Below are 57,671 nucleotides of genomic sequence, written 5' to 3'. Positions count from 1 at the left end.
TGCGGCGCGGCCGCCGGGGTGTCCGCAGGCTGCCGCCACCCCGTCAGGACCGGATCAAGCTCCTGGGACAGCTGCCCCAGGGTTGTCATATCGGGACGGCAGAGCGCCTCCACCACGCGGCCCAACGATTCCGCACAGGCTCGCGCGAAGTCTCCCGCCACGCGCCGCGGGTGATACGCCAACACCACCTGAAGATCGTCTGCGGGCGGGCACACGACCGTCATGGGGAAATGCGTGCGCCCCTCCGCGGCGATCCCCACCACCCGCACCGTCGGGGTGACGAGTTCCGGCTGCGGGTAGTTCTCGTAGACGACAGCGGAGCTCAGCAGCCCCGTGATGTCCGGCACGCCAACGGCGGCAGCGATCTCCGGGTAGCTGGTGTGCTCGACCTCGGCGCGCAGTGCCGCCATCTCGCTCAGCGTACGCACCGCCTCGGCGATGGTGACCTCCGGCGCAAGCTGTGCGGCGCTGAGTTGCACCGGCACCGTGCTGATCATCATCCCGACTGTCTCCATCGCCTCCGGCACAGCCGCCGGTCGACCGTTGACAGTGAGCCCGAAGGACACCGGCTGTCCCTGCAGCCCGGCACCGCGCAGGGTGAGTGCCCACGCCAGCTGCACCAGCGCGCTCGGGGTCGTTCCCAGCTCCCGGGCACGTGACGCCGCCGCCGCGGCATCCACTCTCACGGCCTCCAGGACCTCCTCGACTGGGACGTCGTCCGACTGTGGCGGCGCAGGTGCACGCCGGTCGACCCGCCAGGCACCAGCAGCATTCGGCAGCAACTGCCGCCACGTCGCCGCAGCCCCAGGCGCCGGGGTACGGCAATACTCCGCGCAGCGTGCCGGATCACCAGCCGGCGGCAACTGGGGTGCCACCCCCACAGCGTCGCCGTGCAGCAACGCCACCAGGTCCCGCAACACAATGCCGGAGGACCACCCGTCGGTGAGCACATGATGGGTACCCATGACGAGTTCCATGACCTCCTCACCGTCCACGCTCGGCAGCTGCACGCACGTCACGGCCATGAGAGGTCCGTGCTCAATATCGATCCGCCGACGACCAGCGTCCTCCCGCACCCGGGCAGCGAGTCGTTCCGCGAGGGCCTCCGGCACGGCGCGCGCATCAATGTCCTGCCACTGCCACAGTGGAGCTTCCGCGATGACGAACACAGGTTCCGCGCCGGCGGTGAGGCTGACCCGCGCCCCCATCATCGAGTGCCGCCGCAGCAGCGCCTCCAGGGCACGGCGCACCCGGGTGGGGGTGAGCGCGCCGCGCAGGCGAATGCCAACGGCCACCACATAGTTGTCATCCTCGCCTGCCGACAGGGCGTGGAACACCAGCCCCTGCTGCGCAGCCGTCATGGGGACCACGGCCCGCACCGGCCCCTGCTGTTCCAGGGCCGCAAGCTCGTCAACGGTCATGTCGACAGCACCCACATCGGCGGGAATGCTCACCCGCTCACCGCGCAGGCGGGCGGCAATGTAGTCCTCGGCGGCATGCGCCCAGGCGGACACGAAATCATCGGCGGCGGCGCTGACGCTGGCGGCCGCATGGATCTCCACGCTGGGGCGAGCACCGGTCCGCACGTTGATGGTGAGTTCTTCCGTCGCCGCACGCTGCGGCGGGTGCACCACCCGGAATCCTCCGCCCGCCTGCGGCGGCAGCACATTCACCACGATGCGTCGCGAGGACGCGTCACTCGGGGTGGGGTTTCTCCGCGCGTGGCGCACCCGCGCCACCGCCCTCGCGGGGGTGCCCTCCGTGAGCTCCCCGAGGAGACCCAGGTGGTGTTCCTGCGTCATCCAGCCCGCCACCCCAGCGGCGCTCACGTCATCCCGCCCGTGGTGCTCCACGGCAACGGCCCAGGTCTCTGCCTCCGGCGGAAGCAGCCGCCGCGCGGCCATCGCCGCGGTCGCAATCACAACGTCCGCGAGCCCGGCGCGCCGGTCGCCAGCCACATCCACGGCGCAGGCAAACAGGTCAGCGGGAAGATCCTCCCGGATGGTGTGGACTGCGCCGCTGCGCCGCAGCGGCGGCGCAGACGCACGAGCGCGCGCCACCAGAGCGGGCCGCAGCTGCCCTTGGGGGAGCTGGGCGACACTGCCGGCGAGGGCAGCGCGGACGGCTTCTCGCACCAGGGGCCACGACACGGCATCCACGGCCATGTGGTGGACGGCCAGCACGCAGCGCCCCCGCGTGAGATCAACACCCAGCTGCCACAGCACACCCGCCGCCGGGGCCAAGCGGGCGCAGAGCTCGTCGGCGGTGACGTCGTCAGACACGACAACGCAGCGCGCGGACGCAACCAGCGGTTGGCGGGGCACCAGCACCCGCAATGGACCCGGCCCGGCATCGGGGAAAACGGCCGCGACGGAATCGGAGTCGCTGACAACCATGCGCAACGCATCCACCGTGGACATGACCCACTCGGCGGCCTGGTGCACCTGCTCCAGGTGCCGCGGTCCCGGCAGGTCGAAGTCTTCGACGAAAGCGTAGCCGGTCCAGCCGGCCATGTCGCCGGAGGCTGCGAACTGGGTCGCCGCCACCCCGCCGGGTGGGGCCACACCAAACGGCAACACGCCCGCCAGCGCGTCGCCCTCCCGCAGTGCACTCGACGTCCCCGCCGAGGTACGGCCGACAGGGACGCCGGCGCTGGACGTCGGCACGGGCTGGCCTGCCGCGGCCACGATGTCACCCAGCGGGCGCCCACCCAACAGCGCCTTCGGCGTGATCGCCACGCCGCGGGCGCGGCAGCGCGTCGCAATCGTCAGCGCGGCAATGGAGTCCCCTCCGATCTCCTGCAACGACAACTCTGGGGTCACCGCAGCCCGGGTGCAGCCCAGAACATCCGCGATGATGCTCGCGCACTCCTGCCAGCCCTCCGGCAGGACCGCAGTAGGCGCTGCAGTCGCGGCTTCAGCGGTGGAGTCCGCGGCCGGGGTCGGCTGTGCGAGCATCTCCTCAGCCCTGCGCTGCACGGCGCGCAGATCTCGTTTCCCGCTCGGCAGCAGCGGAAGCTCCTCGCACACCAGCACCCGGGGGCGCGCACGCACAGGCAATGCGTCCTCCACGTGGCGGCGCACAGCCTCCTCGACGTGGCGCGCAGCCTCCCCAGCACTTGTAGCGGTGGCGGATGCGGCGGGCACCACGCAGGCCACGATGGTGCGGCCGACGAGGACACACGCGGCAGCAGCAACCCCGGGTGTGGCTGCCACCACGGACTCCACCTCTCCGAGCTCGACGCGTTGCCCGGCGAGCTGCACCTGCCGGTCGAGCCGGCCCAGGAACTCCACGCCGCGGCCCGGAATACAGCGGCCCAGATCACCGGTCCGGTAGGCGCGCTGCCCAGGGCGACGCGGATCGCACGACACCGTGATGAAGCGTGCTGCTGTCTCTTCCTCGCGGTGGCGGTATCCACGCGCCAGCTGAGGGCCCGCCAACAGCAACTCCCCGGGCTCACCATCGGGCACGCAGCGGCCCGCAGAGTCCACGATGTACACGTCCATCCCGGGCACAGGCCATCCCACAGTCGGGGTTCCCGGAGTCACGCGGGCGCACAGCGCATCGACGGTCGCTTCACTTGGCCCGTACATGTTGAACGCCGCCACCGGGTGCTGCGGGTCCACCGCAGCCGCGGCGAGGGTGTCCCACAGGGGCTGCGGGAGAGCCTCGCCACCGCAGACCACCACCTCCAGTGAAGGCACTCGCAGCAAGCCCGCATCGCAGAGGGCCGCGATGAGTGACGGCGCGCCATCCATCACGGACACGCCGTCAGCGGCGCACGCCTCGACGAGCAGATCCGCATCAGCCATAAACTGCTGCCCGTAGACCACCACATCATGCCCGTCGAGCACCCACAGCAGCTGGTCCATACTGGCGTCGAAAGTGAACGAGGCGGTGTGCGCCACCACGGCCGGCGCGGTCGGCTGCCGAAACAGCCCCTGCCGGTGGGCGGCCCACAGCGATGCCAGACCCACGCGGGTCACCTCCACGGCCTTCGGTGTTCCCGTCGAACCGGAGGTGTACACCAGGTACGCCAGCTCAGCGGGAGCATCCTCACCCGCAGCCGAGGCGTCCCGTACGGGCCCGCCAGAGCTCAGTGGCGCCTGCGGCAGTTCATCAACAACGAGCGCGGGCTGCGCGTCCCCCATGATGGCGGCACGACGCCCGGCCGGCAGGTCCGGATCCAGCACCACGAAGCAGCGGCCGGCCCGCAAGCACGCCAGGATCGCTGCGGCGAGCTCCACCCCGCGGGGCATCGCCAACCCCACCATGGAGGCGCGCGGGCAGGCGGCACGGAACACCTCGGCGGCGCGTTCCACGGCCTGCCCCAGGGCGACGGGGTCCCAACGCTGGGCAGGTGCCCCCGGGGTGGGATCCACCAGGGTGCCAGCGCGACCCGCGACGAGGCGAGCCACGGCAGCATCCCAGTCCCGCAGCGCCTCCTCAACGCTCCCTGCAGGTGATGTGCTGCGGCCATCCAGCACCGCGCACACACCAGCGTCAGCCGCACCTTGTGCGTCAGCGCTGCCCGCGGGCGCGTGCCCACTATGCAGGTCCACGTCGTCGACAGTGCAGGTGGAATCCTGGACAAAGGCGCGGAGGAAACTCACCAGTGTGCACAACCGGGATTCCGCCAACACCGGCGGCACCCGCTCCGGATCAGTCTCCAGCCCGAGGCGCACCCCACCCCCAGGTGCCGGGGTGATCACCACCCCGTAGTCCTCCGGCGGACCTCCCGCCACATTCCGCAGGCGCGCCGCGGCGTCACCAAAACGGAACGGCAGATCGAAGGCTTTGAGGTTCACACCCGCCCCATGCAGGTAGTCGGCGACGGGGCGTTCCGGTACGAGGCGGGGCAGCGACTCGCCCCGCAGTCGCGTGTGTGGCCCAAGCGCGCGGAACCGGGCAGCCGTCGTGGCCACAACCTCGCGAAGTGTGTCCTGGGGATTGATCTGCAGCACCAACGGCACCACGTTGACCGCCATGATCGGGGTCACTTTGAGCGCGCTTTCCGGGCGCGCCATGACGGGAACCGCCAACACCACCAGATCGTCATCCCCCGGAGCCGCAGTATCGGCCGCAGCGGACTGCAAGGCCTGCACCCGCCGCATGTACGCCGCCACGAGCGCGTACATCACATCCACCCAGGTGGCCCCCAACTCCACCGCGTGGGAACGCAGCGCCCCGAACTCCTCGGCAGCGAACTCCACCGTCGTCGTCCACGTGCTGCCGGCACCGGCGGTCGCGGCGCGCTCCCGCACAGCGTTCCAGCGGGCGCGCCGATCATCCGCAGGCAGGCGCAACAGTTCCTCGCGCCAGAACTCCGCATCGGCGGTAGCCTGCGGCCCCGCCTCATACGCCTCATCCAGATTCACCACGTCGGCCATGGTGGCCGCCGGCAGCGGGGGCAATGGCGTGCCCGCGCAGAGATGGTTGTAGCGGTCTTGCACCCGCTTGGTCAGCATCACTGCCGAGTACCCATCAACAATGACGTGATGGTACAGCTGCACCACCCACGTCTGCCCCGGCAGCTGGAGGATCTCGTAGCGACACAAGGGCCGGTCGACGAGTTCCCGCGCGGTGGAGGCGAACTCCGCACGGAGCGCATCGACGAGTGCGTGCGCCGTCACCTCTGGTTCAGCCTCGCCGCGAAGGTCGATCACCTGCGGCGCGGGGTGCGCCACCGGTCCGACCTGCTGCACATACTCGCCCCGATCATCGTGCTGCAGCCGGATCCTCAGCGCCTCGTAGTCCTCTTGGACGCCCACGAGAGCTGCGGCGAGTGCCCCGCACTCCACCTCGCCTGCGATGTGCAGCACCTCGCCCACCACGTAGTACGGCGAGGTAGGGTCCAGCAGCTGCGCGGAAACAATGCCGCGCTGCGCGCCGGTGAGGGGAAGCGTCATAGGGGTGGAAGCATCAGGCACAGCTACCTCGCAAAAGTCAGCAAGCAGAAGAGAAAACACACGCGCGACCTGCCCGGGCGCCACCCCGGGGGACAGGTCGCGCGCGCCCCACCGCCAAACATGACTGTCGGCAGTGGGGCGCGCGAAGGAAAAACAGTGGGCGGCACTGCCGCCCCACACAGGGGCTTAGCCCTGGGCAGCCTTCTCCAGCTGCGGGGTGACCTGCTCCAGCACCCAGGCGCGGCTCAGGGAGGTCGGGACGTTCAGGCCGGCGACGACAGCCTCGTTGCCGGAGTTCGTCGCACCGCTGGTCACCTGCGGCAGGGCATCGTAGCCCGGGGTGGCCTCCACCTCGGCCATGTCGCCACCACGGTTGTAGATGACCATGAAGTCAGCGGCCAGCAGGCCCACGTTCTCCGGGGAGAGGGTGACGCGGCCGTTCTCAATCGGCACGCTGCCGTCGGTCAGTGCCTGCGGGAAGGTCATGCCCAGGTCGTAAATGAAGGAGGCACCCGGCTCGGAGGGGTCGGCCACAGCACCGAAGCTGCCACGGGCGTACTGGGAAACCACACCGGTCTTGTCCTTGAGGCCCGGAAGCTTCTTCTTCATCTCCTCGAAGCGCTCCTTGTCGGCGGCGATAACCTTGTCCGCCTCGGCTTCCTTGTCGAAGATGGTGCCCAGGGCCTTGATCTGCGGCTTCCAGCCGATCTCCTCACCGCTGGTGCCGATACCGCCCAGGGTCGGGGCGATCGCGGACAGGGTGGTGTAGTTGTCCGGGGAGATCGACCAGAAGTCACCGACGATGAAGTCGGGGTCGACCGCGGCGATCTCTTCCTTCGGCACCGACTTGAAGTCCGTCTGGTTGATGATGGTCACGCCGTCCAGGCGGCCATCACGCCAGGGGCTGTTGACATCCTTCGGGGTCACAACCACCGCTGCCGGGGTGATGCCCAGCTCGAGGAGGTTATCGATCGCCGGGCCGATGGCGACCACGCGGGAGGGGTTCTTCTTGTAGGTGTCCGTGCCGCGGGCGTGCTCAATCGTGACCTCGCCAGCGTCATTGGTCGCGGACTGGGCGGCGGCAGCGACGGAGGAACCAGCGGCCGCAGCGTCGGTCGCGGCATCCTCAGCCTTCGAGCACGCCGTCAGCGTGAGGGAAGCAACCACTGCGGTGGCGAGCAGGGGGCGAATCGCACGATTCATGACATGGAGTCCTTTCACAAGGAGATCAACAGTGATGAGTGAGGCAAGGCGACCATGCTGAGGGTGCGCTTGGCATCAGTACTAGCTAACGGTCTGGGTTTTAGTTCCGCAAGGGTTCACCGAAAGTTGTGTCCCATCTAACACCTTGGAGAGAGTTCCTCATCCCTCCTCCAGCGCGGCACATGCCGCCGCGAGCAGCGCACGCCGATCACATTTCCCCCGTTCAGTGAGGGGAAGCTCCGGCAGCGAGACCCAGCGCGTGGGAATCATGTACTCCGGCAGCCGCTCGCGCAGCACCCTCGCCAGATCCCCCCAATCGGGGGTATCTCCCTGGGGAACGCAGCAGGCGATCAGTTCCGTTCCCTGCCCGCGATCGTGCGCCACCACCGCCGCCGCACGCAGGCATCCCACCCCCACCAGGGCGTGCTCGACCTCGCCGAGCTCGACACGATTACCCCGCACCTTCACCTGCTCGCCCAGTCGACCGTGATACTCCAGCAGCGCGGACGGCACCCCGTCCACATCCAGCTCGACCCACCGGGCGCGATCGCCCGTGCGGTACATCCGACCGCCATCCCGGTCGGGCGCACAGGATTCCACGAACGCCGCGCGGGTGAGCTCCGGCAGGCCCACATAGCCGGCACCGACGGCCACGCCCGCGATGCAGAGCTCCCCCACCTCGCCGGGCGCCACCTGGCGACCGTCCTCGTCAATGAGATAGACGCTGATGTTGTCTTCCGGCACGCCCAGCAAAGGCCCATCCCACTGCACCCCAGCAGCGCGCAGCGCCCCATAATCCACCCACGTCACATCCATGGCCGTCTCCGACGGCCCGTACAGTCCGTGCACTGCGCAGTGCAGGACATCCACGCACCGGTCCACGAGAGGCGCAGGCACCGCCTCCCCGCCGAGCAAAAGATGCCGCACCCCGCCGGCCGCCCGAGCAAGGTCGACCCCGGCGGCCTCCGCGTAGGAAAGAACCGCCTGCATGAACGAGGGCACCATCGACAACACCGTTACCCCGTACTCGGCAACGAGAGACAACACCGCCTCCACGTCGGAGGACACGAACTCGGCCCCGGGGATGACCACACACCCCTCAGCGGCGACAGGCCACAGCAGTTCCGCCACGCCGACGTCAAACCCGAGGGGAGCCTTGTTCACGGCGCGGAAACGCACCTCTTCGCACGCGGATGGGGTGCCGAACACATCACGCATCCACTGCAGGTGTGCGGCAACCGCACGATGCGTATTAATCGCCCCCTTCGGCTGCCCCGTCGACCCGGAGGTGTAAATGATGTAGCACTCGTCCTCAGGGCGCACGACAGCAGGTCGGGCGCTCGCAGGCACCACCGGCCGCCAGTGCACAGCCTCCAGCAGCTGCGCCCACGACACGACATCAACACCGCAGTCCGACACCCAATCAGGAGTGTCCATGCCGACACAGAGGACCGCTGCCGCACCGCAGTCTGCGATGACGTGCTGGGCACGCACCACCGGAGTATCGGCAGACACCGGCACATATGTCGCGCCGGCCAGCAGCACCCCCGCAGCAGCACCAGCGATATCTGGATGCTTGCGCGCCAGCACCACCACGCGGCGGCCCGCAACGTCACCGAGGGCATCAACAACAGCGCCGGCGAGGAGATCGACATCCCAGGCGCGGCGCTGCCCCTGGGGCCCATCCACAATGACTCGCTCCGGGGAGGCCTGCAGCGACTGCACGAGCATCGCCACCACAGTGTCCGGCACGATCGGAGTGCGCGGGCCATGCGCCCACTCACCTGTGTTTGTGACCGTGCGAGTCCACGCCGATCGGGCGGCGACCTCATCACGGGTGGCCGTCACGATGCCACCACCGGCACCGAAGACACTGACGCCGCAGACTCTTCCCCGAGTTCCACGCCCAGCCCGCCGAGCACCCGATCAGCCAACGCACCTAAGCAACTCAGGTTCGCAAACCCCGGCCCCTGCGACCAACCGGCCAAAGCCGGCACCAACAGTGGCATCCCACCGCACCACATCGTCGGCTGCAGCACCTCCGCCACTGCCTCCGGGGACAACAATCCCCCGCATTCGGCGGTGAGTTCCGCGCGGGCCTGCCCGCCAAGCAACGACAGGAACCACAGCGGATCCCCACCCCGACAATCGACCACGACGTCCGCCTCCAGCTCGCTCACCACCGCCCCTGGGCGTTCCACCTCGAGGTGCACCACCCCATCGACGGACCGTGCCCGGCGCGCCACACCCGACACATGTTCCACGGAATCACTCAAGGCCAGTGCCTCCTGAGCGCGACGGGACAGCACACCCCGATCCGTGCGCGCCAACACGGCGCGACGGGCCTGGGCATCAAACCCTTGCCAGGCTCCAGGATCCGAGTAGAGCGAGTTTTCAAACTGACTCTCCCCGCGCGAAAACGCGGTCGCCTGCGGGGACACCAACGTCAGGGAATCCACGCCACGATAGATCAACTCCTGCGCGACAGCACCTGCGGACTCCCCGCTGCCGACGAGGACCCAGCGCCCACCGGGCGCCAATGCCGCGCTGCGCTCCCACAGCTGCGCCACCGACCACACGCCAGGCGCCGTCGACAGCACATCGGTGGCAGGTCCCGGCCCGGTCACCAGCACAGCATCTGCAGACACCATGGAGCGCCGCCCGGCGGCATCCCGCACGACGCACTCCCAGCGCGCGGAGTCGACCCGCTCACAGCGTTCCACCGTCGCATGTAACACCTCCATGCCGATGGTGCGAGCCACCCACTGGAGATACTCAGCCCAGCGATCGTGTGTCGGGGCGGGTCGACCCCGATCCAGCCAGCGGGCGTAGCCCCCGGTCGCCAGGAGGAAAGACTTCCACGACACCTGCTCCAGCAGCCGATCCACCTCGGACCCGCGGTTGCCAGCAATCGCGGTGGCGTAGGGGAACCCGACGTCCTTCTCTGGCGGGGTACCCAGGTAGTGCCGCCCGTTGGTCCACCCACCCCCGGCCTGCCAGTGTGCGGCGATGCCCCGCTGCTCCACGACCGTGATCCGGGGAACCTCCCCGCCGCAGGCGCGCAGCGCCCACGCCTTCGCCGCCACCGCGACAGCTTTCGGCCCGGCCCCAATCACAACAAGTTCGCGCAAAAGGTGTACCACCCTTCCATCTTTCCGCTAGGCTATTTCACCATGCGAGCCTAGCCTAGCTTGGTTGCCCAGCGAGGCGAATTGAAAGATTTTTTTATGACTCACTCCCAAAATCCCACGTCACAGATGCCGCGCCACCCGATTCTTGCGCGCTACCTCATCGACCTGCCTGCCGCTGAGATCCCCCCAGGGGTGCCGCCGGTGCCGGAACTTCCCACACCGTGGGCCCTCGTCCCCGCCGATTGTTCGTCCAGCAGCAGCGATGCGGACCTCGTCGCCGAGTGGATGCAGCGCCCCCACCTCGTCGAAACCTGGGAACAGCCCTGGCCGGCCGCACGCTGGCGCGAGGACTGGGAGGCCAAGCTCGGCACCCCGTACGCGATCCCGCTGATCCTCCACCGGGAGGGCACGCCCGCCGGCTACCTGGAAATCTACCGCCCGCACCTCGACGAGATTCGCGGCGTGTACGCCTCCAAGCCACACGACCTCGGCTTCCACATCGCCATCGGCGACCCGGAATCCACGGGCCGGCGACTGTTCTCTCCCCTGTTTGGCATCCTGCCTGAGCTGTTGTTCGCCGCCGACCCGGAGTGTGAGGTTCTCGTCGTGGAACCCGATTACCGCAACGAGCGCGTCCACCGCGCACTACGCCGGGAAGGCTGGGTCGATTGCGGTGAGCGACAGCAACGCGCCGACCGCCGCGTGCGCCTGTTCCTGTGGGGTCGCACGCCTGAGGCGCTGGCAGGCCGCGGCGAACCCCACGACGACTCCACCGCAGCTGAGCCTGCCCCGGCCCCATGACGTCCACGACTCCGTCGGCGCACCCGTGGCGAGTACCGGGGCTCGGGATCCTCGCCGTGCTGCTGCTCCTCGGCTGCGGGCTCTCCCTCGCCTTCGGGGCCCGCAGCATCCCCCTCGACACGGTGCGTGACACCGTCACCCACCTCGGGGAAACCCTCGCGCACCCGCAGGACTACTCCCAGGACGAACGCGTCGTCGCGGAGCTGCGCTTCCCCCGCACCCTGTTGGCGATCCTCGTGGGCGCGGCCCTCGGCATGGCGGGCGCGCTCATCCAGGGGCATACCCGCAACCCGCTGGCGGACCCCGGCATTCTGGGTGTGTCCTCCGGGGCGGCGCTCGCCGTCGTGCTCAGCTTCAGTTTCTTCGGTGTGAGCAGCATCGGGTGGACTGCCGTGTGGGCTTTCCTCGGTGCCATCCTGGCGACCATTGCCGTGTTCGGGCTGGCGGCCGTCGGCGGCGGGCAAATCAACCCCATCACCCTCGTCGTGGGCGGCGCCGCGCTGTCTGCGGTGCTCACCGCACTGACGTCCTCCCTCATCCTCACGAATGAGGACAACCTAGATCGCATGCGTTTCTGGACGGTCGGCTCCGTCGCCGCCCGCCCCCTTGAGGTGTTCTTCGGGGTGCTGCCCATCATCGCGATCGCGCTTGTGGCCGGGTTGGCGCAGGGGCCAGTGCTTAACCTGCTGGGCATGGGTGATGACGTGGCCGCCGGACTCGGCGTCAACACGCGACGCGCCCGGGGTGTCGGCATGCTGCTCATCGCGCTGCTGGCGGGGGCAGCGACCGCCGCCGCGGGCCCCATGAGCTTCATTGGGCTGGTGGTGCCGCACCTCGTGCGGGTCGTCACCGGACCCGACTTCCGCTGGATTCTGCCCTACTCGGCCCTGGCGGGCGCGATCCTGCTGCTTTACGCCGATGTCGCGGGGCGGATCATTGCCCGCCCCGCAGAACTCCAGGTGGGTATCGTCCTCGCTTTCGTCGGTGCCCCGTTCTTCATGTACCTCCTCGCCCGGAAGAAGGTGAGCACCCTATGATCGGCGCGACTCGCGTGCCGGGCCGCCCCGCGCTGCGCATCGGGGGCATCTCCGCGGTGTGGCGGCCCCGGGTGCTCCTCGTCACCCTCGGATTGTTTCTCCTCGCGATCGCGCTCATGGCGCTGTCGATCGGGTTGGGCGACTACCCCATGAGCTTGGGCCGGGTCCTCCACGTCGCGCTCAGCGGGGACGGCACCCGCCTGGAAAAGCTTGTCGTGTTCCAGTGGCGGGCACCCCGGGCGCTCAGCGGCCTCGTCGTCGGCTGCGCGCTCGGCATGGCGGGCGCGCTCACGCAGCAAATCACCCGCAACTCCCTGGCCAGCCCCGACGTGCTGGGCATCACGACGGGCGCGTCGGCGATGGCCGTCACCATCATCGTCCTGGGCAGCGGCGGTGGCCTCGCCGGCTGGCTTGCCGGCGTCGGAATCCCCATCAGCGCCCTGGCGGGGGCGATCCTCACCGCCACCGCGGTGTGGCTGCTGGCCCGGCAGCGCACCATGGACGCCTTCCGCCTCGTGCTCGCCGGCATCATCATCAGCGCCCTCGGGCAGGCCTACATCAACTTCCTGCTCATCACCGCCGACGTGCGCGACGCCCAGTCCGCCAAGTTCTGGCTCACCGGCTCCCTCGGCAGCGCCACCTGGGAACGCACCCTCCCCATGGCGGCGGTGGTGCTCCTCGTCGTGCCGTTCGCCGGCTGGGTGGCGTTCAGCCTGTTGAGCATGCACCTGGGCCCGGCGCTGGCGGCGGCGTTGGGGCACAACGTCAACCGCACCCAGTTCACCCTGCTGTGCACCGCCGTCGCCCTGTCGGCAGTCGCGGTGAGCGCTGCGGGCCCTATCGGCTTCGTCGCGTTCGTCGCCCCGCAGCTCGCAGCCCGCATCACCGGCATGGCCACCCCACCGCTGTTGGGTAGTGCCCTGACAGGCGCGGTGCTGCTGCTGGGGGCGGATGCGGTCACCCAGTCGCTGCTGCCCGTCGAATTGCCCGTCGGGCTCGTGACCTCCGGCATCGGCGGCGCATTCCTTATCTATGTTCTCGTCACCACCTCCAGGAAGCACACCGTATGACCCCCGCACGCAGCCACCAGCCCGCGCCCGGCACGGCACAGCCCGGCGCGCCCGCCCCCTCGCTGCACATCACGGGCCTGCGCACCGGCTATGGGCCGAAGGCCATCATTGAGGATTTCACCGCCACCATCCCCGGCGGCCGCATCACCACCATCATCGGCCCCAACGGCTGCGGCAAATCCACCCTACTCAAAGCAGCTGCCCAGCTCCTGCCCACCCAGGCAGGCCACGTCACCCTCGGGGAGGTGGACCTCGCCCGCATGCGGCGCAAAGAGCTCGCCCGCACCATCAGCGTGCTGCCGCAAACCCCTCAAGCGCAGCCCGGGGTGACTGTCGCCGATCTCGTCGCCCGGGGCCGTCACCCCCACCAGCGGTGGATCAACCAGTGGTCCTCCACCGACGAAACAGAAGTCCACGCCGCCCTCACCATGACTGGCTGCCTCGACCTGGCGACCCGCACCATCGAGGAACTGTCCGGCGGGCAACGGCAACGCGTGTGGATCTCCATGGTGCTCGCCCAGAACACCGACGTGATGTTCCTCGACGAGCCCACCACCTACCTGGACCTGGCGCACTCCATCGACATCCTCAACCTCGTCACCCGCCTCAAGCACACTCTGGGGCGCACCATTGTCATGGTGTTGCACGACCTCAACCTCGCGGCCCGCTACTCCGACCACCTGCTCGTCATGAGGGACGGCACCCTCATGGCCGAAGGTGCCCCCACGGACATCATCACCAGTGAGCTGCTGCGCGACGTCTTCGACCTCGACGCCACCATCATCGCCGACCCGCTGACGGGCACCCCGCTCATCGTGCCGGCGGCTCCTCCCCACCCGGCCGGCGATGGTGCCGCAGGCGACACCACGCCGGCGGGATAACACCACCGCAGCCCCGGAGTGGTGCCCCCCACAAGAGCGGCTTCGAGCACACCACATCGGGTCGGAAGTGAGGGCCGGTGGGCAAAAATCCTCACTTCACGCCGGAAGTGAGGAACAATGGGGGTTCCACCGCACAGCCCCGTGGCGTGACACCACCCATGGATGGGGTGTGCGGATGGGGATCCAGCCTGCACATTCCTTGCGAAGGAGACGCCCGGATGACGGTGCCGTGGCCCACAGTGTCCACCACGTCGGTGTCGTGGGATGCCAGCGTTGCCGCGGCACCGGTGTCGCGCCGCCAGCGGGCGCGGACGCCGACGACAGTGCCGGTGGCGGTCGTGCCCACCATCGCGGATGCGGCCGTGCCCTTCCCGACGCGGCTGCTGCCCCTCGTGGAGGAAGCCACCTGCGCGCTGGTGCGGGCACGCATGAGCCCTGCGGCCGCGCCGCTGCTGCTCCACATGGAAGCACGCGCCTCCTCCGCCATCGAGGGGATCACCGCGTCCGCGCGGAAGATCCTCGAAGCAGACGCCGGCCTTCCCGGCACCCGGGATGCGGCACTCATCGCCGCCCACACCCGCACCCTGCGCACCGCACTCGCAGCACAGTGGCCCCCACGCCCCACCACCCTGCGGGCGATGCACGAGGACCTCCTCGGTGCGGAAAGCCCGGACATCGCCGGCCAGTTCCGCACGGAGCATGTGTGGATCGGTGGGGATCATGCGAGCCCCGCGAACGCCACCTACGTCGGACCAGACGCGGGCACCATCACCGCCCTCATCGACGACCTGCTGAAGTTCCTCGACACCTCGCAGTACCCGACGCTGGCGGTGGCAGCGCTTGCGCACGCCCAATTCGAAACGATCCACCCCTTCGCCGACGGCAACGGCCGCACCGGTCGGGCACTCATCCACCTCACGATCCGGGGCCGGGGCCTTGCCGACCAGGGGGCGTGGCCGATCTCGGGGGTGCTGCTGCGCGACACCCGCACCTATGTTTCCGCGCTCGAGGACTACCGGCGCGGCAACCCGTGGACCATCGTGGAATTGTTCTGCACCTGCGCGATCGCTGCCGCCGAAGCAGGCCAGTGGGCCTGCGCTGAGTTGGCCACCATCCGGCAACGGTGGGCGGAACACACCACCAGTCGCGCCGACTCCCCAGATCGCGCAGTCCTCGATCTGTTGCTCAGCCACCCGATCATCACGCGTCCCCAGCTGCACGACGCCTTCACCTCCCGCCACTCCCCCGCCGCCCTCGACCGCAGTATGGTCCGCTTGGTGAACTCCGGCATCGTAGTGGCCTCCAAGCCCGCCCGGGGGCTGACCGCCTGGCGGGCCGTCGACGTCCTCGACCTCCTCGACGAGTTCGCCACCACCGGCGGCCCGCCGCGACACGCCCATCCCATAGGCGGCACGTCCGCGGCACAGGCGTTTCCCGGCATTCCTCACCCGCAGTAGCTGCGCCCCGTCGTCGGCGTGCTACTCGTCCGCCATCAGTGCGGCAATGATGTCCACGGCGGGGGCCTCCACACCACGGGGGAACCCGGTGCCGGCCCACAGGCTCATGGCCTCCAGGTCGCCGGCCCGCTTCATGGGGGCCGTGACGTAATGCAGCTCCGGGTAGGCGGCCGGTGCCACGGCGGAGAACTCCTCCATCACGCGGTTGCTAATGCCCCGGGCCATCCGGCCGCTGAACGCCCGGGTGGTTGCCGTGGGGCGGTCCGCCCACTCGCGCAACGCCCGCCGGTGCAACGGCTGGGTGCCGGCCTCCTCCGCCCGCAGCAGCGCAGTACCCACCTGCACCATATCGGCCCCGGCGGCCCGCGCCCGGGCCACATCCGCTGCCGAGGCGATGCCGCCCGCCGCGATGAGCAGCACCCGCGACGCGTGCGCGTCGATGGCGGCTGCCGCGCAGGCCAGCAGTTCCTCCAGTGATGTCGCCGCGGTGTCCTCCTCCCAGTGGGCGTTCGCCGCCCGATGCCCACCCGCCGCCGGCCCCTGCACCACGAGCACATCCGCGCCCGCGGCAAGAGCCGCGGTGATGCCTTCCGGGCTCACGGCCTGCAGCACCACCGCTTTGCCGGCCGCCCGCACCCGCGCCAGATCTGCCGCCGGCGGGATGCCGAAGGTGAAACTCACGCACAACGCATGGCTCGCCAGCGCGACCTCAAGCTTCGCCTCGTAGTCCGCCACGTCCTCAGACTGCGGGGCCGCCGTGGGATAACCGGCAGCACCCAACCGCGCCGCGTACTCCCCGACTGCGGCGTCGCGCTCCGCCGCCGCCACCAGCCCATGCCGGGGTCCCAGCTGCGACGCGGAGGCATCCCCGCCGGGGGCCTTCGCCCGCGAGGCCGGCACAAAGAGGTTGATGCCATAGGGGCCCTCAGTGAGGTCCTCCAGTGCGGCAATCTCCTGGCGGAGGGAATCCGCCGACTGGTAGCCGCCGGCCAGCATGCCCAGCCCGCCGGCCGCACACACCGCGGCCGCCAACGCCGGGGTGGCGGGGCCACCCGCCATCGGCGCCTGCACCACCGGCACCCGCGCGCCCAGCGGATACCGCCCCCGCAGGTCCGCCACGACGCGGAACTGCACCCACACGACCTCACCGACGGCAAGCACCCCCTCAGGCGCGTCCACATACGTCTGCCAGAACGCCTCGTGGGCGGCAACATACTCCCCCAGGCTCCGGTGCCCCTCCCCTTCGGCGGCGGCCTGCGCCCAGGTGATGTCCTCCCAGGCGAGCACGTCGACTGCGGTGTTCTCCGTGAGGCACACCGGCCGGCCGAGGGAATCGACCACCACCTCCCGATCACCGACCTTTGGTAGCGGGCCAACGTACTCCGCCACCCGCGACACCGTCGCCGTCTTCGCCCCGGAGACAATGAGCTCAGCCAGCCGATCCCGGTCGGCACCACGGAACATGTACGCAGCCAAAGGGTCCATAGCCGTCCAGCATAGGCGCGCCCAGCGCATAGGGCAGGCCCGCGCGGGCACACACAGGCACCGACACCACAATGGGCCACATTCGTTCGAGGACCTCGCGCCCCATTCCCGGGCTGGGCGCTATGCTCGCAGGCACACTGCCACACCCCGCCACCGGCGGGGCCACGCCCGTGGGCCGCACCACGCACCGCATCAAGCGCAGCGTCGCGTGCCGCCCACACCACATCGAGGGGAAGTGACACACAACCATGATGGGGTGGAATCCCACAGGGGACGACAAGCGCCTGCTGCTGCCCGAGGACATTGCGGGAATCATCGACAGCCCGGCAACGAATGCCGCCGCGACGGCGCACTCCACACAAAGCCATCGGGTTCATGCAGGGCTGGTACGACCACTCCGCCGACCAGGCGACCTGCAACTGGCTGCTCGGGCTCTGGGAGGCCGCTGACTCCTCCCGGCTCGAAGGCATCCACGTCGACGACACCGACCTCTACCTCGCGGAGCGCGGTATTGTCGACACACCCGAACCCGGTGTGCCGGCAGTGCTGCGCTGCCGCGACGCAATGGAGGCCGGCCGCGAGCAGATGACTGAGCGGGGATACAGCACCTCCACCGCCATCGCGATCGCCAGCACCCTCCACGGCTACACCGCCCACCTGCGGGCAGGCTACGGCACCTACATCGGCGACCCCGCCACCGGGGAGGCCATCTACACCCCGCCCCAGGGGCGCGACGTCATCGCCGAACACCTGGCCCTCTGGGAGCGATTCATGAACGAACGCGCACGCAGGGACCCGCTGTTCGTCATGGCGCTGGGCCACTACCAATTCGAAGCGATCCACCCCTTCGACGACGGCAACGGGCGTACCGGCCGCATCCTCAACAATCTGTACCTCAGCATGATGGGCGCCCACCACCTGCCGATCCTGCCGATGTCGTGGCAGCTGGCCACCCACCAGGCCGAGTACTACCGCCGCCTCCGCCACGTCACCGAGAACGGCGACTGGTCAGGGTGGGTCACCTACATGACGACCATGACCGGCTACGCCGCGATGAAGACCACGGGCATTCTCCGCGAATTCGCCCGCGAGCGGGCATCGACAACAACCTTCCTCCAGGAGCAGCACCCGCGCTGGCCGGTCGACGACATCGTCAACCTCATCATGTCCACCCTCCTGCTGAGGCCAGACGATTTCGTGGACGCAGGCCTCGCCTCCCCGAGCACCGCACGCCGCTGGGTCAAGCAACTCCAGGAGCACAAAATCCTGCGCCGCCGCACCGTCGGCAAGACCACCTACTTCGCGGTCTACCCCCTCATGCGCAACATCTGGCGCCACCGCTTCTACTGCTGACCCCAGCGACCGCAGCCACGGGCGGACGGGTGCACGAGATGTACTCCCGAGTACATCTCGCCGGAGAGTTGTTCGAAAACCGTCGAAAATCATACAACTACCCCAAAACAACTCTTCGGCGGGGCATCTTCCATTCCGGCCGCCAGCGCCGGGGTCGGAGAAGCACAAAGGCCACGGCACCGGGAGACAAACTCCTGGTGGCCGTGGCCTTCGTGATGGGAAAATCTTCGGAATACAGCCCTCCGCTGGCGCGGCGGGCCTGCCACCCGCCCGGCGTCACCGTGTGCGGTGCGCCGGGTCGAGTGGGCTTGAAAGAGTCCGTGAAGGACTACAGCGGCTTACTTCGCCTTCTCGATGATCTCGACGAGACGGAAGTGCTTGTCCTTGGACAGCGGGCGGGTCTCCTCGATGCGGACCAGGTCGCCAATGCCGGCGATCTCGTTCTCATCGTGGGCCTTGACCTTGCTGTTGGAGCGGATGGTCTTGCCGTACAGAGCGTGCTGCTTACGGTCCTCCAGCTCAACCACGATGGTCTTGGACATCTTGTCCGAGACGACGTAGCCGGTGCGAACCTTGCGGGCGCCCTTTTCCTTCTTGTTCACAGTTGCCTCACTCATGGTTTAAGCCTCAGCTCCCGGAACGACGGACAGGCCCAGCTCACGCTCGCGGATCACGGTGTAGATGCGGGCGATGTCGCGCTTGACCGTGCGCAGACGGCGGTTGTTGGTCAGCTGGCCAGTCGCCATCTGGAAGCGCAGGTTGAACAGCTCTTCCTTGGCGGAGGTCAGGCGAGCGACCAGTTCTTCTTCGGTGAGCTCACGAAGCTCGTGTGCGGGGATACCGGTAGCCATTAGAACTGGTCCTCCTTCTTGACGATGCGGACCTTGCAGGGCAGCTTCTGGCCTGCACGACGAAGAGCCTCGAGGGCGACTTCTTCGTTCGGGTAGCTCATCTCGAAGAGGATGCGGCCCGGCTTGACGTTAGCGACCCACTTCTCCACGGGGCCCTTACCGGAACCCATACGCACGCCGAGCGGCTTCTGGGTCAGGGGGCGATCCGGGAAGATGTTGATCCACACCTTGCCACCACGCTTGACGTGGCGGTTGATGGCGATACGAGCGGACTCGATCTGACGGTTGGTGATGTACGTCGGCTCGAGTGCCTGGATGCCGTAGTCACCGAAGGTGATGCGGTTACCGCCCTTGGAGACACCGGTACGGGTCGGACGGTGCTGGCGACGGTACTTGACGCGCTTGGGGATAAGCATTCTTAGCCCTCCTGCTTCTGCTCTGCGCGCTGGCGACGCTGGCCACCGCGGCGCGGACGCTCGCGACGGTCACCGCGGCCGCGACGGTCGGCGGGTGCGTAAAGATCGCTCTCGCGCTTGCCGCCGACGACGTCACCCTTGTAGATCCACACCTTCACGCCAATGCGGCCGAAGGTGGTGTGGGCCTCGTAGGTGCCGTAGTCGATCTCGGCGCGGAGGGTGTGCAGCGGAACGCGACCCTCGTGGTAGCGCTCGGTGCGGGACATCTCGGCACCGCCGAGACGACCGGAGCACACAACCTTGATGCCCTTGACCTGCGGCTGGCGCATCGCGTTCTGGATGGCCTTGCGCATCGCGCGGCGGAAAGCCACACGGTTGGTCAGCTGCTCAGCGATGGACTGGGCCACCAGCTTCGCGTTGGCGTCAATGTTCTTGACTTCGAGGATGTTGAGGGCGACCTGCTTGCCGGTGAGCTTCTCCAGCTCGGTGCGGATGCGGTCAGCCTCGGCGCCGCGGCGGCCGATCACGATGCCCGGGCGGGCGGTGTGAATGTCGACGCGGACGCGGTCGCGGGTGCGCTCGATGACAACGTCGGCGATGCCGGCGCGATCCAGGCCCTTGGACAGGAACTCGCGGATCTTGATGTCCTCGGCGAGGTAGTCAGCGTACTGCTTCTCGGCGTACCAGTGAGCCTTCCAGTCGGAAGTGATGCCCAGCCGGAGGCCGTGGGGGTGGATTTTCTGGCCCACTACTGAGCACTTCCCTTCTGGCTCTCGACAACCACGGTGATGTGGCTGGTGCGCTTACGGACGTGGAATGCACGACCCTGTGCGCGCGGGCGGAACCGGCGCATGGTGGGGCCCTCGTCGGCGTATGCCTCGGAGATGACCAGGGTCTGCGGATCCAGGCCGAAGTTGTTTTCTGCGTTCGCGGCAGCGGACTTCACGACCTTGGCGACCGGCTCAGAAGCAGCCTGGGGGGCGTACTTCAGGATGGCCAGTGCCTCGGACACGGTCTTGCCCCGGACAAGGTCCACGACGCGGCGGGCCTTCATCGGGGTGACGCGGACGAAGCGCGCGGTTGCGCGTGCGGAAGTGATTGCTTCACTCATCGCTTATCGACGTCCCTTCTTGTCGTCCTTGATGTGACCCTTGAAGGTCTTGGTCGGGGCGAACTCGCCCAGCTTGTGACCGACCATGGAGTCATCGACGAACACCGGCACGTGCTTGCGACCGTCGTGGACGGCGAAGGTGTGACCGATGAAGTCGGGGAGAATGGTGGAACGGCGGGACCAGGTCTTGATGACCTGCTTGGTGCCCTTCTCGTTCTGAGCATCAACCTTGGCGAGGAGGTGCTCATCAACGAACGGGCCCTTCTTCAGGCTGCGTGGCATTGTCTACCTCCTCTTAGCGCTTCTTGTTCTTGTTGGTGCGGCGACGACGCATGATCAGCTTGTCGCTCGGACGGTTGGGCTTGCGGGTGCGGCCCTCGGGCTTGCCCCACGGGGAGACCGGGTGGCGACCACCAGAGGTCTTACCCTCACCACCACCGTGCGGGTGGTCGACCGGGTTCATGACGACACCACGGACGGTCGGGCGGACGCCCTTCCAGCGCATACGGCCGGCCTTGCCCCAGCGGATGTTGATCTGGTCGGCGTTGCCGACCTCACCCACGGTGGCGCGGCAGCGGATGTCCACGCGGCGGATTTCAGAGGAGGGCATACGCAGGATGGCGTACTTGCCTTCCTTACCCAGCAGCTGAATGGAGGTACCAGCGGAGCGGGCCATCTTGGCACCGCCACCGGGCTTCAGCTCGACGCAGTGCACGGTGGCACCGGCCGGGATGTTGCGCAGCGGCAGGTTGTTGCCGGGCTTGATGTCGGCGTTGGCGCCGGACTCAATGATGGTGCCCTGCTTCAGGCCCTTCGGGGCGATGATGTAGCGCTTCTCGCCGTCTGCGTAGTGCAGCAGGGCGATGTTCGCGGTGCGGTTCGGGTCGTACTCGATGTGAGCGACCTTCGCGGTGATGCCGTCCTTGTCATTACGACGGAAGTCGATGACGCGGTACTGGCGCTTGTGACCGCCACCCTTGTGACGGGTGGTGATGTGGCCGTGCACGTTGCGGCCACCGGTCTTGTGCAGCGGGCGCAGCAGGCTCTTCTCCGGGGTGGAGCGGGTAATCTCCTGGAACTCGGAAACGGAGCTGTTGCGGCGACCCGGCGTAGTCGGCTTGTACTTACGAATAGCCATACGAAATGTCCTTACCTTGTCGACTCGCCTTAGGCGGCCGAGCCACCGAAGATGTCGATTGCGTCGGAGCCTTCGCGCAGCGTCACAATGGCACGCTTGGTTGCCTTGCGCTTGCCGTAACCGAAGCGGGAGCGCTTGCGCTTGCCCTCACGGTTGATGGTGTTCACGGAGGCGACCTTCACACCGAAGATCTGCTCGACGGCGATCTTGATCTGGGTCTTGTTGGCGTCCGTTGCGACGAAGAAGGTGTACTGGCCCTGCTCCATCAGCCCGTAGGACTTCTCAGAGACGACCGGTGCGATGATGACGTCGCGGGGATCTGCGATAGTTGCCATTACTTATCCTCTCCAGCGCCGCCGGTCACCCGGGTCACGAAGCTGTTGAGAGCCTCCACAGAGAACACAACATCGTCGGCGTTGAGCACGTCGTAGGTGTTCAGCTGATCGGCAGCCAGTGCGTGCACGTTCGGCAGGTTGTTGACGGACTTCCACGCGGTCAGGTCTTCGCGACCGAGAACCATCAGCACCGACTTGCGGTCGGTGAGACGCTCGATGAACGCGCGAGCAGCCTTGGTGGACGGGGTCTGGCCCGGAACCAGCTCAGCCACAACGTGGATACGCTCGTGGCGGGCACGGTCGGTGAGGGCGCCGAACAGAGCGGCAGCCTTCATCTTCTTCGGGGTGCGCTGCTCGTAGTTGCGGGGCTGCGGACCGTGGGAGATGCCACCACCGGTGAAGTGGGGCGCACGGATGGAGCCCTGGCGGGCACGGCCGGTGCCCTTCTGGCGGAAGGGCTTCTTGCCGCCACCGGAGACCATGGAACGGGTCTTGGTGGCGTGGGTGCCCTGGCGCTTCGCGGCCAGCTGAGCCACGACGACCTGGTGCATCAGCGCAATGCTGGCCTCACGGTCGAAGATCTCAGCGGGGAGCTCCACGGAGCCATTGGTCTTGCCATCAGCGGTGTGGACGTCAAGCTTCAGGTTGGTCATGCGTGTGCACCGCCCTTCACTGCGGTCTTAACGGTCACGACGCCGCCGCGCACACCCGGGATAGCACCCTTGATGAGCAGCAGGTTAGCGTCGGCATCAACCTTCTGAACCTTCAGGTTCTGGGTGGTGACGCGGTCATTACCCATGCGGCCAGCCATGCGGGTGCCCTTGAAGACACGACCCGGGGTGGCGCAGGCGCCGATACCACCGACGCGGCGGTGGGCAGCCTGGTTACCGTGGGACGCACCCTGGCCAGCGAAGCCGTGGCGCTTCATGGCGCCGGCGTAGCCCTTACCCTTGGAGGTGCCGGTGACGTCGACGAACTTGATGCCCTCGAAAATGTCAACGGTCACGTCCTGACCAACCTCGTAGCCCGAGACATCATCCATACGGATCTCGGTCACGAAGCGGCGGGGGGTAACGCCAGCCTTCTTGAAGTGACCCTGCTGCGGCTTCTTCGCCTTGCGGGGGTCAATGTCGCCGTAGGCGATCTGGATGGCGCTGTAGCCATCGGTTTCAGTGGTGCGAATCTGGGTCACGACGCACGGCCCAGCTTCGACGACGGTCACCGGAATCACACGGTTATCCTCGTCGAAGACCTGGGTCATGCCGAGCTTCGTGCCCAGAATGCCCTTAATCTCAGTTTCACTCATTAGTTATTCTCCGCTGCCGAAGTCGTTATACGTCGATCACTTGATGTTGACATCGACGCTTGCCGGAAGGTCGATGCGCATGAGGGCATCAACGGTCTTCGGCGTCGGGTCGAGGATCACGATCAGGCGCTTGTGAGTGCGCATCTCGAAGTGTTCGCGAGAATCCTTGTACTTGTGGGGCGAACGGATAACTGCGTACACGTTCTTTTCGGTAGGCAACGGCACCGGGCCGACCACGCGAGCACCCGTGCGGGTGACCGTCTCCACGATCTTGCGTGCAGAAGCATCAATTGCTTCGTGGTCGTAGGCCTTGAGCCTAATGCGGATTTCTTGTCCCGCCACGCTTGTCCTCTTCCTTCGCGGCCCCACATCGGACGAATGCCCGAGAGGTGGGAACTGCTTGATTGATCTCTATAACGTTGTCCGATCCATGCTCATTGTCAGGCCGGGCGCAACGCCAGTTGTTTTCTTGGGTCTTCCGACGACCGGGTGATATCGCGCGGGAGTTGGTCAACTAAACCGCGCAAAGTCTTGTCCGCATGTCGTCATGCGCCAAGATACGAAGAGGTCCCCCCAAGGGGGCTCTTGCCTACTGCCGCTGTTTATTTGCCATGCCCGCAACGAAGAATCGGTCTCCCACACCCATCTCCCAACCGGGGTTGGGATGAAATGTGGAACATCCTCTCGGCCCACAACTAGGGGCCGGGTGAGGGGTCATGTTTGCTGTGCCACCAGCCGCCTCCACCAGCGAAAAGCTGGGCTCTGCGGTGACCTTTGTGTCAAAGCAACCCTGGTAGTAAACCACGTGGTGGCCTGGGGATGCAAGCGCGCCTGCGCTGGTGTGAGCGGAATAACCGCGTGTCACATTCGCCACAGCTGCATCGCGCACACCGCAAGGCCCACCGAGGCCTCCCCATCGGCGTTCCTCCTCAGCATCCCGAGGGCGTGCCACTGCCCTTGAGCAACCCCGACCTCCACGGACGCCCACGTCGCTGCCCGCCCCGCACTGATCCCGATCACTACTCCCCGGCTGTGCTCATGGCGCCGGCTGCGAGCCCGCGGAAGGACCTTTTCGCACCGCTCCACACGACCCGCCGCCGCGAGGCTCTCGTGAGAGCTCACGCCCGCGACACCGCCGCGCACGATGTGCGTGAAGACGCGTTGCCGGGCGGCTGCGTCGCGATATCTCTATCTCTCCGTCGCTGCCGCGGCGCGGCGGTGCTCTTTGCGATGCCCACGGCCGTTCGCGTGAGCGGGTCGCGGAGCCGGCACGGTGGGGTGGGATTTCAGCGGGCTGGTGTGGACTGTGGACCCCGCGCGGCGGCGGGGAGAGGTTTTTCGATATTGTCGAAGGAGTCAACCTTTTCCTCCCCTTGAATCTTCGTAAGGAAGTACAGACATGGCTGAACTCGTCACCAACGAGAAGAAGAACTCCCCGGCGCTGGCCACCGACCACGGCCGCACCCACATCGAGGACGTCGTCGTCTCCAAGATCGCCGGCATGGCTGCCCGCGAAGTCTCCGGCGTCCACGCCCTCGGCGGCGGTGCTGCCCGCATGGTGGGCGCGCTGCGCGAGTCCATCCCGGGCTCCCGCACCAACGTCCAGCAGGGCGTGTCCGTGGAGGTCGGCGAGACCCAGGCCGCTGTCGATGTCGCCATCGTCGCCGAGTACGGTGTGGCCATCAACGAGCTGGCTGACGCAATCCGCCAGAACATCATCTACGCCGTGGAGCGCATGACCGGCCTCGAGGTCACTGAGGTCAACGTGGACGTCCACGACGTGCACCTCGACTTCGGCGACGAAGAGGACACCGAGGTCGTCGAGGAGCGCGCACCGCGCGTCCAGTAGTCCATGCTCGACCACACAGCCGCTGTCGCCCTCCGGGACGCCATTCTCGCCACCAGTGGGGTGGCGGGAATGTCCGGGGGCCGCTTCGGGGAGATCGCGCTCCCCTTCCCCGGTGAGCGGGTGAAGGGCCTGCGGGACGTTGATGGGGTGCTCGATGTGCACCTCGTCGCCGATCTTTCCGCCAAGCGGAACCTGTTCGACACCGCCGCCGACGTTGAAGCGCTCGCGCTTGATGCCGGTGCCGCCCGTGTGCTCGTCAGCTTCGACGACGCGCACACCACCACATAGAGGTATCCCCTTGACTACGACCAACACCACCCTCGGCGTGCTCGCCGGGTGCATCCTCGCCTTCGCCACCCTGTCGTACGGGCTGTTTGGCTTTTTCATCGTGGCTTTGTTTGCCGTGATCGGTGGCGTGGTGGGCGCCCACCTCGATGGCCGCATTGACCTGGGTCAGGCTTTGAGCTCCCTGGGTCGCGGCGGCAGGGGCTAGGTGCCCATGACGACCACCGACGTACACCCCACCCCACCGGTGGCCCCCGACCCGGACGGCACTACGCCCGCCGCGGCCTCCCCCCGCGAGGCGGAGTCCCGCCGGGGCCGCAACGCCTACTCGGAGAAAGCCGTCACGAAGCTCGTGACGGCGGCGATCCGCTCGGTCCCCGGCACCGCGAGCCTGGAGTCCACGTTTGCGCGCTCCTACCCGCGCGTCGACGTGCAGATCGACGACGAGTACGACACCGTCGCCTGCGACATCATCATGGCCGCCACCTGGCCGTCGCCTGTCGCCAGCGTCGCGGAGACCGTCCGAACCACTGTGGAGGCGTGGATCCGCCGACTCACGGGCATGCGCCCGGTACGCATCAACGTCGCCGTCGGCCCCGTTGAGGCAGGCCCGGCCGTCTCAGAAGCGACCCTTGCAGCCTTCGACCCGCAGCCCACCCCCGTGCCCGTGGTGGCCACCCGGCTGCCCGTCGCGGACGTCGTGACGCAGCCGCCGCTGCGGCTCACCCCCGTCACCGTCGCCCGCACCGTGGACGTGCAGTCCGTCAACCGGGCCCCCGCCATGGAGCTCGTGCCCGTCGACCGCGGCCCCCAGGTTGCGGTGACCTCCCCGCAGATTGCGCCCCGGCAGCCGGTGCGCCGCGTGGACGTCACCCCGAACCGCTTCCACGACACCCCCGTCGTCACCGCCCCGGCACTGCCGCTGGCACCGGTGAAGGTGTTCCCGCTGGCCGGTCAGGCCAGCCGCATTCGGGTCGCAGCACCCCGTACGCTCACCCGGATTGTGACGACCACGCCGCAGGTTGCGAGCATCACCCCGCCCGCCCCCATCCAGCCGGTGCCCGTCACCGTGGCACCCCCGGTGCCGACGATCACCCCCCGCGTCGCGCAGCACACCCCGCTTCTCGAGGTGCAGGTTGCCCGCCGGCCGCTCGTTCCGGTCACGGTCCGCCGGCGCGGCACGAAGGCGGTCTCCATCGCCCAGCCGGTGCCCACCACCCCGGTGACGATCCGCCCGTCGGTCGGCGCGCTGCGCCGCCCCGTCGCCCGGCAGCGCACCATCATCATTCCGACCGCGCCCCGCGCGCGGGCCGCCCGTCTCGCCGAAGGAGGTGACCTGTGAGCGACACCCCCACCCAGCCGGCCGAGGCAGTCGCCCCGGTGTCGGCACACGCTGACACGACGCACAGCGTCGCAACACCGGACGTGCCCACCTTCGTGCGGGAAGCGCCCACCCCGCGTCCGCCGGCGGCGAGCCCCGTCGCCCGCTACATCGCGATCCTCATCGGCCTCCTCCTCGTCGTCGGTGGTGTGCTCGCGATCCGCGAGTACTGGCTGTTCACCGACTCCGGTGAGGGCATCTCGCTGCTCAAGGAAACCCTCGACCATGCGGGTCGTGCGTCCTTTGAGCCGTGGATGTTCCCCACCGGCATCATCGGCGTTATGGTCGGCGTGCTCCTGCTGTACCTGGCCGTCCGGCCGCGCACGAAGACCCACCGCCGCTTGCGCGGCAACGTACACGTCTTCGTCCGCCCGGTCGATGTGGCCCGCCTGTGCACCGCCCACGCGGAAAAAGCCCCCGGGGTGCTCAAGGCCCACACCGTGGCCACGCAGCGCACCGTCACCGTGAGCGTCACCGGCGACCCCAGTGATGCGACCCTACAGCCCCGCCTCGAGGCACTGCTGCAGCCGATGCTCGGTGAGCTGGACCCCGCCCCGCAGCTCAAGGTGAAGCTCAACCGGAAGGGAGAACAATGAGTCGCGCACTCGCCGGCCTCGACCGGCTGCTGACCGCCCTGCTGGGCCTCGCCCTCGGGGTGCTGGGCACCTTCTTCATTGGTCTCTACTTCGACGAGCCCCACGCCCAGCAGGTCGCGGACTGGCTGCATCTCAGCCAGTGGCCGGCTGCCTACGACTGGGAGTACCTCCCCGTCAGCCTGCTGGGCGGCGGCATCGCCGCCATCCTGCTCGGCCTGTGGATTGTGCTGGCGAACCTGGGACGCCGCCGAATCGGCCGACAGGACTCCTCCGCCACCACGGCGCTGGGCACCATCAGCGTCAACGTCGGCTCGATCGCCGACGCCATGGCGCAGAGCCTCAGCGCCCAGCCGAAGGTGACCCGCGCGAACGCGAAGGTGGTCAACGACCGCAAGGTCAAGACCCTGGAGCTCACCGTGACGGCCGAGCCCACGGTCGATCTGGCCAGCCTCAAGCGGGCCATCGCCCAGCAGGAGGCGGCATTCCGCAGCGCGGTCCGCGACATGGACATCGCCAGCTCCTACCGCATCCACCTCGGCCCCGTGGAGCGCTAACCCGCCCACAGGCAGAGCACCAGTGGCAGCGCCCGACAGCGCCGCCACCCGCAAGCACGAAGACCGCCCCCACACCACGTGGGGGCGGTCTTCTGCGTGGACCCAGCGGGCACATAGCTGCGTAGCCGATTCAGGGCCCAGAGGCGGTGGGGCTCCGGGGGCACGTCAGTACCGGCGTGCAGGGCCCGCAGGGTCCACGGCGCCGACCGCACCCTGATCGACGAGGCGCTGAGCGCTGGCCCAAGCGGCACCGGTGCGGTCGACCGCACGCCGAGCGCAGACGGGATGCCTTCGGCAAGGACGTGGGCGCCCCTGAACGAGCGTCCGGCGTGGGTGAAGGATCGTGAGCGTGCCCGCCCGGTGCCGCGCGCTGGAGAGACTTGCACGCAGCAGCCTTCCGCGCCCCCTATTGCTGCGGGCACGTGAATCTCGCCCGCACCCGGGCATAGCAAAACCCCCGCAGGAAAAACCTGCGGGGGTCGTGCGAAGCGTAGGAACAGTGTGGGCTCTGAGGCCCAGGCCTAGCGCCTGGGGGTCAGCGGCTCACGAGTAAGAGTCAAAAAGTCTTACTTGATGATCTTGGTGACGCGGCCAGCGCCGACGGTGCGGCCACCCTCGCGGATAGCGAAGCGCAGGCCCTCGTCCATGGCGACCGGCTGGATCAGGGTGACGGACATGTCGACGTTGTCGCCGGGCATGACCATCTCGGTGCCCTCGGGCAGCTTCACGACACCGGTCACGTCGGTGGTGCGGAAGTAGAACTGCGGGCGGTAGTTGTCGAAGAACGGGGTGTGGCGGCCGCCCTCATCCTTGGACAGGATGTAGACGGAACCCTCGAACTCGGTGTGCGGGGTGTAGGCGCCCGGAGCGGCCACGATCTGGCCACGCTCGACGTCCTCGCGCTTGATGCCACGGAGCAGCAGGCCACAGTTGTCGCCAGCCTCGGTGTAGTCGAGCAGCTTGCGGAACATCTCGATGCCGGTGACGGTGGTCTTGGTGGACTTCTCGCGGATACCGAGAATCTCGACCTCGTCGTTGACGTTGAGCTTGCCGCGCTCCACACGACCGGTGACGACGGTGCCACGGCCGGTGATGGTGAAGATGTCCTCGATCGGCATCAGGAACGGCTTGTCGGTCTCGCGGACCGGGTCCGGGATGTTCTCGTCGCAAGCCTTCATCAGCTCGACGATCTTGGCGGTCCACTCCGGGTCACCCTCGAGGGCCTTCAGAGCGGAAACCTGGACGATCGGAGCCTCTTCGTCGAAGTCCTGCTCGGCGAGCATCTCGCGAACTTCCATCTCGACGAGCTCGATCATCTCTTCGTCGACATCCGGGGAGTCGCACTTGTTCAGGGCGACGAGGATGTAGGGGACGCCAACCTGGCGAGCCAGCAGCACGTGCTCGCGGGTCTGCGGCATCGGGCCGTCGGTGGCGGCGACCACGAGGATCGCACCGTCCATCTGAGCGGCGCCGGTGATCATGTTCTTGATGTAGTCGGCGTGGCCCGGAGCGTCGACGTGAGCGTAGTGACGCTTCTCCGTCTGGTACTCAACGTGGGAGATGTTGATCGTGATGCCACGCTCCTTCTCCTCCGGCGCCTTGTCGATGGCGTCGAAGGCGAAAGCCTGGTTCAGCTCCGGGTACTCGTCAGCCAGAACCTTGGTGATGGCTGCGGTCAGGGTGGTCTTACCGTGGTCGACGTGACCAATGGTACCAATGTTGACGTGCGGCTTCGTACGCTCGAACTTCGCCTTTGCCACTGTATGTCCTCCTGGACTTCGCGGTGGCTACGACTCTCGCAGCCACGTAAGGTGGTGTACTACTTGGCAACAACCGCGGAAGCGGCCGCTTGAAAAAGTAGCGGTAAATTTGTGCCAGTTACCCGATACTAGAGACACACCCGCTGAATTCACAAATCCAGCGGCTGTTGTCGTGGTAGGGGTCTACGGCCCGGTCAGTTCCTCGCGGGCCCATGTCGCACTCCCGGGGTGGGGGTGTGCACGGTGCGAGAAACTCACCGAACCGCCCCCGCGACCTGCATGATCGCGGGGAGCAGTGTGGGGCTTCGTTTAGGAAGCGGTGCCGTTACGCTCGGCGATGATCTCGGCCGCCACGTTGGCGGGCACCTCCGCGTAGGAGTCGAAGATCATGGAGTAGTTGGCGCGGCCCTGCGTCTTGGAACGCAGGTCGCCAACGTAGCCGAACATCTGGGACAGCGGCACCTTGGCCTTGACCAGCTTGGCGCCGGCGCGGTCCTCCATGGCCTGGACCTGGCCACGGCGGGAGTTGACGTCGCCGATGACCTCGCCCATGTACTCCTCGGGGGTGGTGATCTCGACGGCCATGACCGGCTCCAGCAGGACCGGCTTTGCCTTCGCGACAGCTTCCTTCAGGGCCTGGGAACCAGCAACCTTGAAGGCCATTTCGGAGGAGTCGACCTCGTGGTACGCACCATCGAGGACGGTGGCCTTGATGTTGACCAGCGGGAAGCCAGCCAGGTAGCCGTACTGCATCGCGTCCTGGATACCAGCATCGACGGAGGGGATGTACTCCTTCGGGATGCGGCCACCGGTGACGGCGTTTTCGAACTTGTAGATCGCGGACTCGCCCTCTTCGAGGGTGTCTGCCTCCGGAGCATAGGGCTCGATGGCGATGATGACGCGCGCGAACTGACCGGAACCACCGGTCTGCTTCTTGTGGGTGTACTCGAGCTTCTCCACGGGCTTGCGGATGGTCTCGCGGTACGCCACCTGCGGGGCACCAACGTTTGCCTCGACCTTGAACTCGCGCTTCATGCGGTCGACCAGCACGTCGAGGTGGAGCTCGCCCATGCCGCCGATGACGGTCTGGCCGGTCTCCTCGTCGAGCTTGACGGTGAAGGTCGGGTCCTCTTCGGCCAGCTTCTGGATAGCGTTGGACAGCTTCTCCTGGTCGGCCTTGGTCTTCGGCTCGATGGCGACCTCGATAACCGGGTCCGGGAAGTCCATGGACTCCAGGATGATCTGGTCGTTGGAGTCACACAGGGTGTCGCCGGTGGTGGTGTCCTTCAGGCCGATGAACGCGTAGATGTTACCTGCGCGTGCCTCGTCAACAGGGTTCTCCTTGTTGGCGTGCATCTGGAACAGCTTACCGATGCGCTCCTTCTTACCCTTGGTGGAGTTCGCCACCTGGGCACCCGGCTCAACGATGCCGGAGTAGACGCGCACGAAGGTCAGCTTGCCGAAGAACGGGTGCGCAGCAATCTTGAACGCCAGGGCCGCAAAGGGCTCCTCGACGGACGGCTTGCGGGTCAGTTCCTTGGACTCGTCGCCGACAGCGTGGCCGTGGACCTCGCCGATGTCCAGCGGGGACGGCAGGTAGTCGATGACGGCGTCCAGCAGCGGCTGGATGCCCTTGTTCTTGTAGGCGGAGCCACACAGCACCGGGTAGACCTCGGAGGCGACCGTCATCTTGCGGATGGCAGCCTTGATCTCTTCCTTGGTCAGCTCCTCGCCGCCGAAGTACTTCTCCATGAGCTCTTCGTCGGACTCAGCCACGGTCTCGAGCAGCTTCTCGCGGTACTCGGCAGCCTTGTCAGCCAGGTCGGCCGGGATGTCGACGATCTGCGGCTCAGCGCCGGCCTCGACCTTGCCGGGCCACATGAAGGCCTTCATCTCGATGAGGTCGACGATGCCGTCGAAGTCATCCTCAGCACCGATCGGCAGCTGCATAACCAGCGGCTTGGCACCCAGGCGGTCAATGATGGTCTGGACGGTGAAGTAGAAGTCCGCACCCATCTTGTCCATCTTGTTGACGAAGCAGATACGGGGAACGTCGTACTTCGCAGCCTGACGCCACACCTGCTCGGACTGGGGCTCCACGCCCTCCTTGCCGTCGAAGACGGCGACAGCGCCGTCGAGGACACGCAGGGAGCGCTCGACCTCGACGGTGAAGTCGACGTGGCCGGGGGTGTCGATGATGTTGATCTGGTTGCCGTTCCAGAAACAGGTGACCGCAGCGGAGGTAATGGTGATACCGCGCTCCTTCTCCTGCTCCATCCAGTCGGTGGTCGACGCGCCATCGTGGGTCTCGCCCACCTTGCGGTTGATACCGGTGTAGAAGAGGATGCGCTCCGTAGCGGTGGTCTTACCGGCATCGATGTGGGCCATGATGCCGATGTTGCGAACCTTATTGAGGTCCTTAAGCACTTCTTGTGCCACTGTTACTTCCCAACTTAAAAGATGTAAATGTACCCAACCCCAGGATTGTCAGGGCCGGATTTTTCGGGCTAGACACCGAACCCCGCCGGCGAAAACATCGAGGGCGGGGAAAGGTGCGTTTTACCAGCGGTAGTGAGCGAAGGCGCGGTTGGCCTCTGCCATCTTGTGGGTGTCCTCGCGACGCTTCACGGAAGCGCCGAGGCCGTTGGCGGCATCGAGGATCTCGTTCGCAAGACGCTCAGTCATGGTGTTCTCGCGACGCTGGCGGGTGAAGTTGACGAGCCAACGCAGAGCCAGGGTGTTGGCACGGCCGGGGCGAACCTCAACCGGCACCTGGTAGGTGGCGCCACCCACGCGGCGGGAACGAACCTCGAGGTCCGGCTTGATGTTGGCCAGAGCCTTGTCGAGGGTGCCGACCGGGTCGGTGCCGGTCTTCTCGCGGCACATTTCCAGGGCACCGTAGACGATGCGCTCGGCGGTGGACTTCTTGCCGTCCAGGAGGACCTTGTTGACCAGCTGGGTCACGACCTCGGAACCGTAGACCGGGTCCTTGACGACGGGGCGCTTCGGGGCTGCACCTTTACGCATGGTTTACTTCTCCTTCTTGGCGCCGTAGCGGGAGCGGGCCTGCTTGCGGTCCTTGACACCCTGGGTGTCGAGGGTGCCGCGGATGATCTTGTAGCGGACACCCGGGAGGTCCTTCACACGACCACCGCGCACGAGCACCATGGAGTGCTCCTGCAGGTTGTGACCCTCACCCGGAATGTATGCGGAGACCTCAATACCGGAGGTCAGGCGCACACGAGCAACCTTACGGAGAGCGGAGTTCGGCTTCTTCGGGGTGGTGGTGTACACACGGGTGCACACACCACGGCGCTGCGGGGAGCCCTTCAGGGCCGCAGTCTTGACCTTGGCGGTCTTATCGTGGCGGCCCTTACGGACCAGCTGCTGGATAGTAGGCATAAACCATCTTTCATAGGTGACCGGCCCAACAAAGACAGCTACCTGGGTACCAAAAGAGGCTGTGGTGCTGGAGCTTCGTCCATCGTGACTGCCGCACCACGGTGCGGGGCCACTAGATCGCGGGCGGGGCACAAGGCTCGCGCCGCGCGCCCGACCGGTCAGTACTTCTACGTGTTTACGTGTTGCATGCGCCGCACCGGGTGCGGGCACACTGATCCCAAAAGACAGGGACTTAAGCACACTACCGCAGGTCGCAGCGTTTACCTAATCCCCGCCGCCCGCCGATTCGCGGGCCGAATGACGGGAGTGGCCGGGACCTAGGCGTCCAGCGCGGCGAGCAGCTCCCGCGCGAGGGCCTCGGCACGGGTGGGCTTCTTCCTGCGGGGCAGGCCGGCGACCCAGCGCCGCAGGAGCGGCAGCGCGGTGGCGTCGGGCGGGACCGCGCCCGCGTTTTCCGGGGCACCCAGGGAGGGCGCTAGCTCCAGCAGGGCCTGCAGGAGCTCGTCCAGACCCCCCAACGGCATGAACCCCACCTGGTATTCCACCATGTCGGCCAGCACCGTCCAGCTGAACGCCAAGGCTTCGGCGTCGTAGGCGAGGTCCACCAGGATGCGGGCGGTGCGACCGGGGTGATGGTAGCGCCCCGAGTCCGTGGTCGGCAGGAGCCTTGGGGCGGGGAGGTGCTCCCGAAACATGCCGCGCTCGTACCAGGTGGTGAAGAGTTCCTCGGTGTAGTCGTCCAGCCGGTTGCGCCAGGCGCGCAGCCACACCAGTGCCGTGGTGGCGGCCTCTTCGTCGAAGGGGGTGGCGGCATACGCCCAGGCGCCCGGTGTTTCCGAGGTGCCGAAGTAGTGCATGGGAGCATCCCCTACCAGCCTTTTCGTCACCCGGCGCATCCACTGCGGATCGTTGCGCCGTGGGTTGTAGTGGATGGGTGTGGGAGAGGCGGCGATCTCTTCCGGGGTGGGGCGCGGTGGGGGCGCGGGGTGCACGTAGGTGCCGTTTTCCGCCTCCCGGCGCGCCGCGGCGGCGTTCGCTGCGTCGGCGGCGAGTGCCTCGGCGTCTGCCTGGCGGCGTGCACGGTGCCGCACGATCGGCATGTACAGGGCCACGCTCCCCGGGAGGGCGATGCACTCCTCGGGCGGGTAGGGCTCCGGCACCAGCTGTGCGAGCTGTTCCGCGGCTAGGGCCGCGTGCTTCGGATCGGCCTCCAGGCGGTCCAGGTGGCGGGCGATTGCACCGCGCAGCCCCGAGGGGTCCTTCGCCCAGTTTTCTTCCACCTGCTCGTGTGCGGGCCGCCACAGCACCACGGTGCGGCGATCAAGTTCTTCCGCCAGGTGCTCCGGGAGTTCGCGCGCGGGGAAGCACACGAGGTCCACCCTCTTCAGCGCTTTCTCCAGGTCGTAGACCTCCACCGGGCGGCCGGCGGCGGCATCGATCCTGGCGATGAGTTCCTCCACGCCGATAACAGCCGAGGAGTCCTGGGCCCAGGACAACAGGGGCGGCCCCTCGGCCAGCCACGACAACACGCGTTCTTCCAGCGGCATGACCCACCAGTAGCGTTGGGGCCACGCGTGCTTCCAACGGTCGTGGAAACCCACCCGGCCGGCGCCGGCCGGGTCGCGCTCGTAGAGCCACAGCCACGCCTGCAGGCTGCCGACCAGTGCGCCAGCGCCGCCGTCGGCGTAGTGGCGCTCGAGGGTCTTCTTGTGCTCCCGGGAGGGGGTGAATGGCCCCCGCAGCAGGCTCGCGAGGCGCTCCGGGTCGTGCGCGCCCAGGCGGCGCACGCCCTCGAGGAGGGCGTACACATCCGTCTGCGCACCCGGGTCCAGCATGGTGGGGCTGAGCCCGTCTAACTCGTAGGTGAAGGCGTTCTCGACGGCGTTGTAGAAGCTGTACGCCTCGCCGGTGATATCCCCTCCGTGGTTCCGCCACGCGCTCTTGATCGCCAGGGCGCGCTGCAAAGACTCCACGTCCACCCCGTACTCCATGCCGGGGGCCTCAACCCCGGCGTTCAGCTCCGCCTGCGGCTGCAGGCGCGGCAGGGTCGGCACCGGCGGCGCGAGCTGAGGCTGCGGACCCCACAGCGCCACCGGGGCAGGTTCCTCTTCCGGGGGTGCAAGTTCCGCGGGGTCCACGCCCCAGGCGGCGCACAACCGGCCCAGCGGCCCGGCGACCCGGCCGCCCGGGTCGGCCTCCGCCACCAGGCGCAGCGCCGCCACCGCTGTGGGACGCTCGGCCGGGGCGGGGCGGGCGTGAAGGTGCCCGATGATGGTCCGCAGCCCGATCTGGGTGGGCAGTGCCACCGCCGCGGCGACCACGGCGGCCAGCCGCACGTCCGCGGCACCCGGGGGTTCCTCCTCCCCCTGCGTGAGCAGCGCCGGCAGCAGTCGGTCGACGACTGGGCGGCTGCCGCCAGCGGCGAGGACCTCGATCATTTCGGTGGCGTGCGCCCGCACGTACTCCTCCCGCAGGCCGTAGCCCCCGCCCGTGGAGGCGCCGTGCGCGCCGAGGAAGTCCCACACCTCTAGCACGAGTGCCCGCTGCGGCGGGCTGGTGACCTGCTGCAGGCCCTGCAGCATCACGTCCTCAATGTCGCGCGGGGACACCTCCCCCTCGATCGCGAGGTCAATCACCCCGCTCAGCACGCTGCCGTCGAAAGGTTCGCTGGCGCTGCGGGACGCCATACCCGCCGCGCCGGCGAGGAACAGGTCCTTCCACATACTGCGCTCCAGGGGCGACCAACTGGCGTACCGGGGCCTGGGGTGGGCGATCATCCAGGCGGTCTGCGCCTGGTGGCGTTCGTGCCTGCCCAACTGCTCCCAAGACCGCTGTAGTTCAGGACCCGCGCCGAAGTTGCGGACAGGCCAGATGCCTTCGCCGGCGGCGCTGCCGAGTGTCACAAACCAGGAGTCGGCGCCCAACCAGTTGACGCACAGGCGTGCCGTCGGCTGGATCGTAAAGCCGTACTCGGCGGCCAGGCCGAACAGGAGGTTGCGGCCGCCCTGTCCCCAGACCAAGGCGCGGCGCTGCGCACAGTCAAACAGTGCCCGCGCCGCCCGCCGCCCCAGGTGGGCGAGCTCCGCATCGAAGTAGCCGGGGGTGTCCCTCAAGGCACCCCAGGTGAATCCCTCCAGCAGGAAGCACGGCGAGGCCCCATAGCGCAGCACCAGCAGCACCCGCACCGCCTGCAGGCGACGAATTTCATCCACCGGCAGCGCCCCCGGCGGGGGCGGTGTGCCGTCATAGGCCACCCGGTCGACCGGCACCGCATTCTGCAGCGTGGCGAAGCCCCGGCCGTCGATCCGCCGCAGCGCCGCCCGGAAGCCCTCCTGCCAGCCCGGTGGGAGGGACACCTCAGGCATGCGGACGCCCGTGGCATTGTCCTCCCACCACCCGAGGCCACCCAGCCGGTCCAAGTAGTCGTCCACCCCGGCCTGCACCGCCTGGGCCTCCGGGGGCAGCGCCGCATAAAAACTCGGCTCCTCGTAGCGGCGGTCGAAGGGCAGCTCCCCCGCCCCGGCCGCGGCGTGTTCCTCTGATGCGAAATCGGCAGACATACCCCATACCTAGCAGCAGCGCCCCGCCACCGCAGCGGATTCGGCCCACACTTTTGCCAAAGACTTATCCATTCGAGTGCGGCCCTGCGCGGGGCGCGCACGGCGCGGGCGGGCACTCGGCGCACCCGGGGTGGCCGCCGGATTGTGAGCGAAAACGCTGCGCGTAACCGGGCGGCGGTGCTTAGATGGGCGCATGACGACGGGGATCATTCACGGGCACAGCACCCTGCAGGAGGCTGGCGACGGCGGGCACCTGCGGCTGGCTGTCGCGCAGGCGCTCACCCCGGATGGGCCGGTGGCGGAGCCGCGGTTTTTCCGCGGCATCGCGCGGGAGCCGCACCTGGTGGCCGCCGCGCTGAGGGCGTTGGGGGCGTTGGCGGGGCGGCGCTACACCTCGGCGCGGGGCACCATCCACCACGCCGACCCCATCATCAGCGCCCAGGGCGACCGCCTGCGCATCGAGTCGTTTTCCCTATGCACCGGGGTGTACGCCCGCCTGGACGTTTTCGCCAGCGGCTTCAATCAGGGCCACATCGGGTTCGGCACTACCAACGTCGACATCGGTCCCGACACCCAGGCGGCGCTAGCGCAGGTCCGGCCCGGTGCACCGCTAGCCATCAGCGTCGGCGCGGACGCCCTCGACATCACCGCCGCCACCCCGCAAGGGGTGGCGCAGCTGAGCGAGAGGCAGGTTAGGCTGCCGCCGCTGTGGCTCAAGGCCCTGGGCAACACCAGCGAGATCGCAGGATTTCTCCAGCCCGCATTCGACGCGCCGCCTGCCGCGGTGCGGCGCTTCGTGGCCTCCCTGCCCAGCAGCAGCGGGCGCCGCGCCCGCGGCTACCTCAGCTACCGGCGGGGCGCACTCATCTTCGGCGCGCGGCAGGCGCCCGGCGCGGTGGAGGTCGTGCACCACCCCCGCCTGGAGATCCTGCGCCCCTTCGTCGCAGCACTAGGCGGCGATACCGCCCGCGCACCCCAGGCAGGGGCACCGGCGGCGGACACCGCGGCCGCGCGGCCGGGGGCGCAGGTGGGGGCGCAGGCACTGCCGGTGGGAAGCTTAAGGGTGTACGGCCCGGAGGCGGGCACCCGGCGCGGGGCCGCGGCGGCAGGGGTTGCTGCGGTAGAGCTCGCGCTGCCGCACGGGCGGCTGACGGTAATGCTCTCCCCGGGGGCGGAGAGAGGATTTTCCGGCGAAGGCTCTTTACTCACCCGACTGGCTCAGGCGGGCGGGGCCACGGATGCGGGTGATGTGGCCCGCGTGCACGAGCACCTGGCGTTCGACGCCCGCCTCGAGGTGCCTGCCCTCGCGGCGGCCACCGGCCTGAGCGAGGCGCGGGTACGGGCGGCACTGCTGGCGTTGCAGACCTCAGGGAAGGTCGGTTGGGATATGGCCGACAGCTGCTTCTTCCACCGGGAGCTCCCCTACGACGAGGGCAACGTGGCAGCCACCAACCCGCGCTTGAAGGCCGCGGAACAACTCCTCCGCGCCGGCGCGGTGCACCCAGCCACGCGCGGGGGCCACCAGACTGCGGTGCGCGAATTTGCGGTGCGCGGCGACCATGAAACGTACCGGGTGCTCATCCCCGACCCCACCGGGGATGCCCCCACCGACACCGCAGGGGAGACAGACGATCCGGTGGCAGACGAGGGTTTGTGGTGCAACTGCCAGTGGTTTCGCACGCACGGGCTAGGCCGTGGCACCTGCAAGCACATTCTGGCCGCCACCCTCTTCGCAGCAGACGAGGAGTCAAACGCAGAGGCGCCGTAGGCATTCATTTCCCCACACGGCAAGCCCCTACGGGCGGGATTCACACGTGCTCCAGGCGACACCGCGGATCAGAGCAGGCGGCAAGGCCGACCACGCCTCGCTTTACACGGGATCAGCGCTAAGCGCCGTATCCATACCGCCGACTCGAGCACCAACAGCGATCGTGGTTGTTTCGTAGGGCGCTTCATTCGGGGTGGGTTCGAAGCCAGGCAACACAGATTCCAGCTTCGGCGCATCCATCCGAAGGTAATTGAGGCTCACAACCCACACCTTTGGCCGGTCGCTACTGAACGTAATGTCGAAGGCCCCTGGAAAGTCTTCCGACGGCCCGATTGTGCAGTTCACGCCTTCTGGCTGAGGCTGCCACATTGCGAACATCCGAACACTGACGGGGTACGGCTCATCTTTAGCGTTATCGCACAACAAGAACTCGGCCTCGGCATCTTCGAGCCCATCTTCCCCGTAGATTGCATAGTCGGAAGCGATTGTGTGGGTGGGTCCAGAAACCGTAACACGCGCTGCACTCACGCCTTGCGTCGTCTTCAAGACCTCGGTTTCTGCGTCAGTCTGCTGTGCCTCCTCCAGCACGAGGCTATCCAGGTAATGCAGATTAAGTTCGCGCCCCAAGACGTCTGCGACTACTTCGGTACCTTCCGGAGCTGTGCCCTCCACCGCGAGGATCTGCAGCGGTGGAAGCGCTTCCCTGGCCTTGACCTTCCACCCAGTACGGTCGTCGAAGGACTCACCCTGATCGGCCCCCTCCCCCAGGCTCTCCAAAGGGCTTTCCAGCTCGGCACCCTGCCCATCATGCCCGACCATAGGGACCTCCTCCGTTATAGTTCCATCTCGGCCGCCGCAGCCGGCGACGACGAGCGTGGCTGACATAAGCAGCCCGGCGATCGCGCGACGTATCACTGAACGGCCCCTTCATACTTGCTGACATCCGGCGCGCAGTACACATTCTTCTGCCCCGTGACAACGACCGGCTTAAGAACAAAGGCAGGCTGCCCGTTAATTATGGCACTGCTACCCCAGAAAGCACGATACTCAGCCCTTTCGCCCGGGGTGCACGTCGACACCAAGACGGCTTTATTTGGCTTGGCGCTAGTGGCCCCAACTTTCCGGGTTGGCAAATTAGTCTTACCAATATTTTCTAAATCAGACCAGCGCAAAAACCCTATCTTTTTTCGCAAAATGGCGTCGAGCATAACTTCCGAATTCGGGAAGGGATCACAGAAGTTCCTACCCTGAGCATGGATCTCATGGCGCCCAGCCTTCAGTGCACGGGACGATTGGTGCGGCGCACCAAAGGTACCGCCACAGTCAATACTGCCGGGATCAAGCTCGCTGCGGTAGCCACCACCAAACGGTACGGTGATCTCCCTGCCCAGCTGATCCTCGGGCACCTCAAGTGTCGGGTCGTAAATTAACGGCGCCAACCAGTTGTCCAGGCCCGAGAGCTCGCCCCGCTCGAATTTTTGATTCAGGATGAACAAGCCGCGATCTTCTGGATCCTCTATGGGATATCCATAAGAACTCGTTTCATATCCTTGAGACGACCAGACATCGAGAATCTTGCCAAAGATGGGGTGCGCATCGGTTCGTGGCGTCCAATACACCATCCCACCCTGGAACCTGTTGAAGCGCCCAATTCCGTCAGGCACCCCCAACTCGTCGGACACCGGGAAGCCGAGTTTGCCTTGGTCTGCCCCATACTCGTTATATTTATCAAGAATGCGGCCGCGGACCACATGGACACCCGTGAGGTTGCCATACATGGTGCCGTTAGCGAACAACTGCTTCACACCGGGATTCGGCCCAACGACGAACGCGTCCGCGACGGGATACCCCAAAGGCCCGGCCTCGTAACCTGATCGACCCCATGCTTCCATCGCCTCCGGCAGGACGATGGCCGTGCCAACATGCGGATGCCAGTAAATGCTAGCGCGTTCAAAATGGACGCGCATACCAACGCCGTCGGGATTCACGATCATCCCCGAGGTCGGCAAACCGAACCATTTGATCAACCCGACGCTGTCGTATTTGGCCAGGATCGCACCACAAAGTTCGTGGGGGGTGGGTGCGATAACCCTACAGCCCTGAGCAGACCGCGATGCTGTTGCCGCCAACATACGGGTCGCCTCAGTGTCCGGGAGAACCTCGCTATCGTAGGGAAGTTCGGTCCACGGGGAACCATGGACCACGGTGTTTAGCGTGTTGCCCTCGTATACTTTCTCTGCGGCAACAGTGTCCACTGCTGTAGCCACAGGGTTCAAGGCGAGATACGGCGCACACACGCCGAGAGCGCTCAACATCGCAACTATCAGCCTCTTCATACCGCCGAGCGTACAAGAAATTGCGCCGCTGCCGGGGTGACGGTCCGTGACGCCTTGTGTACACGGTGCCGCCGGGCGGGGCATACAGGCCGGCGCCGGCCGTGCCGAGCCGGTCCACACGCACGCAAAAACCTCGGCCACCTCCCTGGTGCGGGAGATGGCCGAGGTTTCGGGTTAGCGGTTGACAAGCCGCGCGGCGGCGGGGCTAGCCGGCTGCCGCACAGCCTGCTAGCGCCCGCGCTGGCGCTTGCGCTTTAGCTGTAGTCGTCCAGTGCCACGGCCGGGCCGGTGTAGGTGTCGTCCTGGTAGATGGAGTCCACGTACGTCGGGATGGAGATCGCGGCGGAACGCGCAGCCTCGGTCGGCTTGACCTGGATGTTCCGGTAACGGGAGATACCGGTACCGGCCGGGATGAGCTTACCGATGATGACGTTCTCCTTCAGGCCGATGAGCTTGTCGGAGCGCTTGTTGATCGCCGCGTCGGTGAGCACGCGGGTGGTCTCCTGGAAGGAGGCCGCCGACAGCCACGACTCGGTCGCCAGCGACGCCTTGGTGATACCCATGATCTCGTTGCGGAGCTCGGCGGGCTGGCCGCCGTTCTGCACGGCTTCGCGGTTGGCGATCTTCGCCTCCGCGAGGTCCACCAGGGTGCCGGGGAGGAACTCGGTGGTGCCGGACTCGATCACGGTGCCGCGGCGCAGCATCTGACGGATGATGATCTCGATGTGCTTGTCGTGGATCGCCACACCCTGGGCGCGGTACACGGCCTGCACCTCGTCGATGAGGTGCTGCTCCACACCACGGCGGCCGAGGATGTCGAGCACGTCGTGGGGGTCGGCCGGGCCGCGCAGGAGACGCTCGCCGACGGTGACGTGGTCGCCGTCCTGCAGCTCGCGCTCGATGGTGGCGTTCGGGTTCGACTCCATCGGTGCCTTGATGTAGGCCAGGCCCTGGCGCTTGGACAGCTTCTCGTACACCACGTCATCGCCACCGTCGTCGGGGGTGATGGTCAGGGTGTAGAAGTTGCCCTCGTCCTCCAGGTGGATGGTGCCGTCGACGGAAGCAATCGGCGCCTTGTTCTTCGGCACGCGGGCCTCGAACAGTTCCTGGACACGCGGCAGACCGCCGGTGATGTCGCCACCGACACCACCCTGGTGGAAGGTACGCATCGTCAGCTGGGTACCGGGCTCACCAATGGACTGGGCGGCGACGATGCCGACGGCTTCGCCGATGTCGACGAGCTTGCCGGAGGCCATGGAGCGGCCGTAGCACTTCGCGCACACACCGGTCGGGGTCTGGCAGGTGAGCACCGAGCGCAGCTTCGCGGTCTCCACACCGTGCTCCACGAGAAGGTCGATGTCGAGCTCGCCGAGCTCAGTACCGGCCGGCAGCACAACCTCGCCGTCCGCGCCGATGGCGTCCTTGGCGAGCACGCGGCCCGCCACGGAGGTCTCGACGAGGGAGTCGCGGACCCACTTGCCCGGCTCGGTGGCGACAGCCACGCGGCAGTCGATGCCCTGGCGGGTGCCACAGTCCTCTTCGCGGACGATGACGTCCTGGGCGACGTCGACGAGACGACGCGTCAGGTAGCCGGAGTCCGCGGTACGCAGTGCGGTATCCGCCAGGCCCTTACGGGAACCGTGGGAGTTGTTGAAGTACTCGAGCACCGTCAGGCCCTCACGGAAGGAGGTCTTGATCGGGCGGGTGATGTACTCACCCTTCGAGTTCACGACCATGCCCTTCATGCCGGCCAGGGTCCAGATCTGACGCATGTTACCGGCCGCACCCGACTTCACGATCATCGGAATCGGGTTGTCGTCCGGGTACAGGTCCTCCACGGCCTTACCGACGGTGTCGGTGGCGTCCTTCCACAGCTCCACGAGGCGGTCGTAGCGCTCACGCGGGGTCAGTGCGCCCTGCTGCCAGTACTTCCGCTCAATCTCGCGCGCCTCGGCCTCGTAGCGGTCGAGGATCTCTTCCTTGTTCGGAAGCACGAGCACGTCGGACATGGTGATGGTCACGCCGGAGCGGGTTGCCCAGTAGAAACCGGCGTCCTTCATCTTGTCCATCGTCTGCGCGACGGTGATCATCGGGTAGCGGGCCGCCAGGTCGTTAATGACGTCGCCGAGCATGATCTTGTCGGTGCCGCCGCCCTTACGAACCATGACACCCTCCAGGTAGGGGTAGTTCCACGGCAGCAGCTCGTTGAACTTCACCCGGCCCAGGGTGGTGTGCGCCAGCCACACGTCGCCCTGCTTCCAGCCGTCGGGGAAGAATTCCTTCTCCACGTCAGCCGGGGGACGCAGGTGCGAGATGCGGACCTTGATCGGTGCCTGCAGGCCGAGCACGCCCCGGTCGTAGGCCATGATGGCCTCGGCGACAGAGGAGTACACGCCGGTGGCGGGGTGCTCGTCGGTGGCGGGCTGGTAGGCGCCCTGGCCGCCGAACTCGTCCAGCTTCTTCTCAAGGGTGAGGAAGTACAGGCCGGTCACCATGTCCAGACGCGGCATCGCCAGCGGCTTACCGGACGCCGGGGACAGGATGTTGTTCGACGCGAGCATGAGGATGCGCGCCTCGGCCTGCGCTTCGGCGGACAGCGGCAGGTGGACTGCCATCTGGTCACCGTCGAAGTCGGCGTTGAACGCCTCACAGGCCAGCGGGTGCAGCTGGATGGCCTTACCCTCGACGAGCACCGGCTCGAAGGCCTGGATGCCCAGGCGGTGCAGGGTGGGGGCACGGTTGAGCATCACCGGGTGCTGGGCGATGGCCTCTTCGAGGACGTCCCACACCTCGGAGCGCTGACGCTCCACCATGCGCTTGGCGCTCTTGATGTTCTGCGCGTAGCCGCGCTCCACGAGACGCTTCATGACGAAGGGCTTGAACAGCTCCAGCGCCATGAGCTTCGGCAGGCCGCACTCGTGCAGGCGCAGCTGCGGGCCGACGATAATCACGGAACGGCCCGAGTAGTCGACACGCTTACCGAGCAGGTTCTGGCGGAAACGACCCTGCTTACCCTTGAGCAGGTCCGACAGGGACTTCAGCGGGCGGTTGCCCGGGCCCGTGACGGGGCGGCCACGACGGCCGTTGTCGAACAGGGCGTCCACCGACTCCTGCAGCATGCGCTTCTCGTTGTTCACGATGATCTCGGGGGCGCCGAGGTCGATCATGCGCTTGAGGCGGTTGTTGCGGTTGATGACGCGACGGTACAGGTCGTTCAAGTCGGAGGTCGCGAAGCGGCCACCGTCGAGCTGCACCATGGGGCGCAGCTCCGGGGGAATGACCGGGATGCAGTCGAGCACCATGCCGGCCGGATCGTTACCGGAACGCTGGAATGCGGCCACCACCTTGAGGCGCTTGAGGGCACGCATCTTCTTCTGGCCCTTGCCCTCGTTGATGATGGTGCGCAGCTCTTCCGCCTCGGCATCCAGGTCGAAGCCACGGATGAGCTTCTGGATGGCCTCGGCGCCCATGCCGCCGGTGAAGTAGTCCTCGTAGCGGTCGACGAGCTCGGTGTAGAGCGACTCGTCGACGATCATCTGCTTCGGGGCCAGCTTGACGAAGGTGTCCCAGATTTCATCCAGGCGGGCGATTTCGCGCTCGGCGCGCTCGCGGATGTGGGTCATTTCCTTGTCGGCGGCGTTCTGCACCTTGCGGCGCGCGTCAGCCTTCGCACCGGCGGCCTCGAGCTCGGCGAGGTCCTCCTCCAGCTTCTTCGCCCGCTCGGCGATATCGCTGTCGGCCTCGGCCTCCACGTCCTTCTTCTCCATGAGCATCTCAGCCTCGAGGGTGCTCAGGTCCGCGTGGCGGGCCTGCTCATCGACGCTGGTGATGATGTTCGCGGCGAAGTAGATGATGCGCTCCAGGTCCTTCGGCGCAAGATCCAGCAGGTAGCCCAGGCGAGAGGGCACGCCCTTGAAGTACCAGATGTGGGTGACCGGGGCGGCGAGCTCAATGTGGCCCATCCGCTCACGGCGCACCTTCGACTTGGTAACTTCCACGCCACACCGCTCACAGATGATGCCCTTGTAGCGGACGCGCTTGTACTTGCCGCAGGCGCACTCCCAGTCGCGGGTCGGACCAAAGATCCGCTCGCAGAACAGGCCGTCCTTCTCCGGCTTCAGGGTGCGGTAGTTAATGGTCTCCGGCTTCTTGACCTCGCCCTTGGACCAGCGACGGATGTCGTCGGCCGTGGCGAGCCCAATGCGGAGCTCGTCAAAGTAGTTGACGTCGAGCACTGCTTAAACAGCCCTTTCCTTCAAAAATGTGAATGTGTTGTATTCGGCTGCGTCTATGACTTACGCAGTGTCGGCGTCCGAACGCTCGTCGCGGCTCAGGTTGATGCCAAGGGAGGCACCGGCCTGGTCGAACTCGTCGTCGTCGCTGGAGCCCAGTTCCATCGGGGTGCCGTCGGCGGAGAGGACCTCCACGTTGAGGCACAGGGACTGCAGCTCCTTCAGCAGCACCTTGAAGGACTCCGGGATACCCGGGTCCGGGATGTTCTCGCCCTTGACGATGGCCTCGTAGACCTTCACGCGGCCCACCACGTCATCGGACTTGATGGTGAGCAGCTCCTGCAGGGTGTAGGCGGCGCCGTAGGCCTGCATGGCCCACACCTCCATCTCACCGAAGCGCTGGCCACCGAACTGGGCCTTACCGCCCAGCGGCTGCTGGGTGATCATGGAGTAGGGGCCGGTGGAGCGGGCGTGGATCTTCTCGTCGACCAGGTGGTGCAGCTTCAGCAGGTACATGTAGCCGACAGACACCGGGTAGGGGAAGGGCTCGCCGGAGCGGCCGTCCATGAGCTGGGCCTTGCCGTTGGCGTCGACGAGGACCTCGCCGTCGCGGTTCGGGTTGGAGTTCGCCAGCAGGCCGGCGAGCTCCTCGTTGGAGGCACCGTCGAACACCGGGGTGGCGGTGAGGGAACCTGCGGGCACCTCGTAGAGGTCCTCCGGCAGGGTCTCCAGCAGCTTGGCGTTGTCCGGGTTGGTGGTATCCACCGTCCAACCGGCGGCAGCCAGCCAGCCCAGGTGCACTTCCAGCACCTGGCCGATGTTCATACGACGCGGCACACCGTGGGTGTTGAGGATAACGTCGACGGGGGTGCCGTCCGGGAGGAACGGCATGTCCTCGGCGGGCAGGATCTTGCCGACGACACCCTTGTTGCCGTGGCGGCCGGCGAGCTTGTCGCCGTCCTGGATCTTGCGCTTCTGGGCCACGTAGACGCGGATCATCTCGTTGACGCCGGGGGCGAGATCGTCGTCGTCCTCGCGGGAGAAACGACGCACGGAGATCACCTTGCCGGTTTCACCGTGGGGCACCTTCATGGAGGTGTCGCGCACCTCGCGGGCCTTCTCACCGAAGATGGCGCGCAGCAGGCGCTCCTCCGGGGTGAGCTCAGTCTCGCCCTTCGGGGTGACCTTACCGACGAGGATGTCGCCGTCGCGGACGTCGGCGCCGATGCGGACGATGCCGCGCTCGTCGAGGTCCTTGAGCACGTCCTCGCTCACGTTCGGGATCTCACGGGTGATTTCCTCGGCACCGAGCTTGGTGTCGCGGGCATCGATCTCGTGCTCCTCGATGTGAATGGAGGTGAGGATGTCCTCCTCCACGAGGCGCTGGTTGAGGATGATCGCGTCCTCGTAGTTGTGGCCTTCCCACGGCATGAACGCCACGAGCAGGTTGCGGCCCAGCGCCATCTCACCGTTGTCGGTGCCGGGGCCATCGGCGATGACCTGGCCGGCCTCGACCCGCTGGCCGATCTCCACCAGGGGCTTCTGGTTGTAGCAGGTGCCCTGGTTGGTGCGCTGGAACTTGCGCAGCATGTAGGTCTCGCGGGTGCCATCGTCCGCCATGACGGTGATGTAGTCGGCGGAGACGTTCTCCACCACACCAGCCTTGGAGGCGATCACGAGGTCGCCGGCATCGTAGGCGGCGCGCAGCTCCATGCCGGTACCCACCAGCGGAGCCTCGGAACGCACCAGCGGCACGGCCTGACGCTGCATGTTCGCACCCATGAGGGCACGGTTGGCGTCGTCGTGCTCGAGGAACGGAATCATGGCGGTCGCCACCGACACCATCTGGCGCGGGGAGACATCCATGTACTCGATGTCCTGCGGGCCGACAACCTCAATGTTGCCGCCCTTGACGCGCACGACCACGCGCTCCTCGGTGATGTTGCCGTCCTTGTCGTGCGGCGTGTTCGCCTGCGCGACGACGAAACGGTCCTCCTCATCAGCGGTCAGGTAATCCACCTGGTCGGTGATGCGGCCGTTTTCCACCTTGCGGTAGGGGGTCTCGATGAAGCCGAAGGGGTTGACGCGGGCGTAGGACGACAGCGAACCAATCAGACCAATGTTCGGACCCTCAGGAGTCTCAATCGGGCACATACGGCCGTAGTGGGACGGGTGCACGTCGCGCACCTCAATGCCGGCGCGCTCACGCGACAGACCACCCGGGCCCAGCGCGGAGAGACGACGCTTGTGCGTCAAGCCCGACAGGGAGTTGTTCTGGTCCATGAACTGCGACAGCTGCGAGGTACCGAAGAATTCGCGGATCGCCGCAGACACCGGGCGCACGTTAATCAGGGAGGTCGGAGTGATGGACTCCGCGTCCTGGGTGGTCATGCGCTCGCGGACGACGCGCTCCATGCGGGACAGGCCCACACGCACCTGGTTCTGGATGAGCTCACCGACGGTGCGCAGACGACGGTTACCGAAGTGGTCGATGTCGTCGGTCTCCACCGGAATCTCAATGCCGGCAGGCGAAATCATCGTCTGCTCGCCGGCGTGGAGGCGCACCAGGTACTCGATGGTGGTGGCGATGTCTTCCTCGGTGAGGGTCATCAGGCCCTCGTGGTCGCCACCCAGGCCCAGCTTGCGGTTGACCTTGTAGCGGCCCACCTTCGCCAGGTCGTAGCGCTTCGCCCGGAAGAAAGAGTTCTCCAGCAGGCTGAGCGCCAGGTCGCGGGTCGGCTGCTCGCCCGGACGCTGCTTGCGGTAAATCTCCAGCAGCGCTTCGTCGGTGTTGGACACACCGTCGTTTTCCAGGGTCGACATCATGAGCTCAGAGAAGCCGAAACGCTCCTGAATCTGCTCCGTCGTCCAGCCCAGGGCCTTCAGCAGGACCGTCACCGGCTGGCGACGCTTGCGGTCAATGCGCACACCGACGGTGTCGCGCTTGTCCACGTCGAACTCCAGCCACGCACCACGGGAGGGGATGACCTTCACGGAGTGCAGCGGGCGCTCCGTGGACTTGTCGATCGTCTCGTCGAAGTAGACGCCCGGGGAACGGACCAGCTGGGAGACCACGACACGCTCGGTGCCGTTGATGATGAAGGTGCCCTTGTCCGTCATCATCGGGAAGTCACCAATGAAGACCGTCTGGGACTTAATCTCCTTGGTCTCATTGTTGATGAACTCCGCCGTCACATACAGCGGCGCGGAGTAGTTGATGTCCTTGTCTTTGCACTCATCAATGGTGTTCTTCACCTCTTCGAAACGAGGCTCAGACAGCGACAGGGACATGTTGCCCGAGTAGTCCTGGATCGGGGACAGCTCAGCGAGGATGTCCTCCAGACCACTGGTCACGGGGCCGGTGGAACCGGTGTCCTCCTGCAGGCGGGCACGCCACTCGGGCGTGCCAACCAGCCATGCAAAAGAGTCGAGCTGCAGGTCAAGAAGACCCGGCACCTCGATCGGTTCGGTAATTTTCGCGAACGAATAACGTTCAGGAGCCCCGGGGATATCGGACTGGGACTTCGGTAGGCGGGAGACTGCCAAGATGCGTCCTTCCAGCACCTCACGCGGTCGATGATCCACCATATGATCACCGGGTCCGCTAAGTTTTTTCTGCTTTGCGTGTTCGGCTGACGTAAAACGTGCTCCCCTGAATTGCCCTCGCCACACACCACACGGCAACGACTGCGTCCGCAGCCCCCTCAACTGTCACCCCCACCCCGGGGCTTGAATAACGCGGACGCCGCCAGCGGCGCCGCACCCCCACATGCAGCGCCGTCCCCACGGTTGAGGGGAACAACGATGCGGCCCGGCGGACCGGGCGTGTATGGTGAATCGGGCATGGGCGACACACACTGCCCGGCGTCGACCCCTCTTCTCACACCGGGGGCGTGAGGAGAAAGACGCGTCAAGCGGGTGTTCATCGCGTGGACCCGAAGGTGGCAGCAGAAGAAACGTATGGTGTGCACCGGGGTCAAGAGATTCCAGCGCAACGTTTAAAACTACACGTCTTCCCCTGCCGTGTCCAGTCTTTTTTGGCGTGGCGCGCCCCACTCATGCTATGCACTGTGCTAAGCCCGCGAAGATCTCGACACAACAGCCAGGTCACAGCACCTTTTGCGACCACGGGGCCCACAGCCGGGCCCCTGCGCGCACACGCGCCCCGGTCGCTAGGGGCGAACAGCCCGCGGGCGCCGCACCCCCACAAACACGGTCACCGCGCCGACGACGAGGAGCAGCCCGCCGAGCCACTGCAGCACCGTCGCCACGAGGGCCCGGGCGTGGATATTCGGGAACATCTCCACCAGCTGCCACATCTCCTCGCGGGTGGACTCCGGGAACTCCCCCTGGAAGGCCAGCACCGTCTGCTTGGAGCCGTCCGGGAACTCCATCCAGCGGTGGCTCCGCACCTTCTCGTTGATGATGATGCCGGTGGCGGGCTCCACGAAGATTTCCCGCTGCGCCTGGTAGTGCTCCACCGGCAGGCCCTGCGCATCCGCTTCGGCGGCAGGATCCCCCGCCGCGTTGAGCGCCACCTCCGGGCGCGGCCCCAGGCCACTCGTCGGTTCATCCGACTCGGGCTCCACAATGATGGTGTCCGGCACCGTCTGCTGGAACCGCAGCACCGTGCGCCCGTCCAGGGTGTCCTCCCCCACCGGCTTCGCCAACACCGCCTTGCGGGTCACCTCGTCAAAGACGCCATACTCCTGCGCGTGGGTATCGGCGGGGAACTTCAACCACACCCCACCCATGCCTTCCTGGCGGGGCGGGGTGGCCAGCACCGTCGACCACGTTGCCGAGCCCAGGGCCTCCCCACTGGCGCGATCCATGCGGTACGACACCACCTGCGCATCCACCAGGCGCTCCCCATCGGGCACGCCAGGTGTATCCCGCATGACGGTCCGCCCCACCCGCACCAACACGTCATCCGCGCCGCTGGGCTGCAGATCCACGTGCAGCTGCTGGGTCACCGGCACGACCTCTTGGCCCACCCGGGCCTGCGGGTCCGTGACCCGCACCGTCCACCCAGAGATACTGCGCGGCAAAGCGTCAGAGGCCGGGAACCAGATCGGTAACACGAGCCCCACGCTCAGCACGATGGCACCCAGGCCAACCAGCGCGATGGACAACAGGCGGGAACGAGGCAGCATGCCCTCAATCGTAAACCACCCGCCCCACGCAGAAACCCCCACCGGCAAAGCACCGGTGGGGGCGTCCACAGCCAGCCGCAGCCGGCCACCACCCCACGCCCGGGGTGGGAAGAAGAGAAACCCTAGAGAAACTTCAGCGTCACAGACGTCAGAGCGTCAGAGACGACAAAACACAGTGAGAAGAGAAACGAAGAGAGAAAGAGAAGAAGAGAAAGGACACACGGCACACGACTGCGCGCCGTGCCCCAGCCTGGGTGGCGCTAGATCCGCGGCATGCCGGGCAGGTGCTGCATCGCAGCGAAACCGCCGCCCACAATCACGGCCAGGACCACCAAGATCCAGGCGAGACCATCGGAGGAACCGGAGTTCTCCCCACCGGGATCAGGCGCCGGGGCCGGCTGCTTGGTCGGCTGCGCCGGGCGCGAGGTCGTCGGCTTCTTTGATGGCTTCGCGGGCTTGGCCGGTTTCGTGGGCTTGGAGGGCTTGGTCGGTTTCGCAGTCGGCGTCGCCGGGCGTGCCGGGGTGCTGCCACCCGCACTACCCAGGATCACCGTGGCGCACCCCACCTTCGTGCCGAGCCGCTGGGCAGTGTTGCTGGCGTAGACGCACACCTCGTGCTCGCCGGTGAGGGTGCTCTCAGCGGAACTGCTGAAATCCACCGCACCGCCGGGGCCCACGCCTGCGGGAGGCGTCACCCCGTAGAGGTTCTCCGTACCGCCATCAACCTGCATCGTGAGATACACCGGCGCGGTGGTGTCCTCCACGTTGTACGCCCGGCCGTCGATCGTGATCGTCTTGCCCTTGGCGCTAACGCTGAGGTCCTCCACGGCAGGGTCGCCCTTCATGATGCTGACCGTGCGGCAGCCCAGGGCGTGGTTCTGGCCGGGGCCGGTATTGATCGCGTGCAAGCACACCCGCTGCTCCCCGCGCTTCGCGGTCGTCAGCGTGTCAAGGAACATGTCCCGCACACCGGCGGGAGTGACCTTGTCGGCCCGGATCGTGTGCTTCTCTGCGGCGGGATCATTCCATTCGCCACCAATGAAGACATCCACCGGGGTGGGAGTGTTGCGATCGTCATCGTCATGCGCCCAGCCCCACACCTTCACGGTGCCGGGCTCAACCGATTCCACCGAGTTGAAACCGCCCGTGGCGTTCGCGCCACCAATATGGACCGTCTTGCAGCCCATCTGCAGGTTCTGCCCCGGGCCCCGGTTCCGCGCGTGGAGGCACACCTTCTGATCGCCGATGCGGGAGGTGCGGATCGTCTCGTCGAAGCCAGCAGTCCACTTCCCCGGGTAGGGGCGGAAAGCCTTGATGATGTGCGGGCCTTCGCGGCCTGCCTCCTGCCAGTCGCCACCGATGAACACCTCGACCTCGAGGTCATCGTTCGGGGTATCCGAATCGTAGGTCCACCCCTTGACCTGAATCTTGCCGTCGCCCACGTGGGCCGCGGAATCGAAGTTGCCCTTCGGATCGTGGTTCTTCGGCTGCGGGGCCGGACCAGACGGGTTCGTGAAGTGGTTTTGCGGAGCGTGCAAGATCATCCGCACGGACGTGTACGCGCCCTTGTAGTCAGAATTGTTGTACTGGTAGCGGTGCCACCCCGTGGCGCTTGCATTTTGCTCAACGGCCCAGATCGTATTGCCCTCGACTCGGTCGACCACGGCGACGTGCCCGTAGCCGCCATTGCCAGGGCCTTTGTTCTCGATAATCAGATCGCCGGGAACGGGCACATACCCACTCCCGGGAAGCTTCCGCTCCAAGCCGGGGGAACCTTCAGGAATCGTTGCTGCGCCGCCGTCAGCAGCGTACACAGCCGGCCAGCCGAATTTCTTGTACAGACGCTGCTGAGGCAGTTCGACACACTGGACGTCGAGGTCGGTGAAGTTGTAGCCGCCAGGGACACAGTTGTCGCGAACGTCGACACCTTGGCCTTGAAGCCATTGATTGCCGGGGATCAAAATTCCGCAGCGGTGCCCCGCCTGCGCGACAGGGGCCACCCCGGGGGCGAAAACTTGCCCAAGGGCAAGCGCGAGCGTCGCGAGCACCGCGACGAGGGAAACACGTCTCATGACGAATCCTTTATGGATTGTAAAAGCGACAGATGGACGTGGTCTTTTTCCGCTCCTCATCCTAAGGGGAGAAAAGAAGGTCAGCCCAACTGCAGCACCCTGTTCACCCTGCCGGGCGAACCCACCGGGCAAAGGAATTCCCCGCTGCATGGCGCCCTATCCCCCGGGCGCGGGACCCCCGAGGATCATAGTGGCCGCCATGCCTCGCGCTTGTTCGCCCCGCGCCCCCGCTGACAGTGCCACCTTCATGGCAGCACCGTACAGCTCACGCCCCGCCTACGAGTGTGCGTTGGGCGGCGGGGTGGTGCGGCCCCAGAACTCGTGGCCCCACATCGAGCCATTCCACGCAAACATGCGGTACAACAGCACCACGTCCGCCCGCGGACACATCGTGCCAAACGGGGGCTCATTCTCGTCCGCCCGCGCGGCCGTCATGATCGTCGTCAACCACAGAGCGAAGGACGCAATCAACGGCACGAAGGCGAACCACCCGATACTCATCGCGATCCCCAGACCCGCGGCAGTCACACTGAAGGCCAGCAGCCCGAGCAAGCCGAAACCCTTCCCCCGATTCCCGAGGAAAATCTCGTGCCCGCCGGCGATCCCCGACCACACGGCGAGCTGATAGTAGCGGGCCTTGGTGCGCAACAACCCCTCGGCGGGAACAGTGCTGCTGTTGGGCGGGAAGAAATCGTGGTCCCCGCTGGATGGCGTATAGCCGAACATGGGCGTCTCCTCATCGTTTGCAGGATAAGCCCGCGCACCCCAGATAACAGAGTCTTGTGACCGAATGGCGGTGATGATGGTGGGGTGGCGGGCTGGCGCTCGTGCCGCCACGCTAACACACAACCCCGCACGCCATCCCCCGGGAATGGGAAAACCCCCAGCTCCCGAGTGGGAGTGGGGGTGATTTCCGGCGAAGTCGAAAGACTTACTTGAGGGTGACCTTTGCGCCAGCTTCCTCGAGCTTGGTCTTGGCAGCCTCAGCGTCCTCCTTGGAAGCGCCCTCGAGGATAGCCTTGGGTGCGCCCTCGACGAGCTCCTTGGCTTCCTTCAGGCCCAGGCCGGAGACGATCTCGCGGACAGCCTTGATGACGCCGATCTTCTTAGCGCCGGCATCCTCGAGGATGACGTCGAAGTCGGACTTCTCCTCAGCGGCAGCCTCGCCAGCGCCAGCGCCAGCGCCAGCAGCGGCAACGGCGACCGGAGCAGCAGCGGTGACCTCGAAGGTCTCCTCGAAGAGCTTGACGAACTCGGAGAGCTCGATGAGGGTCATTTCCTTGAAAGCTTCGATGAGCTCATCGTTGGTGAACTTAGCCATGATGGCAGTCCTTTCGTTTGTGTGTGGCCTGCGTCAGCAGACCGCGAAGTGAAATGGGGGTGAAATCGCGGAGTGCGATTTACGCTTCCTTCTTCTCCTGCAGTGCAGCGCCGAGGCGTGCAACCTGAGAAGCGGGAGCGTTGAACAGGCCAGCAGCCTTTGCCAAGTTGCCCTTCATGGCACCAGCCAGCTTCGCGAGAGTGGTCTCGCGGTTGTCCAGCTCGGCGATGGCATCAACCTGAGCGGCGCTCAGGGCGTTGCCGTCCATGTAGCCACCCTTGACCACGAATGCCTTGTTCTCCTTGCCGAACTTCTTCAGCGCCTTCGCAGCGTCGACAGCTTCGCCCTGGATGAAGGCAACAGCGGTCGGGCCGGTCAGGAGATCATCAAGACCTTCAACGCCGGCTTCAGCCAAAGCCAGCTTGATCATGGTGTTCTTGGCGACGGAGTACTGGACATCAGCGCCAAGCGCGCGACGCAGCTCAGTGGTCTGAGCAACGGTGAGGCCGCGGTACTCGGTCAGCACGATGGAGTTGGACTCATCGAAGCGCTTCTTGAGCTCTGCGACTGCAGCGGTGTTCTTAGCGTTTGCCATTACTTCGCCTCCTTCCTCAATGTACGATTAAACGTTTCCGCCGGGGCCTTCGCGCAAAGCAAAAGCCCCGTGCAAGAGCACAGGGCGCGAATATCCTCATTGAGGAGATAAGCTTCCAAGTCCTCCTGCGTGGGCCGATCCATGGTGGTGGATTCCTTCGAGCGCACCTTGAGTGCGCTGACCGACGGTCTTCGGTGAAACTTTTCAAGCTGCGGGCTCGTGGGCCCGCTTTTTTCAAGTTCCTGCGAAACCCTACAGCAGCTTTACCGTGCGCACAAGTCGAACCCGTGCCCTGCGGGCAGGATCACGTCGCGAGCCGCCGGGCGCCGAGCGCGCTCGACGCGCGGGAAGCCGGCCCTGAGGGGGTAGATGAATGATCCCAGTGCGGCACGGGGCCACATGTGCTGGTGCTACCGGGCGCGCGTGTGGACTGTCCCGAAGTGGCAGGTGATGCTGCCGGCGCGGGGGTCGATCGACATGGCACCACCGTATGGCACGACCTGCTGGGGCAGGGTGTGACCGAAGGGCACCCCATAGACGCGCGGCACTTCCGGGCACGCGGCGTGCAGGGCGCTTTCAACGGCTTCATTGAATTCCTCGACGTCGACGGTCTTCCCCTCAAGGTTTGCTCCCGGCGGCAGCGCCACCACGACGCCGGCCACATGACTCAGGTACCCGCGCTCACCGAGGGCCCGGAGGAGCCGCCGGTGCCGCCATGGTTCGGTGCACTCCTCTGATGCCTCTAGCAACAGGATATGGCCGTCGATGTGTGCGGGTAGTCGTCCGGCGACGGCAATGTCGGCAATCACCTCGAGGCACCCACCCCACGTGGCAGCTGTCACGGCGTCCTGCCCGCCTCGGAACTGCCAATCGGGTGCAAGCAGGTGGGCAGGGTCCTGGGTGAGCGCCTCCGGGGTTTCCCAGTTCACGCCAAAGTCCGCGTACCAACCGGGACGCTGCATCTGGTAGTCCGAACCTGCGAGTGCCGCCTGTAGAGACGCCAAGTGCAGCGGGTCAATACCCGACCCCGGTGCGAGGTGCACCTGAGTCGAACCCCCGTACACACTGGGGATCCCCCGCCGAAACAGCTCGTTGTGGAGGTGCGTATTGTCCGAATACCCGAAGAACAGAGGCCGCCGGTCGGCGATCTGCTCCCACTGGGACGCAGTCATCTGTGTGATCACCAGGATCTGATCCGTGCCTCCGATGCTTGCCAAGACTGCATCGATGCTCGGATCCGACAGCGCCGCCGTGACGTCGCGGGCGCGGTCGGCAGGGCTGGCGCCCACCTCACGGGTCGTGGGGTATTCCACGGGCTCCCACCCCAGTCCCCGCATGCGCCGCAGCGCTTGTTCATGTAATTCGGTGAACGCCCCAGGCGCCGCAAAGCTTGGGGAAATGATCGCGATACGCATGCCATCCACCCTAGCCACGCCCGGTATGACCGTGCGGCCCACATGTGTGCGCGTGTGTGCACGTGCCCGCGGGACAGCCACGCATTCTTTGTGGCGCTCCTCCCCTGCTCCCCTTCACACCCCATCCCCTTGTTTCTCTCCTTCCCCTCTTCCCCCTTTGCGGTCTTTCCCTCCCCTGGGCGCGAACGCAACCCAGCGCCCACGTGCCTCGTCGTCATGCTCACGGATAGGTCGTTCAGTTCTGCGCGGTGGAACCATCAACTGAATCCGCCCCGGCCCCGAGCATGCGAAAACCCCCAGCGCACTGGGTGCGTGGGGGTCATCAGCGGGTGAAGACTTAGCCAGCGAAGTTCTTCAGCACGGACGGGTCAACGGGGACGCCCGGGCCGGAGGTGGAGGCCATGGTGATCTTCTTCAGGTATGCGCCCTTCGCGGAGGAGGGCTTGAGACGCATGAGCTCATCGATGAGAGCGCCGTAGTTCTCGGCGAGCTGCTCAGCGGTGAAGGAGGCCTTGCCGAGGATGGCGTGCAGGTTGGAGGCCTTGTCGACGCGGAAGGAGATCTTGCCGCCCTTGATGTCGGCGACAGCCTTCGCCACGTCGGTGGTGACGGTGCCGGTCTTCGGGTTCGGCATGAGGCCACGGGGGCCCAAGACGCGGGCCACGCGACCAACCTTGGCCATCTGGTCCGGGGTAGCGATCGCAGCGTCGAAATCGGTCCAGCCGCCCTGGATCTTCTCGATCAGGTCCTCGGAGCCAACCATGTCGGCGCCAGCAGCCTCGGCCTCGGTGGCCTTCTCGCCGGCGGCGAAGACGATGACGCGGACGGTCTTACCGGTGCCGTTCGGCAGGGAGACGGTGCCGCGGACCAGCTGGTCAGCCTTGCGGGGGTCAACGCCGAGGCGGACCGCAACGTCAACGGTGGCGTCGAAGTTCTTGGAGCTGGTCTCCTTGACCAGCTTCGCAGCCTCGAGCGGGGTGTACAGGCGGCCGGCGTCGATCTTCTCGGCGGCGGCGCGGTAGGCCTTAGAGTGCTTGCTCATGAAAATGTCCTCACGGATGTGTCAGCGGTGTGGGATTGTGGTGGATGCGGGCCGGAGCTGGCCCTACCACGGGAAAGGGCTGGGGTTAGCCCTCGACCTCGATGCCCATGGAGCGGGCGGTGCCGGCGATGATCTTGGCAGCAGCCTCGATGTCGTTGGCGTTGAGGTCTTCCTTCTTGGTCTCGGCGATCTCCTTGACCTGAGCCATGGTGACCTTGCCGACCTTCTGGGTGTGGGGAACGCCGGAGCCCTTCTGCAGACCAGCGGCCTTCAGCAGCAGCTTCGCTGCCGGCGGGGTCTTCAGCTTGAAGTCGAAGGAGCGATCTTCATAGACGGTGATCTCAACCGGGACCACGTTGCCGCGCTGGTTCTCAGTCGCAGCGTTGTAGGCCTTGCAGAACTCCATGATGTTGACGCCGTGGGCGCCCAGGGCCGGGCCGACCGGCGGAGCCGGGTTTGCCTGACCAGCCTGGATCTGGAGCTTGATGAGGCCAGAGACCTTCTTCTTCGGAGGCATCGAATTACCTACTTCCTCGTTGTCGGTGACGGAAAGGCTCGATGTGGGCCTTGCACCGCCACCTGCCGGATGCCCGCCTGCGCGAGCCACCGGGGATAAACATATGGGCGCGCACCGCGTTTGCTTCGCAGCGCACAAGCGACCAGGCTATCACGCACGCACCTGCCGAATCCAATCGCATGCAGCCACAACACCGCGCCCGCCCCGGCCCCGAAGACGCGAAACGGGGTTAAACGACAGAAAGTGTGTCTGGAACCCCCGATTTTCACAGCATGACCAGCACGAACAACCCTGACATGCCCACCCAACATTCGAACACCACCCAAAACACCTAACCTCCACCACTCCA

General features: G+C 66.6%; 46 protein-coding genes (1 of these 46 running past the window's edge). 13 read left to right on the top strand and 33 right to left on the bottom strand.

Features of this window, described 5'->3' with window-relative positions; translation table 11 throughout:
• From C1Y63_RS08850 to C1Y63_RS08835, 4 genes are all read right to left on the bottom strand, one after another.
• A protein-coding gene (locus tag C1Y63_RS08850; RefSeq protein ID WP_106016096.1) for a condensation domain-containing protein crosses the window boundary here: on the bottom strand, window positions 1-5,909 show its 5' portion. Its footprint begins 973 nt before the window's first position; only the first 5,909 of its 6,882 coding nucleotides appear in the window; its start codon is at window positions 5,907-5,909; the stop codon falls past the left edge of the window.
• A 186-nt stretch (window positions 5,910-6,095) separates the two neighbouring features.
• A complete protein-coding gene (locus C1Y63_RS08845) occupies window positions 6,096-7,112 on the bottom strand; it encodes an ABC transporter substrate-binding protein (protein ID WP_106016095.1) in 1,017 nt (338 codons plus the stop codon).
• A gap of 159 nt (window positions 7,113-7,271) precedes the next feature.
• Entirely contained in the window at window positions 7,272-8,864 is a 1,593-nt protein-coding gene (locus tag C1Y63_RS08840; protein WP_146128913.1) for an amino acid adenylation domain-containing protein, read from the bottom strand.
• Between the two features lie 92 nt (window positions 8,865-8,956).
• Window positions 8,957-10,243 carry a SidA/IucD/PvdA family monooxygenase gene (locus C1Y63_RS08835; RefSeq protein WP_158256131.1) on the bottom strand — a complete coding sequence of 429 codons (1,287 nt, stop codon included), beginning with the start codon at window positions 10,241-10,243 and terminating at the stop codon, window positions 8,957-8,959.
• A 96-nt stretch (window positions 10,244-10,339) separates the two neighbouring features.
• Between C1Y63_RS08835 and C1Y63_RS08830 the strand changes: the two genes are divergently transcribed.
• From C1Y63_RS08830 to C1Y63_RS08810, 5 genes are all read left to right on the top strand, one after another.
• Window positions 10,340-11,044, top strand: coding sequence for a GNAT family N-acetyltransferase (locus C1Y63_RS08830; RefSeq protein WP_106016092.1), 705 nt, complete (start codon window positions 10,340-10,342; stop codon window positions 11,042-11,044).
• Window positions 11,041-12,081 (top strand): iron ABC transporter permease, encoded by a 1,041-nt coding sequence (locus tag C1Y63_RS08825; RefSeq protein ID WP_106016091.1) that lies wholly within the window; start codon window positions 11,041-11,043, stop codon window positions 12,079-12,081. Before C1Y63_RS08830 ends, C1Y63_RS08825 begins: the two co-directional genes overlap by 4 nt.
• Complete coding sequence (locus C1Y63_RS08820; protein ID WP_106016090.1) at window positions 12,078-13,151, top strand: iron chelate uptake ABC transporter family permease subunit; 1,074 nt, start codon at window positions 12,078-12,080, stop codon at window positions 13,149-13,151. The genes C1Y63_RS08825 and C1Y63_RS08820 overlap by 4 nt, the downstream gene beginning before the upstream one ends.
• On the top strand, window positions 13,148-14,032 hold the full coding sequence (locus C1Y63_RS08815; protein WP_106016089.1) for an ABC transporter ATP-binding protein: 885 nt from the start codon (window positions 13,148-13,150) through the stop codon (window positions 14,030-14,032). Before C1Y63_RS08820 ends, C1Y63_RS08815 begins: the two co-directional genes overlap by 4 nt.
• 218 nt (window positions 14,033-14,250) lie before the next feature.
• Complete coding sequence (locus C1Y63_RS08810) at window positions 14,251-15,489, top strand: Fic family protein (RefSeq protein ID WP_158256130.1); 1,239 nt, start codon at window positions 14,251-14,253, stop codon at window positions 15,487-15,489.
• Between the two features lie 21 nt (window positions 15,490-15,510).
• On the opposite strand, the gene C1Y63_RS08805 is transcribed toward C1Y63_RS08810, so the two are convergent.
• Complete coding sequence (locus C1Y63_RS08805) at window positions 15,511-16,974, bottom strand: nitronate monooxygenase (RefSeq protein WP_158256129.1); 1,464 nt, start codon at window positions 16,972-16,974, stop codon at window positions 15,511-15,513.
• A 375-nt stretch (window positions 16,975-17,349) separates the two neighbouring features.
• Here C1Y63_RS08805 and C1Y63_RS08800 point away from each other — a divergent pair, with 375 nt between their 5' ends.
• Complete coding sequence (locus C1Y63_RS08800; protein WP_106016086.1) at window positions 17,350-18,327, top strand: Fic family protein; 978 nt, start codon at window positions 17,350-17,352, stop codon at window positions 18,325-18,327.
• Window positions 18,328-18,665: 338 nt separating this feature from the next.
• On the opposite strand, the gene rpsQ is transcribed toward C1Y63_RS08800, so the two are convergent.
• From rpsQ to rpsJ, 11 genes are read right to left on the bottom strand one after another with little or no spacing between them, the layout of a single operon-like run.
• A complete protein-coding gene (rpsQ, locus tag C1Y63_RS08795) occupies window positions 18,666-18,944 on the bottom strand; it encodes a 30S ribosomal protein S17 (protein WP_106016085.1) in 279 nt (92 codons plus the stop codon).
• 3 nt (window positions 18,945-18,947) lie between these two features.
• On the bottom strand, window positions 18,948-19,178 hold the full coding sequence (rpmC, locus tag C1Y63_RS08790) for a 50S ribosomal protein L29 (RefSeq protein WP_106016084.1): 231 nt from the start codon (window positions 19,176-19,178) through the stop codon (window positions 18,948-18,950).
• Complete coding sequence (gene rplP, locus C1Y63_RS08785) at window positions 19,178-19,594, bottom strand: 50S ribosomal protein L16 (RefSeq protein ID WP_075724693.1); 417 nt, start codon at window positions 19,592-19,594, stop codon at window positions 19,178-19,180. Before rplP ends, rpmC begins: the two co-directional genes overlap by 1 nt.
• Before the next feature lie 2 nt (window positions 19,595-19,596).
• A complete protein-coding gene (rpsC, locus tag C1Y63_RS08780) occupies window positions 19,597-20,343 on the bottom strand; it encodes a 30S ribosomal protein S3 (protein WP_106016083.1) in 747 nt (248 codons plus the stop codon).
• Window positions 20,343-20,705, bottom strand: coding sequence for a 50S ribosomal protein L22 (gene rplV, locus C1Y63_RS08775; RefSeq protein ID WP_106016082.1), 363 nt, complete (start codon window positions 20,703-20,705; stop codon window positions 20,343-20,345). Before rplV ends, rpsC begins: the two co-directional genes overlap by 1 nt.
• A gap of 3 nt (window positions 20,706-20,708) precedes the next feature.
• Complete coding sequence (rpsS, locus tag C1Y63_RS08770) at window positions 20,709-20,987, bottom strand: 30S ribosomal protein S19 (protein WP_013241207.1); 279 nt, start codon at window positions 20,985-20,987, stop codon at window positions 20,709-20,711.
• A 13-nt stretch (window positions 20,988-21,000) separates the two neighbouring features.
• Complete coding sequence (gene rplB / locus C1Y63_RS08765; RefSeq protein WP_106016081.1) at window positions 21,001-21,843, bottom strand: 50S ribosomal protein L2; 843 nt, start codon at window positions 21,841-21,843, stop codon at window positions 21,001-21,003.
• 29 nt (window positions 21,844-21,872) lie between these two features.
• Window positions 21,873-22,178 carry a 50S ribosomal protein L23 gene (gene rplW, locus C1Y63_RS08760; RefSeq protein WP_106016080.1) on the bottom strand — a complete coding sequence of 102 codons (306 nt, stop codon included), beginning with the start codon at window positions 22,176-22,178 and terminating at the stop codon, window positions 21,873-21,875.
• Window positions 22,178-22,831, bottom strand: coding sequence for a 50S ribosomal protein L4 (gene rplD, locus C1Y63_RS08755; RefSeq protein ID WP_106016079.1), 654 nt, complete (start codon window positions 22,829-22,831; stop codon window positions 22,178-22,180). Before rplD ends, rplW begins: the two co-directional genes overlap by 1 nt.
• Window positions 22,828-23,484 carry a 50S ribosomal protein L3 gene (gene rplC, locus C1Y63_RS08750; protein ID WP_106016078.1) on the bottom strand — a complete coding sequence of 219 codons (657 nt, stop codon included), beginning with the start codon at window positions 23,482-23,484 and terminating at the stop codon, window positions 22,828-22,830. The genes rplD and rplC overlap by 4 nt, the downstream gene beginning before the upstream one ends.
• Window positions 23,485-23,520: 36 nt before the next feature.
• Window positions 23,521-23,826 (bottom strand): 30S ribosomal protein S10, encoded by a 306-nt coding sequence (gene rpsJ / locus C1Y63_RS08745; RefSeq protein WP_075724679.1) that lies wholly within the window; start codon window positions 23,824-23,826, stop codon window positions 23,521-23,523.
• A gap of 1,057 nt (window positions 23,827-24,883) precedes the next feature.
• Here rpsJ and C1Y63_RS08740 point away from each other — a divergent pair.
• The 6 genes from C1Y63_RS08740 to amaP are packed head-to-tail and all read left to right on the top strand — an operon-like array spanning window position 24,884 to window position 28,149.
• Entirely contained in the window at window positions 24,884-25,333 is a 450-nt protein-coding gene (locus C1Y63_RS08740; RefSeq protein ID WP_106016077.1) for an Asp23/Gls24 family envelope stress response protein, read from the top strand.
• Between the two features lie 3 nt (window positions 25,334-25,336).
• On the top strand, window positions 25,337-25,621 hold the full coding sequence (locus C1Y63_RS08735) for a hypothetical protein (RefSeq protein WP_106016076.1): 285 nt from the start codon (window positions 25,337-25,339) through the stop codon (window positions 25,619-25,621).
• A gap of 10 nt (window positions 25,622-25,631) precedes the next feature.
• The gene (locus tag C1Y63_RS08730) at window positions 25,632-25,826 is read left to right on the top strand and encodes a DUF2273 domain-containing protein (RefSeq protein WP_106016075.1); all 195 of its coding nucleotides are present in this window, start codon (window positions 25,632-25,634) and stop codon (window positions 25,824-25,826) included.
• A 6-nt stretch (window positions 25,827-25,832) separates the two neighbouring features.
• Complete coding sequence (locus tag C1Y63_RS08725) at window positions 25,833-26,960, top strand: Asp23/Gls24 family envelope stress response protein (protein WP_106016074.1); 1,128 nt, start codon at window positions 25,833-25,835, stop codon at window positions 26,958-26,960.
• Entirely contained in the window at window positions 26,957-27,595 is a 639-nt protein-coding gene (locus C1Y63_RS08720; RefSeq protein WP_106016073.1) for a DUF6286 domain-containing protein, read from the top strand. The genes C1Y63_RS08725 and C1Y63_RS08720 overlap by 4 nt, the downstream gene beginning before the upstream one ends.
• Complete coding sequence (gene amaP / locus C1Y63_RS08715) at window positions 27,592-28,149, top strand: alkaline shock response membrane anchor protein AmaP (RefSeq protein WP_106016072.1); 558 nt, start codon at window positions 27,592-27,594, stop codon at window positions 28,147-28,149. Before C1Y63_RS08720 ends, amaP begins: the two co-directional genes overlap by 4 nt.
• Window positions 28,150-28,715: 566 nt before the next feature.
• Here the strand turns inward: amaP and tuf are convergent.
• The 5 genes from tuf to C1Y63_RS08690 all read right to left on the bottom strand — a co-directional run bounded on the left by tuf (window position 28,716) and on the right by C1Y63_RS08690 (window position 36,871).
• Window positions 28,716-29,909 (bottom strand): elongation factor Tu, encoded by a 1,194-nt coding sequence (tuf, locus tag C1Y63_RS08710; protein WP_106016071.1) that lies wholly within the window; start codon window positions 29,907-29,909, stop codon window positions 28,716-28,718.
• A gap of 309 nt (window positions 29,910-30,218) precedes the next feature.
• Window positions 30,219-32,348 (bottom strand): elongation factor G, encoded by a 2,130-nt coding sequence (fusA, locus tag C1Y63_RS08705; protein ID WP_106016070.1) that lies wholly within the window; start codon window positions 32,346-32,348, stop codon window positions 30,219-30,221.
• A gap of 120 nt (window positions 32,349-32,468) precedes the next feature.
• Window positions 32,469-32,936, bottom strand: coding sequence for a 30S ribosomal protein S7 (gene rpsG / locus C1Y63_RS08700; protein ID WP_106016069.1), 468 nt, complete (start codon window positions 32,934-32,936; stop codon window positions 32,469-32,471).
• Between the two features lie 3 nt (window positions 32,937-32,939).
• Window positions 32,940-33,311 (bottom strand): 30S ribosomal protein S12, encoded by a 372-nt coding sequence (gene rpsL, locus C1Y63_RS08695; RefSeq protein WP_075724657.1) that lies wholly within the window; start codon window positions 33,309-33,311, stop codon window positions 32,940-32,942.
• 317 nt (window positions 33,312-33,628) lie between these two features.
• On the bottom strand, window positions 33,629-36,871 hold the full coding sequence (locus C1Y63_RS08690; RefSeq protein WP_106016068.1) for a hypothetical protein: 3,243 nt from the start codon (window positions 36,869-36,871) through the stop codon (window positions 33,629-33,631).
• A 193-nt stretch (window positions 36,872-37,064) separates the two neighbouring features.
• On the opposite strand from C1Y63_RS08690, the gene C1Y63_RS08685 reads away from it, so the two are divergent.
• Window positions 37,065-38,639: a hypothetical protein gene (locus C1Y63_RS08685; RefSeq protein WP_106016067.1), complete on the top strand. Its 1,575-nt coding sequence runs from the start codon at window positions 37,065-37,067 to the stop codon at window positions 38,637-38,639.
• Between the two features lie 102 nt (window positions 38,640-38,741).
• On the opposite strand, the gene C1Y63_RS08680 is transcribed toward C1Y63_RS08685, so the two are convergent.
• From C1Y63_RS08680 to rplK, 12 genes are all read right to left on the bottom strand, one after another.
• A complete protein-coding gene (locus C1Y63_RS08680; protein ID WP_146128910.1) occupies window positions 38,742-39,458 on the bottom strand; it encodes a hypothetical protein in 717 nt (238 codons plus the stop codon).
• 92 nt (window positions 39,459-39,550) lie between these two features.
• Window positions 39,551-40,906 carry an LGFP repeat-containing protein gene (locus tag C1Y63_RS08675; protein ID WP_158256128.1) on the bottom strand — a complete coding sequence of 452 codons (1,356 nt, stop codon included), beginning with the start codon at window positions 40,904-40,906 and terminating at the stop codon, window positions 39,551-39,553.
• 323 nt (window positions 40,907-41,229) lie between these two features.
• Window positions 41,230-45,210, bottom strand: coding sequence for a DNA-directed RNA polymerase subunit beta' (locus C1Y63_RS08670; RefSeq protein ID WP_106016064.1), 3,981 nt, complete (start codon window positions 45,208-45,210; stop codon window positions 41,230-41,232).
• 60 nt (window positions 45,211-45,270) lie between these two features.
• A complete protein-coding gene (locus C1Y63_RS08665) occupies window positions 45,271-48,771 on the bottom strand; it encodes a DNA-directed RNA polymerase subunit beta (RefSeq protein WP_199189093.1) in 3,501 nt (1,166 codons plus the stop codon).
• Between the two features lie 608 nt (window positions 48,772-49,379).
• Entirely contained in the window at window positions 49,380-50,360 is a 981-nt protein-coding gene (locus tag C1Y63_RS08660; RefSeq protein WP_106016062.1) for a DUF3068 domain-containing protein, read from the bottom strand.
• A gap of 260 nt (window positions 50,361-50,620) precedes the next feature.
• The gene (locus tag C1Y63_RS08655; protein WP_158256127.1) at window positions 50,621-52,432 is read right to left on the bottom strand and encodes a CHAP domain-containing protein; all 1,812 of its coding nucleotides are present in this window, start codon (window positions 52,430-52,432) and stop codon (window positions 50,621-50,623) included.
• A 276-nt stretch (window positions 52,433-52,708) separates the two neighbouring features.
• Window positions 52,709-53,158, bottom strand: a complete 450-nt coding sequence (locus C1Y63_RS08650; RefSeq protein WP_106016060.1) for a hypothetical protein — start codon at window positions 53,156-53,158, stop codon at window positions 52,709-52,711.
• A gap of 205 nt (window positions 53,159-53,363) precedes the next feature.
• On the bottom strand, window positions 53,364-53,753 hold the full coding sequence (rplL, locus tag C1Y63_RS08645) for a 50S ribosomal protein L7/L12 (protein WP_106016059.1): 390 nt from the start codon (window positions 53,751-53,753) through the stop codon (window positions 53,364-53,366).
• Window positions 53,754-53,832: 79 nt separating this feature from the next.
• Window positions 53,833-54,348: a 50S ribosomal protein L10 gene (gene rplJ, locus C1Y63_RS08640; RefSeq protein ID WP_106016058.1), complete on the bottom strand. Its 516-nt coding sequence runs from the start codon at window positions 54,346-54,348 to the stop codon at window positions 53,833-53,835.
• 410 nt (window positions 54,349-54,758) lie between these two features.
• Entirely contained in the window at window positions 54,759-55,763 is a 1,005-nt protein-coding gene (locus C1Y63_RS08635; RefSeq protein WP_106016057.1) for an LD-carboxypeptidase, read from the bottom strand.
• A gap of 337 nt (window positions 55,764-56,100) precedes the next feature.
• Window positions 56,101-56,805, bottom strand: a complete 705-nt coding sequence (gene rplA / locus C1Y63_RS08630) for a 50S ribosomal protein L1 (RefSeq protein WP_106016056.1) — start codon at window positions 56,803-56,805, stop codon at window positions 56,101-56,103.
• 85 nt (window positions 56,806-56,890) lie between these two features.
• A complete protein-coding gene (gene rplK / locus C1Y63_RS08625; protein ID WP_075728239.1) occupies window positions 56,891-57,322 on the bottom strand; it encodes a 50S ribosomal protein L11 in 432 nt (143 codons plus the stop codon).
• Window positions 57,323-57,671 lie beyond the last annotated feature (349 nt).

The sequence above is a fragment of the Corynebacterium sp. 13CS0277 genome (assembly GCF_002994655.1).
Classification (GTDB): domain Bacteria; phylum Actinomycetota; class Actinomycetes; order Mycobacteriales; family Mycobacteriaceae; genus Corynebacterium.
The sequence above is the reverse complement of the archived record's forward strand: the minus strand, read 5'-3'. Positions and strand labels throughout refer to the sequence as shown.

Excerpts from the sequence above, each read along its gene's own strand:
- C1Y63_RS08845 (WP_106016095.1), bottom strand. The coding sequence starts at position 7,112 with ATGAATCGTGCGATTCGCCCCCTGCTCGCCACCGCAGTGGTTGCTTCC.
- C1Y63_RS08830 (WP_106016092.1), top strand. The coding sequence starts at position 10,340 with ATGACTCACTCCCAAAATCCCACGTCACAGATGCCGCGCCACCCGATT.
- C1Y63_RS08825 (WP_106016091.1), top strand. The coding sequence starts at position 11,041 with ATGACGTCCACGACTCCGTCGGCGCACCCGTGGCGAGTACCGGGGCTC.
- C1Y63_RS08820 (WP_106016090.1), top strand. The coding sequence starts at position 12,078 with ATGATCGGCGCGACTCGCGTGCCGGGCCGCCCCGCGCTGCGCATCGGG.
- C1Y63_RS08815 (WP_106016089.1), top strand. The coding sequence starts at position 13,148 with ATGACCCCCGCACGCAGCCACCAGCCCGCGCCCGGCACGGCACAGCCC.
- C1Y63_RS08810 (WP_158256130.1), top strand. The coding sequence starts at position 14,251 with ATGACGGTGCCGTGGCCCACAGTGTCCACCACGTCGGTGTCGTGGGAT.
- C1Y63_RS08805 (WP_158256129.1), bottom strand. The coding sequence starts at position 16,974 with ATGGACCCTTTGGCTGCGTACATGTTCCGTGGTGCCGACCGGGATCGG.
- C1Y63_RS08800 (WP_106016086.1), top strand. The coding sequence starts at position 17,350 with ATGCAGGGCTGGTACGACCACTCCGCCGACCAGGCGACCTGCAACTGG.
- rpsQ (WP_106016085.1), bottom strand. The coding sequence starts at position 18,944 with ATGAGTGAGGCAACTGTGAACAAGAAGGAAAAGGGCGCCCGCAAGGTT.
- rpmC (WP_106016084.1), bottom strand. The coding sequence starts at position 19,178 with ATGGCTACCGGTATCCCCGCACACGAGCTTCGTGAGCTCACCGAAGAA.
- rplP (WP_075724693.1), bottom strand. The coding sequence starts at position 19,594 with ATGCTTATCCCCAAGCGCGTCAAGTACCGTCGCCAGCACCGTCCGACC.
- rplV (WP_106016082.1), bottom strand. The coding sequence starts at position 20,705 with ATGAGTGAAGCAATCACTTCCGCACGCGCAACCGCGCGCTTCGTCCGC.
- rpsS (WP_013241207.1), bottom strand. The coding sequence starts at position 20,987 with ATGCCACGCAGCCTGAAGAAGGGCCCGTTCGTTGATGAGCACCTCCTC.
- rplB (WP_106016081.1), bottom strand. The coding sequence starts at position 21,843 with ATGGCTATTCGTAAGTACAAGCCGACTACGCCGGGTCGCCGCAACAGC.
- rplW (WP_106016080.1), bottom strand. The coding sequence starts at position 22,178 with ATGGCAACTATCGCAGATCCCCGCGACGTCATCATCGCACCGGTCGTC.
- rplD (WP_106016079.1), bottom strand. The coding sequence starts at position 22,831 with ATGACCAACCTGAAGCTTGACGTCCACACCGCTGATGGCAAGACCAAT.
- rplC (WP_106016078.1), bottom strand. The coding sequence starts at position 23,484 with ATGAGTGAAACTGAGATTAAGGGCATTCTGGGCACGAAGCTCGGCATG.
- C1Y63_RS08740 (WP_106016077.1), top strand. The coding sequence starts at position 24,884 with ATGGCTGAACTCGTCACCAACGAGAAGAAGAACTCCCCGGCGCTGGCC.
- C1Y63_RS08735 (WP_106016076.1), top strand. The coding sequence starts at position 25,337 with ATGCTCGACCACACAGCCGCTGTCGCCCTCCGGGACGCCATTCTCGCC.
- C1Y63_RS08725 (WP_106016074.1), top strand. The coding sequence starts at position 25,833 with ATGACGACCACCGACGTACACCCCACCCCACCGGTGGCCCCCGACCCG.
- amaP (WP_106016072.1), top strand. The coding sequence starts at position 27,592 with ATGAGTCGCGCACTCGCCGGCCTCGACCGGCTGCTGACCGCCCTGCTG.
- rpsG (WP_106016069.1), bottom strand. The coding sequence starts at position 32,936 with ATGCGTAAAGGTGCAGCCCCGAAGCGCCCCGTCGTCAAGGACCCGGTC.
- rpsL (WP_075724657.1), bottom strand. The coding sequence starts at position 33,311 with ATGCCTACTATCCAGCAGCTGGTCCGTAAGGGCCGCCACGATAAGACC.
- C1Y63_RS08690 (WP_106016068.1), bottom strand. The coding sequence starts at position 36,871 with ATGTCTGCCGATTTCGCATCAGAGGAACACGCCGCGGCCGGGGCGGGG.
- C1Y63_RS08685 (WP_106016067.1), top strand. The coding sequence starts at position 37,065 with ATGACGACGGGGATCATTCACGGGCACAGCACCCTGCAGGAGGCTGGC.
- C1Y63_RS08680 (WP_146128910.1), bottom strand. The coding sequence starts at position 39,458 with ATGGTCGGGCATGATGGGCAGGGTGCCGAGCTGGAAAGCCCTTTGGAG.
- C1Y63_RS08660 (WP_106016062.1), bottom strand. The coding sequence starts at position 50,360 with ATGCTGCCTCGTTCCCGCCTGTTGTCCATCGCGCTGGTTGGCCTGGGT.
- C1Y63_RS08655 (WP_158256127.1), bottom strand. The coding sequence starts at position 52,432 with ATGAGACGTGTTTCCCTCGTCGCGGTGCTCGCGACGCTCGCGCTTGCC.
- C1Y63_RS08650 (WP_106016060.1), bottom strand. The coding sequence starts at position 53,158 with ATGTTCGGCTATACGCCATCCAGCGGGGACCACGATTTCTTCCCGCCC.
- rplL (WP_106016059.1), bottom strand. The coding sequence starts at position 53,753 with ATGGCTAAGTTCACCAACGATGAGCTCATCGAAGCTTTCAAGGAAATG.
- rplJ (WP_106016058.1), bottom strand. The coding sequence starts at position 54,348 with ATGGCAAACGCTAAGAACACCGCTGCAGTCGCAGAGCTCAAGAAGCGC.
- C1Y63_RS08635 (WP_106016057.1), bottom strand. The coding sequence starts at position 55,763 with ATGCGTATCGCGATCATTTCCCCAAGCTTTGCGGCGCCTGGGGCGTTC.
- rplA (WP_106016056.1), bottom strand. The coding sequence starts at position 56,805 with ATGAGCAAGCACTCTAAGGCCTACCGCGCCGCCGCCGAGAAGATCGAC.
- rplK (WP_075728239.1), bottom strand. The coding sequence starts at position 57,322 with ATGCCTCCGAAGAAGAAGGTCTCTGGCCTCATCAAGCTCCAGATCCAG.